Here is a 57,399-nt window from a genome sequence, read left to right as displayed (position 1 = left end):
GGTCGGCGAGCGCGGACTCGCTGGCGCCCGTGTCGGTGACGAGGGTGGTGACCTGGCCGATGCCGCAGATCTCGGCGAACGAACGCGTCCCGATCTTGTCCGAGGTGCCGACGGCGACGACGACGCGCGATCGGTCGACGAGCGCGGCGGTCACCCCGGCCTCGTCCGGGTCGCCGCACGTGACGCCCGCGACCGGGTCGATGCCGACCATGCCCAGGACGAGCACGTCGAGCCACAGGCTGTGGGCCATGCTGATCGCCATGGGGCCGGTCAGCTCGTAGGACTGGGCGCGAGCGGTGCCGCCGAGGCAGACCGTACGCAGCTGCGGGCGCAGCACGAGTTCGGCCGCGATGTTGAGGGCGCTCGTGACGATCGTGTACGCGTGGCGGCCGTGGCTCAGTGCGTCGTCCGACACGTTCTCCGAGAGCTCGCCGAGGACCTTGGCGACGAGCGACGTCGTCGTGCCGCCGTTGAAGCCCACGACCGGCTGCTCGCCGAACCGCTCGGTGAGGAGGGTGGCGGCCGCCGTGGCGACCCGTTGCTTGTCCTCGAGCTGCTTGCCGTAGCGCCGCGGCAGCCCGTAGGCGACCGACGCCGCGACGAGGCCGCCGTGCGTGCGGTGCGCGAGCTGGCGGGCGGCCATCTGGTCGAAGTCGCGCCGCACGGTGGACTCCGAGATGCCGAACTCCTCGGCGACCTCGGTCACGGCGAGCCGGCGGCGGTCCGCCAGGAGGGCGAGGAGCCGTTCCCAGCGCACCGACTTCGACAGCCCGGCCAGCACTGCCGGGCCGTCGCCGCCCACCTGGTCCGGTGCAGGGCCGTCCGCCGCCGGGTCTGCAGCCGGGTCGTGGGCGGGGGTGGTGCTCGTCATTTGATGCTCCCTGCGGTCAGGCCTCCGACGAGGCGCTTCTCGATGATCGCAAAGAGGATGATGACGGGCACGATCGCGACGATCGACACTCCGAAGACGTACTGCCACGCGGAGTCGTACTGCCCGACGAACTTCGTCAGTGCGACCGACAGGGGCTGGTTGCCGGCTGTCGACAGGATGACGAGCGAGGCGGCGAACTCGTTCCACGCGGCGACGAAGGTGAAGATGATGGCCGTGACGATGCCCGGCCACACGAGCGGCAGGTTGATGCGGAAGAGCACAGCCCACCGCCCGGCGCCGTCGATCTGGGCCGCCTCGTCGATCTCCTTCGGGACGCTCGCGAAGAAGCTGTGCATGATCCACACGGCGAAGGCGAGGTTGAACGCCGAGTTCACGAGGATCATCGCGAGCCACGTGTCGACGATCCCGAAGGCCAGGAACTGGCGGAACAGACCGGCCACGAGCACCGCGGGCTGGAGCATCTGCGTGACGAGCACGAGGAACAGGAACGCGAGCCGCCCCGGGAAGCGGAACCGCGCGGTGAAGTACGCCGCCGGGAGCGCCACGACGAGGACGAGCAGCGTCGCCGAGACCGAGATGACGATCGTCGAGACGAGGTTCTGCGGGAGGGGCGTCTCCGGCGTCGACCACATCGTGAGGTAGTTGTCGAAGCGCCACTCGGTCGGCACGTACGTCGGCGGGATCCGCAGGATCTCCGGCCGGGTCTTGAGCGACCCGACGAGCATGATCACGTAGGGCACGAGGAAGATCGCAGCGACGAGGAAGCCGGCGACCATCCGGCCGGGGACCGAGCCACCCGACCCGGGGCCGCCCGTGCGGTACCGCGAGGGCTTGCGCCGCACGACCGGGCGGGCGGACGGTGCGACGGCGGCGGCGACCTCGCGCCGGGCCTCGCGGGTGGCGGCGGGTCCGAGCGCTGCGGGCGGTTCGGTGCTCACTCGTCGACTCCCTTCATCGGCTTGACGATGCGCATGTACAGGGCGATCACCGCGATGACGATGACGAAGTTGACCACCGACAGGGCGCTGGCGAGATCCACCCGGCGGTCGGACTGGATGAGCTTGAAGATGAGCGTCGTCGTCGTGTCTGCGTCGTACCCGGGGATGGAGCCGGTCATGATCCGTAGGATCGGCAACGAGTTGAAGACGTTGATGATGTTGATGATCGCCGCGACGGCGAGCGCAGGCTTGAGCTGCGGCAGGATCACCGCGAAGTACGTCCGGGCCTTCGTCGCACCGTCCATGCGGGCCGCCTCGACGACGTCGCCGGGGATGGACTGCATCCCGGCGAGGAGCGTGTAGGTGGTGAACGGCAGCGAGACGAACACCGCCACGAGGATGGAGACGACGAACGCCGGGACCGCGTTGCGCGTGAACCCGTAGTCGGCGACCTCGAGGATGCCGACGTCGGCGAGCAGCTGGTTGATGATCCCGTAGTTCGGCTGCAGCCCGTAGTAGACGACGGTGGTGGTCATCACGACGCTCGCGGCCCACGGGACGATCACCGCGAGGCGCACGAGCTGGCGGCCGGGGAACTGCTTGTCGAGGAGGTTGGCGAGCGCGAGCGAGATGACGACGGTCAGCACCACGACGACCACGACCCACACGACGGTGTTCGCCAGGACGCGGGGCAGCGCGGGGATGTCGAAGATCGTGGCGTAGTTCGCGAGGCCGACGCTGCCGCGGTCGATCCCGGAGGAGGAGATCTCGCGGGTCGAGTTGTAGGCCATGTAGCCCGCGGGGAAGAGCACGATCGCGATGATGAGCGCGAGGCTCGGACCGATCCAGGGGAGGGCCGCGAGGACCTCGCGGGCTGGTCGGCGGGGACGGTCGCCGGGTCGCTGACGGCCCGGCCTGCTGTCGGGAGACGGTGACGGCCGCGCTGCGGCGTCGGTGGGAGTGGTGGTCATCGTGGTCCTCGGGTGACGAGAGCGAGCTGGCCGGCGAGGCACGCAGGGGGCGGGTGTCCGCCCCCTGCGCACGGAGGGACGCTGAGAGACGCTGGATCTCTCCAGGACTCAGGAGTCGACGCGTGCCTGGATCTCGCCGAGGACCTCGGCCGGGTCGGAGCCTTGCGCGACCTGTCCGTAGAGCTGCTGCATGGCACCCTGCGCCGTGGACCACTGGGGGTTGGTCGACGGGTAGAACTGCGCGGCGGGGAGCAGGTCGAGGAACGGAGCGATCGTCTCCTTGTCCGCGAGCGCCTCGGAGCCCGACTGCGTGACGGGGAGGAACCCCTCGGCGTCGACCCAGGGGACGTAGACGTCGGCGGAGTAGAAGTAGTCGAGGAATGCCCCGATGGCTTCCTGCTTGTCCCCGTCGTTCTCGAACGCCATGAGGTGGTCGGCGACGCCGAGCGTGACCGGGGAGCCGTCCTTCGTGGCGATGGGCGCGGTGCCGTAGTTGAGGTCGGGGTTCTTCTCGGCGATCTGCCCGATCGTCGGGGGCAGACCCACGATCATCCCGATGTTGCCCTGGATGAACACGTCGATGAGGGGGGTGCGGTCCGTCGCGCCGGCGTCGGGCTGGGTGGCACCGCTCGTGGCGAGCTCCTGGACGAACTGCGAGGCCTCGATGTTCTCCGGAGAGTCGAGGGTGAGGGTCTCGGCGTCGCCGTACCCGCCGCCACCGCCGAAGAACCAGATGCCGGCCTCGGCCTGCGTCTCCTCGGCGCCGAGCGGCAGACCGTACCCGTAGGTCCCGCCGCCGAGCTCGGAGATCTGGGTGGCCGCCTCGGCGAGCTCGTCCCACGTGGTGGGCGGCGCGTCGATACCGGCCTCGTCGAAGAGGTCCTGGTTGTAGAACATGGTGCGCGCCGAGGCGATGAGCGGGAGCCCGTACTGCTTGCCGTCCATGGACGCGTTCTCGACGAACGACTCCTGGAAGTCGGCGACGGTCTCCTCCGAGAGCACCTCGTCCGCGGAGTAGAGCAGGTCGTCCTCGACGAAGCCGGCGAACGCGTCGATGTTGAGGATGTCGGGCGCCTGGCCGGACTGGACCTTGGTACGGACGACGTCGTTGATGTTGTCCCAGGACTGCACCTCGAGGTTGACCGTGATCCCCTCGTTCTCGGCCTCGAAGCCCGCGATGACGTCGTCCCACAGGCCCTTCGTGCCGTCGGAGTAGGTCGGGACGAGCAGGTCGAGGGTGACGGTTCCGCCCTCACCCGTCTCGTCCGAGCCGGAACCGCCGAACCCGCACGCCGAGAGGGTGAGGCCGGCGACGAGCGTCAGGGAGACGAGCCGCAGGGGGCGCTTCGTGGTGTCGGGGTGCTCCACGAGCTGGGGGTGCTTCATGAGTACTTCCTCCGCTTCATTGCTATGAGGTTGCTCGTGCTGTGAGCGCGAGAACCAGATCTGCCATAGACCTAGTGATAGATCACGATCGTTTCGCGCTCGTTACAGTCAGAGTCAATCAGGTTTCGTCCCGCGAGTCCAGCCTTCGGCCCGCACGCCCGCGCGTTGCGCAGGTCTCCGAACAAACAGTGAGGCGACGCTACGCCCGTGTGACCCGGACCACAAGACCCGGCCCGCCGTGGGCGTCCGGACGAGCGGACCCCGTCCGGTCTAGGCTGACCGACGTGAGCGCCGCACCCTCCGTCTTCGTCGCACGCCTCGCCGGCACCGCGGTCTTCGACCCCCTCGGTGACCAGGTGGGCCGCGTGCGGGACGTCGTCGTGCTGCTCCGGCCCAAGGGCGGCCCCCGCGCGGTGGGACTCGTCGTCGAGGTCCCGGGCCGGCGCCGCGTCTTCCTCCCCCTCACCCGTGTCACCAGCATCGACTCCGGGCAGGTGATCAGCACCGGCCTGGTCAACATGCGCCGCTTCGAGCAGCGCGCGATGGAGACCCTCGCGGTGAGCGAGCTCCTCGACCGCACCGTCCAGCTCGTCGACGGCTCCGGGTCCGGGACCGTCGAGGACCTCGCCATCACCAAGCAGCGCAGCGGCGACTGGCTCGTCACGCAGCTGTTCGTCCGCCGCCAGGTCCCGCACAAGGGACTCGCACTGCGCCGCCGCGGCGACGCGTTCGTGGTCGACGTCGACGCCGTCACCGGGCTCGCCGGCACCCCCGACACCCAGGGCGCCGCGCTGCTCCTCGCCGCGTACGACGACCTCAAGCCCGCCGACCTCGCCGACGTCATCCACGACCTCGGCGACACGCGGCGGCTCGAGGTCGCCACCGCGCTCGACAACGAGCGGCTCGCCGACGTCCTGGAGGAGCTGCCCGGCGACGACCAGGTCGCGATTCTCTCGGGGCTGGACACCGAGCGCGCCGCCGACGTCCTGGAGGCCATGCAGCCCGACGACGCCGCGGACCTCCTGCACGAGCTCACCGACGAGCAGGCCAGCCGGCTGCTCGAGCTCATGGAGCCGAGCGAGGCCAAGGACGTGCGCCGCCTGCTCGCCTACGACGAGGACACCGCAGGCGGTCTGATGACGACCGAGCCCGTGATCCTCGGCCCCGAGACGACGATCGCGACCGCGCTCGCCCAGATCCGGCGCCAGGACCTGCCGCCGGCTCTCGCTGCCGTCGTCTTCGTGGTCCGCCCGCCGCTCGAGACGCCGACGGGGCGGTTCCTCGGCGTCGCCCACTTCCAGAAGCTCCTGCGCGAGCCGCCGCACGCGTCCGTCGGCTCGGTGCTCGACCCGGACATCGAGTGGGTCGGCACCGACGCGCCGCTCGGGCGCGTGACCCGGATGCTCGCGACGTACGACCTGCTCGCGCTCCCCGTCCTCGACGCCGAGAAGCGGCTCCTCGGCGCCATCAGCGTCGACGACGTGCTGGACCACCTGCTCCCCGACGACTGGCGCGAGACCGACGACGACACCGAGCCCACCCCGACGACCCGCGCCCGCGCCCGCGTCGCCCGCCCGACCCCGGAGGCACCCCGTGGCTGACCGCCTGGACACCCCCAAGGTCGCCCGACGTCAGATCCTGCCCCGCGTGCGCGTCAAGCAGGACGCGTTCGGCAAGATCTCCGAGTCGATCGCCCGGTTCATGGGCACACCCCGGTTCATCCTCTACCTCACGCTGTTCTGCGTGCTGTGGCTCGCGTGGAACTCCTGGGGCCCCGACGGGCTGCGCTTCGACTCGGCCGCGTTCGGCTTCACCGCGCTCACCCTCATGCTCTCCCTGCAGGCGTCGTACGCCGCACCGCTGATCCTGCTCGCGCAGAACCGGCAGACCGACCGGGACCGGGTCAGCGCCGAGCAGGACCGCCAGCGCGCCGAGCGCAACCTCGCCGACACCGAGTACCTCGCCCGCGAGATGGCGGCGCTGCGGATCGCGCTCGGCGAGGTCGCAACCCGTGACTTCGTCCGTTCCGAGATGCGCAACCTGCTCGAGGAGCTCGACGCCAAGGCCGACCGGGACGCGGAGCGCGACCCGACCGCCGAGGAGCACCGCCGCTAGAGCTGCTACTGCGTGACCTCCCACGCCACCGAGCGCAAGCGGTCGACGAGCGTGGCGTCGCCGTGCACTGTCAGCGGCTCGCGCGGCCCGCGGCCCCACAACCACAGGTCGACGTCCCAGGCCGGCCCCACCACCTGGGCGGTCGTGGAGCCGGGCAGGTCCACGAGCTGGGCCGCGTCGAGGTCGTAGTACTTCCCGGACTCGGGGCCCGTCCCCGTCACGCGGCCGAACGCCAGGTCCCAGCTGCGGTGCGCCTCCCCCGGGCCGTCGACCACGACGGCGAGGGACCCGCCGTCTGGCGTGAACGTGCCCCAGGAGGGCACGCCGTCGAGCATGACGCCGAGGATCTCGTCGATGCCGTCCGCCGCGACGTCGCCGTGCGAGACCACCACCGGGACCCCGGCCGTCTGCTGGGCGTCTACCCGGTGGATCAGGGCCTCGTGAGCCTGCCGCCGTACGACCCACCCGACCCGGTGACCGCCGTCGTGCCACGACCAGCAGGGCTCGTCCGGGTCGCGCCCGTCCAGGGCGGCCAGTAGCCGGGCGGTGGCCTCCTCGACGAGCGCGGGGAGGTCCTCGTCGGACGCCGGACGCACGAGCGGCTGCACGTCGTCTCCCGCCTGGCCCTCGCCCGGGGCGGGGCCGACGACGTCGGCCCAGAAGCTCTGCACCTCCGCGAGGTGGAACGCGAGGTCCGCCGCGCCCCACTCCGGACAGGCCGGGACGCGTGCGGCGCTCGGCGCCACGTGGAGCGCGTCGACGAAGAGCGCGGAGTCGCGCGCGAGCGAGGTGAGCAGGTCCATGCTCCGACAGTAGCCAGGGGGACCGACACACGCCCGGTCGCCGGCCACCTACGATGGACGCATGGCCGGCCCCTCCCCCTCGACAGATCTCGACCAGTCCGTCCGGCGCGCCCTGGACGCGGTGCTCGACCCGGAGATCCGGCGACCGATCACCGAGCTCGGCATGGTCAGGTCGGTCGACGTCCTCCCCGGCGTCGGGGCGGACGGCGCGCACGTCACGGTGGGCATCGACCTCACCGTCGCGGGGTGCCCCATGAAGCAGACCCTCGTGCGCGACGTCACCGCCGCGGCGGTCGCGGTGGAGGGCGTCGCGCGGGTCGAGGTCGTGCTCGGGGTCATGACCGCCGAGCAGCGCGCAGAGCTGCGCACGATGCTGCGCGGCGGCGTCGGTGAGCCGGAGATCCCGTTCTCGAAGCCGGACTCGCTGACGAAGGTCTACGCGATCGCGTCCGGCAAGGGCGGCGTCGGCAAGTCCTCGGTGACGGCGAACCTCGCGGCCGCGCTCGCCGCCGACGGCCTGGCCGTGGGGGTCGTGGACGCCGACATCTACGGGTTCTCGATCCCCCGGATGCTGGGCGTCGAGGGCCAGCCCACGCGCGTGGACAACATGCTGCTGCCGCCCGTCGCGCACGGGGTCAAGGTCGTCTCGATCGGGATGTTCGTCCCCGCGGGCCAGCCGGTGGTGTGGCGCGGACCGATGCTGCACCGCGCGCTGCAGCAGTTCCTCGCCGACGTCTACTGGGGCGACCTCGACGTCCTGCTCCTCGACCTGCCGCCCGGGACGGGGGACATCGCGATCTCCGTCGCCCAGCTCCTGCCCGGCAGCGAGATCCTCGTCGTGACGACCCCGCAGGTGGCGGCCGCGGAGGTCGCGGAGCGTGCGGGGTCGGTCGCGCTGCAGACGCAGCAGGGCGTCGTCGGCGTCGTGGAGAACATGTCTTGGCTCGAGCAGCCGGACGGCTCCCGCCTGGAGCTCTTCGGCGCCGGCGGCGGGCAGACCGTCGCCGAGAACCTCGCCGCTGCCACGGGCGGGCCCGTGCCGCTGCTCGGCCAGGTGCCGCTCGACGTCTCGCTGCGCGAGGCCGGGGACGCCGGCACGCCCGTCGTCCTCGCCCACCCGGACGCCCCCGCGGCGCTCGCCCTGCGTGGGGTCGCCCGGGGGCTGGCGACCCGGGGCCGGGGCCTGGCGGGTCGTCGGCTGGGGCTCTCCCCCGTCTGAGCACACCCGACCGCCAACGGCGCATGTTAGTTCTTGTTTGAAATTGTTGATAAATCGGGAGACACTGGGGGCATGCTCGCCTCCCAGCGTCACGAACACATCCTCGCGCAGATCCGGGAGCACGGTGCCGTGCGGATCTCCGAGCTCACGGTCGCGCTCGACGTCTCCGACATGACCGTCCGACGAGACCTCGTCGAGCTCGCCGAGCGCGGGCTCGTCCGCAAGGTCCACGGCGGCGCCGTCGCCCCCCACACCACCTCGCACGAGCCCGGCTTCGCGGTGAAGAGCACGCTCGCCACCGCGGAGAAGCAGGCCATCGCCGTGGCCGCGGCCCAGCTCGTCGCCCCGGGGTCGTCCATCGCGCTCGGTGCAGGCACGACGACGCACCTGCTCGCCCAGGCGCTCGTCGCCCTCCCCGCCGTGAGGCCCCTGACGGTCGTGACGAACTCCGTCCCCGTGGCGGAGACGTTCCACCGGGCGGGCGACCCGCGGATCGAGACCCTGCTCACGGGCGGCGCGCGCACGCCCTCCGACGCGCTCGTCGGACCGATCGCCGAGTCGTCGCTCGCCGAGCTGCGCGTCGACCACGTCTTCCTCGGCACCCACGGGGTGAGCGTCGAGGCCGGCCTCACGACGCCGAACCTCGACGAGGCCGCCACCAACCGCGCGATGATCGCGAGCGGCGCGCAGACCGTCGTGCTCGCGGACCACACGAAGTGGCAGACGACCGGGCTGCGAGTGTTCGCCACGCTGGCCGAGGTCGACGTGCTCGTGACCGACACCGGCCTCGCCCCCGCCGACCAGGAGGAGGTCCGCGCCCTCGTCGAGCGCCTCGTCCTCGCCCCGACCCCCACCGCTCCCTCACCCGCGGGTACGCCCGCCGGCTCGACACCACAGACCGAAGGAACCACCCGATGACCGCGCACCTGCGCCGCACGTCCACCCGTCTCGCCGACGGCCGTGAGCTGATCTACTTCGACGACACGCCCGCGTACGTCAGCGGGGACCTGACCCGCCGTCTCGACGACCCGCGCCCCCTGCCCGACCGCTTCGCGCCCGTCCCCGACGCCGACGGCGTCCCGCAGCCGTACACCGGCCCCGAGATGCGCCTCGACCCGCTCAGCGGCGACTGGATCCCCATGGCCGCGCACCGGATGAACCGCACCTTCCTGCCCGCCGCGGACTCCTGCCCGCTGTGCCCGGCGCGGCCGGGCGCGGCCTACTCGGACGGGGAGATCCCCGACACCGACTACGACGTCGCGGTCTTCGAGAACCGCTTCCCCTCGCTCCAGCACGTCCCGGGCCAGGAGCTCGGCACCCTGCCCCTCGCGGACGAGACGGATCTCGAGGTGACCCGGCCGGCGTCGGGTCGCTGCGAGGTCGTGTGCTTCTCGAGCGACCACCACACGTCGTTCGGCGCCCTCGGCCCGCGCCGGGTGCGCACCATCATCGACGCGTGGGCCGACCGCACCGCGGCCCTCGGCCAGGAGCCCGGCGTCGAGCAGGTCTTCTGCTTCGAGAACCGCGGGCAGGAGATCGGCGTCACCCTGCACCACCCCCACGGCCAGATCTACGGCTACCCGTACGTCACGCCCCGCACCCGCGCGATGCTCGACCAGGCGCGCGCCCACCACGAGCGCACCGGCCGCAACCTGCTGCGCGACGTCCTGGACGCGGAGCTCGCCGACGGGCGGCGCATCGTGCTCGAGACCGAGCACTGGGTCGCCTACGTCCCCTTCGCGGCTCGCTGGCCCGTCGAGGTCCACCTCGCCCCGCGCCGCGACGTGCCCGACCTGCCCGCCCTCACCGACGCCGAGCGCGACGACCTCGCGACCGCCTACCTCGAGCTCCTGCGCCGCCTCGACCTGTTCTTCGAGGGACCCGACGGCGAGTCCGTCACCCTGCCGTACATCGCCGCCTGGCACCAGGCGCCGGTGCGCGTCGACCGCGACCTCGCCCGCCTGCACCTGCAGATCTTCTCCGTGCTGCGCTCGCCGGGGAAGCTCAAGTACCTCGCCGGCTCGGAGTCCGGCATGGCCGCCTGGGTGAGCGACACGACGCCCGAGCGGATCGCCGCCCGCCTGCAGGCGATCGCGTCTGCGCCCGCCGCGCCGGGCTGGGTGCCCGCCTGGGAGCAGCACGACGGCGCCGCTCGCGCGGCCACGGTCTTCGCCGACGCGTTCGGCGGGGACGAGGCGCCCGTGTGGAGCGCGCCGGGTCGCGTCAACCTCATCGGTGAGCACACGGACTACAACGCCGGGCTCTGCCTGCCCATCGCCCTGCCGCACCGCACGTACGTCGCGCTGCGCCCCCGCACCGACGGTGTCGTGCGCCTCGCCTCGGCGCAGGCTCCGGGCGAGGTCTGGGAGGCGCGGCTCGAGGACGTCGCTCCCGGCGCGGTCGCCGGGTGGGGGGCGTACGTCGCCGGGGTCGCGTGGGCGCTGCGGGAGCACCTCGTCGCGACCGGCGGCGACCCCACGGTCGTTCCCGGGTTCGACGCCGCCGTGGACTCGTGCGTGCCGTTCGGCGCGGGCCTGTCGTCGTCGGCCGCGCTCGAGTGCGCTGTCGCGGTCGCGCTCGACGACGTCGCCGGCCTCGGTCTCGCAGCCTCCGACGCAGGCCGCGCGACGCTCGCTGCCGCGTGCATCCGCGCGGAGAACGAGGTCGCGGGCGCGCCCACGGGCGGGATGGACCAGTCGGCGTCGCTGCGCGCGCAGGCCGGGCACGCGCTGCTGCTCGACTGCCGCCCGGGCCTCGACCCCACCGAGTCCGCGGAGCAGGAGCCGTTCGACCTCGAGGCCGCGGGCCTCGCGGTCCTCGTCATGGACACGCGTGCCGAGCACCGGCTCGTCGACGGGCAGTACGCCCAGCGGCGCGACACGTGCGAGGCAGCGGCGCACACCCTGGGCCTGACGTCGCTGCGCGAGCTCGCCGACGGCGTCGCCGCCTCCGACGACCCGGCCGCCGCACTCGCGGGGGCGCTCGGCTCCCTGCCCGACGACGTCTCCCGTCGCCGCGTCCGCCACGTCGTCACCGAGATCGGCCGCGTCCGCGATCTCGTCGCGCTCCTCCAGGACGGTCGCGTCGGCGACATCGGGCCCCTCATGGACGCCTCGCACACGTCCCTGCGCGACGACTACGAGGTGTCGAGCGTCGAGCTCGACGTCGCCGTCGAGGCCGCCCGCGCGGCGGGCGCTCTCGGTGCACGGATGACCGGCGGCGGGTTCGGCGGGTCGGCGATCGCGCTCGTCGCGGCCGACCGCGCCGAGGCGGTCGCGGACGCCGTGCGCGCCGCGTTCGAGCGCGAGGGCCTCGGCGCGCCGGGCTTCCTGCTCGCCGTGCCGTCGACGCCCGCCGGCTCTGTCGCCTGAGTCCCGTCCCGTCGACGACGAGGGGTGCAGCGCTGCCCGCGCTACACCCCTCGTGCCGTCCGGGCGTCAGAGGTCGTAGGTCGCCACCAGCGGAGCGTGGTCGCTCCAGCGTCCCTCGTAGTTCGTCGCCCGGTCGACCTCGACCTTGACGGCCGACTCCGCGAGCGTGGGGCTCGCGAGCTGGTAGTCGATGCGCCAGCCCGAGTCGTTGGCGAACGCCTGCCCGCGCCAGGACCACCACGTGAACGGTCCGGGTCCCTCGCCACCGTGGCGTCGCCCGAGGTCGGTGAAGCCGATCTCGTCGAGCCAGACGTCGACGTAGGCGCGCTCCTCGGGCAGGAAGCCGGCGCTCTTGAGGTTGCCCTTCCAGTTCTTGATGTCCACGTTGCGGTGCGCGATGTTGAGGTCGCCGGCCACCAGCGCGCGGTGCGGGCCCGCCGCGAGCTCCCGCATCCGCTCGGTGACCTTCGCGAGGTAGGCGTACTTCTCGTCCATCTTCGGGGTCCCCGCGACGCCCGAGTGCAGGTACGCCGAGACCACGGTGAGCAGCTCGCCCGAGGCCAGCTCGACGTCGGCCTCCACCCAGCGGCCGGTGTCCACCGGGGGCTCGGGCTCCCCGCGGCCCAGGCCCACCCGCACGGCGTGCACCGGCAGCCGCGAGGCGACCGCGACACCCGCGCGCCCCTTGATGTCGGAGGCCTGGTGGGCGACGTGCCAGCCGTCGAGCAGGTCGTTCAGCACCGAGTCCGGGGCGCGGACCTCCTGCAGCAGCAGGACGTCCGGGGTGCGGGTGGCGACCCAGTCCCCCATGCCCTTGCGGTAGGCGGCGCGGATCCCGTTCACGTTGGAGGTAGCGATCGTCAGCACCAGGCCATCAAACCCCACCGCACCCACACGGCGGCCGGCGGGCGGGCGTGACCTTGACCTCACCCGCGCAGGACCGGCTCAGGAGAGCGCGCGCTCCGCCGTGTCGACGACGTTCGCCAGGAGCATCGCACGGGTCATGGGCCCGACACCGCCGGGGTTGGGCGAGATCCACGACGCCACCTCGGCGACCGCGGGGTCGACGTCGCCGCGCAGCCGGGCCTTGCCCGTCTCGGGATCGACGACGCGGCTCACCCCGACGTCGAGCACGACGGCACCGGGCTTGACGTGCTCCGGGCGCACGAAGCCCGGCACGCCGGCGGCCGCCACGACGACGTCGGCGCCGCGCAGGTGCGCGGCGACGTCGCGGGTGCCCGTGTGCGTGAGCGTGACGGTCGCGTTGATGTCGCGGCGCGTGAGCAGCAGGCCGATCGACCGGCCGACCGTCGTCCCGCGCCCGACCACGACGACGTCCTTGCCCGCCAGGTCGATGCCGTGGCGGCGCACGAGCTCGACGATGCCGGCGGGCGTGCACGGCAGGGGGGACGTGACGGGCTCGTTGACCCGCAGCACGAGCCGCCCGAGGTTGGTCGGGTGCAGGCCGTCGGCGTCCTTGTCGGGGTCGATGAGCTCGAGCACACGGTTGGTGTCGATGCCCCGCGGGAGCGGAAGCTGCACGATGTACCCCGTGCACGCCGGGTCCTCGTTCAACCGCGTGATCGCGGCCTCGATGTCGGCCTGCGTCGCGTCGGCGGGCAGGTCCTCGCGGATCGAGGCGATGCCGACCTCGGCGCAGTCGCGGTGCTTGCCCGCGACGTAGGCCTGCGAGCCCGGGTCGTCGCCGACGAGCACCGTGCCGAGCCCGGGGGTCACGCCACCGGCGACGAGCGCCGCGACGCGGGTCGCGAGCTCGGACTTGATGACGGCGGCGGTGGCCTTGCCGTCGAGGATCTGTGCGGTCATGGAGTTCTCCCTGGGGCTCGGGCGGCTGCCGCCCGCCGAGCATGCGACCGGCGACCGTCCGGGCCAGGACATGGTCGCCGACCGCATGCTCGGCGGCGGGGCGGGGGTGCGGGTGGGTGCTACTGGGCCAGACCGGGGTACAGCGGGAAGTCGGCCGTGAGCTTCGCGACCCGGGCGCGAAGCGCCTCGACGTCCGCGCCGGCGCCCGCGACGAGGGCCGCGGCGATGATCTCCGCGACCTCCGTGAACTCGGTGTCGCCGAAGCCGCGCGTCGCGAGGGCGGGCGTGCCGATGCGCAGGCCGGACGTGACACGGGGCGGGCGGGGGTCGAACGGCACCGCGTTGCGGTTCACCGTGATGCCCACCGCGTGCAGGAGGTCCTCGGCCTGCTGGCCGTCGAGCTCGGAGTGCCGCAGATCGACGAGCACGAGGTGCACGTCGGTGCCGCCGGTGAGGACCGAGACACCGGCCGCCGCGACGTCGGGCTGGGCGAGACGGTCAGCGATGATGCGCGCGCCGTCGATCGTGCGCTGCTGGCGGGCCTGGAAGTCGTCCGAGCCGGCGATCTTGAAGGACACGGCCTTCGCGGCGACGACGTGCATGAGCGGGCCACCCTGCTGGCCCGGGAACACGGCGGAGTCGATCTTCTTGGCGTACTGCTCCTTGCTGAGGATGAAGCCGGAGCGCGGGCCGCCGATGGTCTTGTGCACCGTCGAGGACACGACGTCGGAGGCGGGCACGGGCGACGGGTGCAGCCCGGCCGCGACGAGGCCGGCGAAGTGCGCCATGTCGGTCCAGAGCTTCGCGCCGACCTCGTCCGCGATGTCGCGGAACGCCGCGAAGTCGAGGTGCCGGGGGTAGGCGGACCAGCCCGCGATGATGACGTCGGGACGCTCCGCGAGCGCGGTCTTGCGGACCTCGTCCATCTCGATGCGGTGCGTCTCGGCGTTCACGCCGTACGCCGAGACGTCGTAGAGCTTGCCGGAGAAGTTGATCTTCATGCCGTGCGTGAGGTGGCCGCCGTGCGCGAGCTCGAGGCCGAGGATCTTGTCGCCCTTGTTGATGAGCGCGTGCAGGACGGCGGCGTTCGCGGTCGCGCCCGAGTGCGGCTGGACGTTGGCGTGCTCGGCGCCGAAGAGGTCCTTGGCGCGGGCGATCGCGAGGTTCTCCGCGATGTCGACCTGCTCGCAGCCGCCGTAGTAGCGGCGGCCGGGGTAGCCCTCGGCGTACTTGTTGGTCAGCACGGAGCCCTGCGCCTGCAGGACGGCGCGCGGCACGAAGTTCTCCGACGCGATCATCTCGAGGGTGTCGCGCTGACGGGCGAGCTCACCGTCGAGGACGGCGGCGATCTCCGGGTCGACCTCGAGCAGCGACTGGTCGAGGACGGTGTCTACCTGCTGGGCGCTCATGCGTCTCCTTGGGTTCGTGGCAGTCTGCGGTTGACGGTGGGCCACGGGCTCGTGTCCGGGCGCGCACCCACCAGGGGCGACCCGGGGCCCAGGCGAACGACCCGTCGTCTGCACAGCATGCCGCTCCCCGGTGGTGATCCACCATCCCCGCTCACCCCGGCGGCCGAAGGCCTGCGGGGCGCGGGTGCGCCAGTCGCGACGCGCACGATCCTAACGCACGGGCGGTCAGTCCTGCCCGACGGCGTTCGCCTGGTTGCGCGCGTCGAGCTCGCCGAGGATGCGCCGCAGGTAGGTGTAGGTGAGGTCCCCGGCGGCCTTGTCGAACTGCTCCTCGTAGCCGTGGCGGGTGTACAGCTCGAGGTTCTGCTTGGAGTCCTTGCCGGTGAAGACCCAGATCTCCTTCGTCTGCTCCGGCAGGTACGGCAGCACGGCGAAGAGCATCTGGGTGCCGATGCCCCGGCCCTGCTGGTCGGGCGCCACGGCGAGGCGGCCGAGCGTCGCCTTGTCGTCCTCGATCTCGACGCGGACGGAGCCCACGAGCCGGTGACCCTCCCAGGCCCCGACGGTCACGACGCCCTCGGCGGCGAGGTCGGCACGCAGCTCGGCGAGCGTCTGCGTGAGGGGCGGGATGTTCGGGTCGCCGTAGAGCTGTGCCTCCGTGACGAACGCGGCCCGGCGGAGGGTGAGGAGCTCGCCGGCCTGCTCGTCCGTGACGAGCTCGATGGTGATCTGCGCGTCGTTCATGGGCCCATCGTCTCAGAGATCGCCCGGTACCGTGGTCCCGTGAGCGACGCGACGACCGTGACCGGTCCTCCCCACTGGGTCCTGACCCTCTCCTGCCCCGACCGCTCCGGCATCGTCCACGCGGTGGCGGGGATGCTCGCCGAGCACGGCGGCAACATCACCGAGTCCCAGCAGTTCGGCGACCCCCTCTCGGGGCTGTTCTTCATGCGGGTCCAGGTCGAGTCGGCGGCGTCCCGTGCCGAGCTCGAGACCGCCATGGCCGAGGTCGCGGCCGAGTTCACGATGTCCTGGCACCTCGACGTCGTGGGCCGTCCCGTGCGCACCCTGGTGATGGTCTCGAAGGCGGCGCACTGCCTCAACGACCTGCTCTTCCGGCAGCGGTCGGAGAACCTGCCCATCGACATCGTGGCCGTCGTCGGCAACCACCCCGACCTCGCGGAGCTGGCGGCGTTCTACGGCATCGACTTCCACCACGTGCCGGTCACGCGGGCGACCAAGGCGGAGGCCGAGGCGCGGCTCCTCGAGCTCGTGCACGAGCTCGACGTCGAGCTGGTGGTCCTCGCGCGCTACATGCAGATCCTCTCCGACGAGCTGTGCCGCGAGCTCGAGGGGCAGGTCATCAACATCCACCACTCGTTCCTGCCGAGCTTCAAGGGCGCCCGACCCTACGCGCAGGCGCACGACCGCGGTGTCAAGCTCATCGGCGCCACGTCGCACTACGTGACGGGCGACCTCGACGAGGGCCCGATCATCGAGCAGGACGTGGAGCGCGTCGACCACTCGCGCCACGTCGCCGACCTCGTCGCGCTCGGGCAGGACGTCGAGCGCCGCACCCTCGCCCGCGCGGTGCGCTGGCACGCCGAGCACCGCGTCCTCCTCGACGGGCACCGGACGGTCGTCTTCCGCTGATCCCTTCCTCCGCCGGCGGTCAGCCGCGCAGACGCCGACGGGCGGGTCAGGTCCGCGAAGGACCCGACCCGCCCGCCGGCTACCGGGACGTCGTCACGAGCAGCTCGCTGCGTCGTAGTCCACCCGGAAGGTCGACGTCACCTCCTCGCCGTCGACCTCGGCCGTCGCCGTGACGGTCGCCGTCCCGGCCGCGATCGCCCCGGCGCGGGTGTTGAACGTCTGGAACAGCGCCTTGCCCGGCTGCACCACGGGACGGGTGCGCGAGCCGTACACCGTCTCGACGGTGATCGCCGCGGGCACGTCGCCCGCGTTGGTCGCCGAGACGGCCAGGAACACCTTGGGCCCGAGGCACTGGGTGCGGGTCTCGACCGTGACGTCGACCGCCGGTGCCGTGCTCTGCTCCTCGACGAGCACCGCGACCGTCCGGGCCGGCACCGTGACCGTCCCCGTCGCGGCGTCCCACGTGGTCTCCTTGACGACGTCGTCGCTCCCGTCGGCCTGGACCGGCGAGAGGGCGTACTGGCGCCCTGCGAGGTCCCCGATCTCCTGGGTGACCGGTTCGGGTGACGCGTTGAACACGGCGAGCACACCGTCGAGCGCCGGGTCGACGTCCACGGTGCCCGCGGTGTCGTCCACGCCCATGACGACGACGCCCGGGACGGCGTCCGGTCCCGAGCCCGGGAACGTCATCTTCTCCTCGATGAGCGCCGCGTCGCCGAGCCGGAACAGCTCGGTGGAGAAGCGCAGCCGCAGGAGGTCCTGCGCCTGGGCCGAGGACGTCGCGATGTCCTGCGGGTCGGGCTTGAGCGCCGGGTCGGCCAGGAGTGGCCGCATGACGTCCCACTTCTCGCCGTTCTCGGAGGCCATCGGCAGACCACGGCCGAAGCCGTTGTCCTGACCCGTCCAGTCGATCGCGTTGAACCAGTCCCCCGAGTTGTAGCTGTTGCGGTCGAGGGACTTCGAGCGCAGCAGGTCGGTGCCCGCGTGCCAGAACGATGGGGTCTGCGCGAGTGCGGCCGTGGCGAGCGAGACAGTGTTCATCCGCACACGCTCGTCCATCGGCGTGTCGGCGGGGAGCTTGAGCGCCAGGAGGTCGAAGAGCGTCTCGTTGTCGTGCGCGTCGACGTAGGTGACGACCTCCTCGGGCGAGTCGGCGTACCCCGCGGGCGAACCGCGGTAGTCGATCTCGTCACCGCGGCGCTCGGTGCCGTCGGACGTCTCGAGCACGTAGGCGCGCAGGTTGCCGGCGAGGCCGAGGCGCACGAGGTCGCTCTGGTGGCCCAGGTCGGCGAACTCGTCGTCGGAGCCGTCGTTGACGGTGCCCGGCTGCCCCATCCGGGCCGGCTGCCCGTTCGGGTCGGTCGCCAGCCCGGTGCCGAACCCCTGCGTGAAGGTCGACGCTCCGTCGACCGGCGAGCCGCCGTGCACGGCGTCGCGCAACCGGTCGGAGAACGTCCCGATGCCCGTGCCCCCGAGCTGGCCCTGCGTGGCCTGCTCGAACCTCGCGTTGTCCGCCACCTCGCCGAAGTTCCAGCCCTCGCCGTACAGGTAGACCGACGACCCGTCCACGCCGTCCTCGGCGAGCGTGAGCTCGTCCAGGGCGGCCCGCACGGCGAGCATGTTGTCCTTCGAGTGGTGGCCCATGAGGTCGAACCGGAAGCCGTCGACGTGGTAGTCCTTCGCCCACGTCACGACAGAGTCGACCATGAGCTTCTCGGCCATCTCGTGCTCGGTGGCCACGTTCTGGCAGCAGGTGCTCGTGGCGACCGCGCCCACCTCGTCGAGCCGGTGGTAGTAGCCGGGCACGACCTTGTCGAGGACCGACCTCGCCCCCTGCCCGCTGGCCGCCGTGTGGTTGTAGACCTTGTCCAGGACCACCTGCAGACCGGTGTCGTGGAGCGCGCCGACCATCGTGCGGAACTCCGCGACGCGGGCGCCGCCCTCGGCCTCCACGGCGTAGGAGCCCTCCGGGGTGGAGAAGTGGAACGGGTCGTAGCCCCAGTTGAAGCCGTCGAGGTCCTTGATCGCCTCGACGGCGGCCTGCTGCTGCGGGGAGTCGGGCGCGAACGCCGAGAGGTCGGCGTCCACCGTGGCCTGGTCCACCTTGTCCTCGGGGATCGTGGCGAGGTCGAAGGTCGGCAGCAGGTGCACGGTGTTGATGCCGGCCTCCGCGAGCTCGCGCAGGTGGCGGGTGCCGTCGGAGTCCTCGGCGAACGCGAGGTAGGTGCCGCGCTTGTCCGCCGGCACCGACTCGTCGGCGATGGAGAAGTCGCGCACGTGCAGCTCGTAGATGCTGCGGTCGACCGGGCGCTCGACGATCGGCGCCGGGGTGTCCGTCCACAGCGCAGGCTGGTAGGCGGGGTCGTCGAGGTCGACGAGCACCGAGTGCGTCGAGTCGAGCGTCAGGCCCACCGAGTACGGGTCCGTGACGGTGTTCGTCGTGACCGCGCCGAGCGCGGGCACGAACACGTCCACCTCGAACCGGTAGCGGTCGCCCGCCCAGTCCTCGGCGCCCTCGACCGACCACGTGCCGTCGGCGGCGCGCGTCGCCGCGTGCCGCTCCGGGTCGCCGGTGAGGTCGGCGTCCGCGTCCCAGCGCAGGACGGCCACGTCCTGGGCGGTCGGAGCCCAGATCCGCACGGTCGGCACGCCGGCCGACCAGGTCGCACCGAGCGGGGTGTCGGCGGCGTCCTGCGCGAAGAGGTCGTCGAGGACACCGGGTACCTGCACCCCGGTGAACGCGGTGAGCGCGTCGCCCGTGCGCTGGGCGACCTGGACCTCGCCGGTGAGGAACGCCTCGACCTGCTGGGTCGTCGGGGCCTCGCCGTCGACGACGAGGCGCAGGGCCACGTGGTCGGCGAGGTGCGGGAACCGGTCGCGGACGTCCTGCGGGAGGCCCGCGTCGTCCCGGACCAGATCGATCGAGCCCGAGCCCTCCGGCCCGACGACGTCCCCGTCCTCGAGCGCGAGGCCGCCTGCGGGAGCGTGGTGCAGGCTCCACACGAGGTCCGCGGGGTCGGCACCGCCGAGGAGGTCCGTGGGCCAGGCGACGAGGTCGGCGGCGATCCAGTGCGCCCGCTGCTGACCGGTGCCCGCGAGCGGCGGGTCCACCGTGTCGATCGTCAGGACGTGCGTGGCGATGTCGTAGGAGAAGCGCACCTCCTTGCCCTCCGAGGCACTGAACGAGTAGTTCGACCCGTCCGGCGTGCCGCCGACGCCGTAGTTCTCGGACCACGAGAGGCCGTGGGCGACCTTCGTCTCGTACGCACCCTCGGCGAGCGACGACGTCGACCACGTGTAGACGCCGTCGCCGTCAGGGTCCTTCAGCCAGGTCGCGAGGCAGTCGGGCTGCCACGCACCGGGGCAACCCACCTGGTCCTGGTACGACCCGGGCAGCGTGACGATCGGGCCCTGCGCGGTGGAGGAGAAGTCCTTCGAGACCGGGTCCCAGTAGAACGTCACCGGCCCGTCCTGGGCGAGGGTGTACGTGGCGTTGGCGCCGCCGGGCGCACCGCCCACGCCGTAGTTCACCTCCCACGAACCGTTGACCGCGACCTTGTACTCGTAGGTGCCGGCCGGCACGTCGAAGGTCCCGGAGTAGACCCCGTCGGGACGCTTCGTCAGCTGCGCGGCCTCGCATCCAGGGGCCCAGTCGGCGGCGCACCCCATCGCGACGTTGTGGTTGCCGGGGACGGTCACCAGATCGATGTCCGGCTCGGGCTCCTCGGTCGCGTCCCCTGCGACCGAGACCCCGATGCTGGCGTAGGTCGAGGCCGCGGTGCGGTCACCGTCCGCGTCGAGCGTCACGGCGCGGTACTCCACGAGGGTGCCTCGCGCGAGGGTGGTGACGTCGTGGAAGACCCGCGGGTCGGTGTCCTCGGCGGTGCCGAGCGGCTGCCACGCGTCGTCGGAGGCTCCGACGGTCCGCCAGGCGAAGCTGGTCTCGGCCCAGGTGTCGTCGTCGACGTCGGCCGCGACGGGCGAGACCCCGCGCAGGGCGGCACCGGGCGCCGGGACGGCGACCGAGATCTCCCCGCCGGTGCCGGCCGCGACCTCGCGGTCCGCGACGAGCACGGTCGTGCCGAGCGCCGGCACCTCGAGCGTGATCTCGCCGTCCTCGCCCGCGGTGACGGGCTCACCGCCGCCGTGCAGGACGTCGTAGGTGGCGCCGGGGGTGAGGGTCGTGAACGTCGCGGTCCGCGCCTCGCCCGCGTTGTTGAGCGCGACGAGGTGCTCGACCTTCTCCTCGCGGTCCACGCGCGAGAAGGCGTAGACGCCCGCGCCCGACTCGGCGAAGCGCTCGATCTGCGCGCCGTCGGTGAGCGCCGGGTGCTCCGCCCGCAGCGCGGCGAGCTCGGCGATGTGCGTGTACATCGGGGTGTCGGTGTCGAACCGCTCCTGGGACCCGGCGGTCTCGCCGGTGATGAGCTGCTGGTCCGCGTACTCCTCGACCTGGGTCGGGAAGAGCGTCTGGCGGGCGTCCTTGTCGTTGCCGCCGCCGACGCCCGCGAAGCCCTGCTCGTCGCCGTAGTACACGACCGGCTGGCCGCGTGTGAGGTACATGAGGTCGTGCGCGAGCTGCGTGCGCTCGAGCGGCTCGGGGGTGTTGTTCATGAAGAACCCGATGCGCCCCATGTCGTGGTTGCCGAGGAACGTGGGCAGCGCCGACGCGGACGTCTCGGGCGTCGTGTAGAGGTCGTCGCTCGCGAACAGCTGCGCGAGGCCGCGGGCGGAGTTGCCGCTCGCGAAGCTCGAGGCGGCGGACTGGAACGCGAAGTCGAGCACCGAGTTCATATCGGTCCGGCGGACGTACGGCGACAGCAGACGCGCGTCGGCGTCGTAGACCTCGCCGAACATAAAGAACTCGTCCTTGCCCTGCGCGTGGGCGTACTCGAGGACCTCGGTGGTCCACGTCTCCCAGAACTCGAAGTTCACGTGCTTGACGGTGTCGACCCGGAAGCCGTCGATCCCGAGGTCGACCCAGTCCTGGTAGACCTCGACGAAGCCGTCGACGACGGTCGGGTGCTCGGTCATGAGGTCGTCGAGACCGTCGAAGTCACCGAGCGTCACCGACTCGCCCGTCCACGTCGAGTTGCCCCGGTTGTGGTAGAGCGTGGGGTCGTTGAGCCACGCCGGGACCTTGAGGTCCTGGTCCTCCTCCGAGACCACGGGCGTGTAGGGGAACGACGTCGCGGCGTCCAGCTCCGGGAAGGAGCCGGTGCCCGCGTGGTCGGCGGGGTCGAAGACCACGCCGTCGGCGTCCCGGTACGGCGAGGTGGCCTGGTCGATGTAGCCGTACTCCCCCTCGGCGTAGGAGATCACGTCGGCGGTGTGGTTCGTGATGATGTCGAAATAGACCTTGATGCCCTCGGCGTGCGCCTCGTCGATGAGCGCCTCGAGCTCGTCGTTCGTGCCCAGGTGCGGGTCGATCTGCGTGAAGTCCGTGATCCAGTAGCCGTGGTAGCCGGCGGAGGCGTCCGCGCCCTCGCCCTGCACGGGCTGGTTCTTGAACGAGGGCGTCAGCCAGATCGCTGTCGTCCCGAGGCCGGCGATGTAGTCGAGCCGGTCGCGCAGGCCCTGGATGTCACCACCGAGGTAGAAGCCCTTGTTCGTCGGGTCGTACCCGGAGACGAGCGGGTCGTCGCCGAGGTCCGCGGTGTTGTTCGTGGGGTCGCCGTCGTCGAAGCGGTCGGTCATGACGAAGTAGAAGTTCTCGTCCGACCCGGCCTGGCGCACCGGCGGGACGACGAGCCCGGCGTCGGTCGCGTCGTCGTAGGCGCCCGCGAGGTCGAGGGGCGCGAGGGAGACCCGCTTGGCCTCGTCGTCGAACGTGAACCGCAGGGTCGTCTCACCCTCGATGACGAGCGGGATGTTGTCGGCGCCGCCGTCGAGGCCGTACGTCTCGTCCCACGTCCCGTCGACGGCGACCTTGTACTCGTAGGTCCCGGCCGGGAGGGTGACGTCCGCGGCGTACAGACCCTCGGTGCCCGTCGGTGCGAGCGCGCTGGCGGCGCACGCGGGCTCCCAGTCGCCGCCCGCGCCGCCACCGGCGTCCTCGCAGCCGAGCTCAGACTGCAGGTCGCCGACGAGCGTGAAGGTCCGGGTGTCGGCTGCCGCGGGAAGGGCCGTGGAGGTCAGGGCGAGGCCGGTCAGGCCGGCGATCCCGCCGAGGGCGACGGCGCCGGCGGTGACGGCGGCGACCGGACGAGACGGCAGACGGCGTGGTCGCCGCCTGCCGGTCGGGCGCGAGCGCGCGGGGGGCAGGGCACGAAGCATGGAGGACTCCCTCGTCGTCCGGGGAGTCGGTCAGCGCGTGCTGCGCCGGACGACGTCGGCCCCGCGATCGCTGGAGGCGCTGGGTAGGACGACGTCGGCCGAGCCGCGCGCTCCCCTGCACGCGGCTGGTCCGACTGTACCGCTTGCTGAAACTTGCAGCAACGGGTTGACCAGGTTGTCGGGAGGGGCGCTCAGCGCGGTGTGGACCACCCGTCGTGCGCCGGTACGTCGTAGTGCGTCGCGCCCGTGATCGCGGCCAGGATGGCCTCGTAGCTCGCCGTCGCGCCGAAGGACCCGTTGTTGCGGCCGTGCCGCAGCACCTCGATGCGGTCGGACACCGCGCGCACGTCGTTCATGTTGTGGCTGATGAGGATCACGCCGAGGCCCAGGTCGCGCAGCCGCTCGATGAGGGTGAGCACCTCCGCGGTCTGCGCGACCGACAGCGCGGCGGTCGGCTCGTCGAGCACGACGAGCCGCGGGTTGCCGATGAGGGTGCGCGCGATCGCAACCGACTGGCGCTGACCGGCGGACAGGGTCGACAGCTTGGTGCGCGCCGTGGGGATCCTGCTCGTGAGGTCCCGCAGGATCTGGCGCGTGATCTCCTCCATCCGGCCGTCGTCGAGCATCCCCGCGGTCCGGATCTCGCGACCCAGGAACAGGTTGGCGGAGACGTCGAGGTTGTCGCACAGCGCGAGGTCCTGGAAGACCGTGGCGATCCCGAGGTCGTGGGCGACCGACGGGGACGAGATGGTGACGGGCACACCGTCGAGCTCGATGAGCCCGACATCCGGCGACAGCACCCCCGAGATCACCTTGGCGAGCGTGGACTTGCCGGCGCCGTTGTCGCCGACGAGCGCCACCACCTCGTGGGCGTGCACGTCGAGGTCGACCCCGGCGATCGCCTCGACGGCACCGAAGTGCTTGCTGATGCCGCGCATCGACAGCAGCGGAACCCTGGTCATTGCTCTCCTCGTGTCACCTGCACCTCGTCGGGCAAGGGATCCTTCCAGCGAACCTGTCCGGGCGAGGTCCGTCAACCCGCTGCCCTCGCGCCCGGCGGTGCCGCCCCCGGCTCGTCGAGGCGCACGGGGACCTCGGTCGACCGCAGGACCAGCTCGACCGCACCGAGGACCTCGGCGCGAGCGCCGAGCGCCGACGGGACGACCGTCAGCGGGGCGATCTCGTTCGGCAGGACACCCCGCAGGACGGCGGCGCGCAGCGGGTCGATGAGCGTACCGCCGGTCTCGGCGAGCTCGCCGCCCACCACCACGCACTGCGGGTTGATCGCCATGCCCAGACCCGCCACGACACGTCCGATGGCCGCTCCCGCGTCGGCGACGACCCGGGAGCACCCTGGGTCGCCTGCGTTCGCGCGCTGGACGACGTCCCGCAGCGCGAGGGTGCCATGGCTCGCGCGCAACGGATCGAGCAGCGCCGGCGCTCCGACCACGGTGTCCAGGCACCCACGGCTGCCACACCGGCAGATGTCGCCCTGCGGCTCGACCTGGACATGGCCGATCTCGCCGGCGGTCCCGGCGATGCCGCGGTGGACCTGTCCGTTGATGACGATCCCCGCGCCGGTCCCGTAGGAGGCGCGGACGTAGACGAGGTCCCGGTGCTCACGCCCGACGCCCAGGGTGACCTCGGCCAGCGCGCCGAGGTTCGCGTCGTTGTCGACGTACACGGGCCGCGCGATGCGCTTGGCGAGGACGGTCCCGACGTGGACGTCGTCCCAGCCGCGCATCACTCCCCGCACGGAGATCATGCCGGTGGCGGTGTCGACGGGCGCGGGCAGGGCGACCCCGACACCGACGACCTCGTCCAGCGAGGCGCCCACCCGCTCCAGCATGCCGACGAGCAGGAGGACCGCCCGGTCCAGGCTCGTGTCGGCGCGGTGCTCGTGCGGGAGCGGGAGGGTCTGCTCGGCCACGACGTCGTGCGCGAAGTCGCCGAGCGCGATGCGCAGGTGCCTGTGCCCGATCTGGATACCCGCGGCGAGTCCCACCTGCCGGGCGAGGGTGACCATCTGCGCGCGGCGACCGCTGCGCGTGGTGGTCTGCGTGTCGACGACGCCGGCGCCGAGGAGCTCCTTGACGATCGTGGAGACCGTCGCCGGGGAGAGCCCGGTCGCACCGACGAGCTCGACCTGGGTGAGGCCACCGTACTGCTTGATCGTCTCGACGATCAGCGTGCGGTTCGCCTCACGCAGCGAAGACTGCGAGCCCGACATGGACACCCCGTCCTCTCACGTCGGCCAGCCTACCCACCCGCACGGGTGCCGCCACGCATGCGGACAGCCCGGGTGAGGTACCGGGACCTCACGGTACTCACCCGGGCTCGTCGCAGGTCAGCGTGACGCGCCGACGCGACGCTTGTTGAAGATGTCGAACGCGACGGCCAGCAGGAGCACAAGACCCTTGATGACCTGCTGCACCGACTGGTCGACACCCATGAGCTGCATACCGTTGCTCATCACTCCCATGATGAGGCCACCGACCATCGCGCCGGTCACCCGGCCGACGCCTCCGGTCGTGGACGCACCACCGATGAAGCAGGCGGCGATCGCATCGAGCTCGAACATGTTCCCGGCCGCGGGTTGCGCACCGTTGGACCGGGACGAGTACACGACGCCTGCCACCGCGGCGAGGAAGCCCATGTTGACGAAGATCCAGAAGTTGATGCGCTTGACCTTCACCCCGGACAGCTGGGCGGCGGAGAGGTTGCCACCGATCGCGTAGACGTGGCGGCCGAACACGGTCTTCGTCGTGACGATCGTGTAGGCGATCACGAGGACGCCGAGGATGATGAGCACGATCGGCAGCCCACGGCTACGGGCGAGCTGGTAGGCGAACGCCATGACGACCGCGCCCACGAGCACGAGGCGGAGCACGAAGAGCGGCATCGTCTCGACGGTCTGGCGGTACTTGATCCGCCCGCGACGCGAGCGCAGCTGGCTCACGGCGTACCCGACGACGGCGATCGCGGCGATCACGAGCGTGAACACGTCGATGCCTTGCCCACCGAGGAACCCGTTGAGGAACCCGCCCGCCACCCGCTGGTACTCCGGCGGGAACGGCGAGAGCGAGACGTTGTTGAGCACCTGGAGCGTCAGACCACGGAACAGGAGCATGCCCGCCAGGGTGACGATGAACGCCGGGATACCGACGTAGGCGACCCAGAAGCCCTGCCAGGCCCCCACGAGGAGCCCGACGGCGAGCGCCGCGAGGATCCCGACCCACCAGGGCTGGCCGGCCCGGATGACGACGACCGCCGAGACCGCACCCGTCAGAGCAACCACCGACCCCACCGACAGGTCGATGTGCCCGCCGATGATGACGATCACCATGCCGATGGCGAGGATGAGGATGTACGAGTACTGCAGGACGATGTTCGTCATGTTCCCCGGGCTGAGCAGCATCCCGTTGGTGAGGATCGCGAACAGCCCGACGATCGCGACGAACGCGATGTAGATCCCGCTCTGTCGCAGGTTTCTCGTGAAGAGTTCTTGCAAGCCTGCTACGGCAGTCATCGGACCAGGTCCCTTTCCTTGGTCATGAGCTCCATGACGTTCTCCTGAGTGGCGTTCTCTCGCGACACCGAGCCGGTGACCCGGCCGGCCGCGAGGGTGTAGATGCGGTCACAGATGCCCAGCAGCTCGGGCAGCTCGGAGGAGATCACCACGACGGCCTTCCCGGCGTCCGCGAGCCGGTTGATGATCGTGTAGATCTCGTACTTCGCTCCGACGTCGATCCCGCGGGTGGGCTCGTCGAGGATGAGCACGTCCGGGTCGGTGTAGATCCACTTGCTGAGCACGACCTTCTGCTGGTTCCCGCCCGAGAGCTTCCCCGTGAGGGCCATGACCGTGGGTGCCTTGATGTTCATGCTGGCGCGGTAGTCCTCCGCGACCTTGATCTCCTCGTTGCCGTTCACCCAACCGGCACGCGAGAGCGTGCGCAGGCTGGCGGCGGAGATGTTGGTGCGGATGTCCTCGATGAGGTTGAGACCGTACTTCTTGCGGTCCTCGGTGGCGTACGCGATCCCGTGGTCGATCGCCTCGCTCACGGTGCGCGTGCTGACCTCCTTGCCGTGCATAAAGACCTTGCCGGTGATGTGGCTGCCGTAGGAACGGCCGAACACGCTCATCGCCAGCTCTGTCCGGCCCGCGCCCATCAGACCGGCGATGCCGACGATCTCCCCGGCGCGGACGGACAGGTTCGCCCGGTCGACGACGACGCGCTGCGGCTGGGTGGGGTGGTGCACGGTCCAGTCCTCGATCCGCAGGACCTCGTTCCCCGGGTGCGACTCGTGCGGCGGGTAGCGGTGGTCGAGGTCGCGCCCGACCATGCCCCGGATGATTCGTTCCTGCGTGACCTCACCGGAGCGCATGTCGAGCGTCTCGATGGTGCGACCGTCGCGGATGATCGTCGTGGAGTCGGCGATCTCCGCGATCTCGTTGAGCTTGTGCGAGATGATGATCGACGTGATGCCCTGCTGGCGCAGCTGGCGCAGCAGCCCGAGCAGGTGCTCGGAGTCGGCGTCGTTGAGCGCCGCGGTCGGCTCGTCGAGGATCAGGAGCTTGACCTGCTTCGACAAGGCCTTGGCGATCTCGACGAGCTGCTGCTTGCCGACACCGAGCTGGCTGACGGGGGTGACCGGGAGCTCGTCGAGACCGACCCGGGCGAGCAGGTCCGCCGCCTCGGAGTTCGCGCGGTTCCAGTCGACCAGTCCGCGGTGCTTGCGTTCGTTGCCGAGGAAGATGTTCTCGGCGATCGACAGGTAGGGCACCAGCGCGAGCTCCTGGTGGATGATGACGATGCCCTCGTCCTCCGAGTCGTTGATGGAGCCGAACTCCACCTCCGCGCCCTCGAAGAGGATCGTGCCGGAGTAGGTGCCGTGCGGGTATACCCCGGACAGCACCTTCATGAGGGTCGACTTCCCGGCACCGTTCTCTCCGCAGATCGCGCGGATCTCTCCGTGCTCGACCGAGAGCGAGACGTCCTGCAGTGCCTTGACGCCGGGGAACGTCTTGGTGATGGACTGCATCTCGAGAATCGGGCTCGCCATACGGGCTTCACCATCTTTCGTCGTTCGGTGCGGCCCTGGCGGCCGGCACGCGGGTTCGCGCCCGGACCGGCCGCCAGGAGGCCGTGGGGATCTGCTGGGTCAGGACTGGCCGCTGGCGACCTGCGCCTCGGTCCAGTACCCGGTCTCGAGGAGCAGGTCGTAGTAGTTGCTCTTGTAGACCACGTCGGAGACGAGGAGGAACGACGGGACGACCTTGACGCCGTTGTCGTAGGACTCGGTGTCGTTCGCCTCCGGCTCCTCGCCGGACAGGAACGCCTGCGCCACGATGACCGCCTGGTCGGCGAGCTTGCGGGTGTCCTTGAAGATCGTCGCGTACTGGACGTCCTCGTCGATGAGCTTGACGGAGCCGATCTCGGCGTCCTGGCCCGTCACGACGGGCAGCCCCTCGGGGATCGTCGGCCCGCTGCCGTCGTTCTGCAGCGCGGTGATGATGCCGCGGGAGATCCCGTCGTACGGCGAGAGCACACCGTGCAGCTCGGTGCCGTCCGAGTAGGTGGACGTGAGCAGGTCTTCCATACGCTTCTGCGCCGTCTCCTGCGACCAGCGCAGCGTCGCGGCCTGCTCGATCTCGGTCTGGCCGGAGGGCACCGAGATCGTGCCGTCCTCGATGTAGGGCTCGAGGCGGTCGATCGCGCCCTGCCAGAAGAAGTGGGCGTTGTTGTCGTCCAGCGAACCCGCGAAGAGCTCGATGTTGAACGGACCGGTGGCGTCGCCGTCCGAGCCGTCCTCCGTGAGCACACCGAGACCGGCGAGCAGCGAGGTCGCCTGCTGGTGGCCGACCGCGTAGTTGTCGAACGTCACGTAGAAGTCGACGTTCTCGCTGTCCCGGATGAGCCGGTCGTAGGCGATGACCGGGATGCCCTGGTCCGCCGCGGCCTGGAGCTGGTTCGAGAGCGCGGTGCCGTCGATCGAGGCGACGATGAGCAGGTCGGCGCCCTTGGTGATCATCTGGTCGATCTGCTGCTGCTGGGTGGGGATGTCGTCGGCCGCGTACTGCAGGTCGACGTCGTACCCGGCTTCCTCGAGCCCCGCCTTGACGGCGTTGCCGTCCGCGATCCAACGCTCGGACGTCTCGGTCGGCATCGCCACACCGATCAGCCCGCCCTCGCCGGACTCCTCCGCCGTGCTCCCGTCGCTGCCGGCCCCGCCGCCAGCGCACGCGGCGAGGCCGAGCGCGAGGACTGCGCCCGTCGCCGCGATAGTGAACCGTCGCATCTGTGCTCCCCAATCATCCTTGAGTGGTTGGCCCGCCCCGGTGGCCGGGGAGGGAGCTGCTCGCCCGGCGACATCCGTCGTCGTCCGGTGGCAGCGCGACAACTCTGATGTCTTCACTAGTCAAAGTCAAGAGGTCGGGGTACGGAACCTCCGTTTGCACGTCACGGTTTGGTTACGACCCCTATTTGTCCCCTTCGTGGCTACTTTGCAAGCGATCCTGCATCATGTCCAGGGCAAACAGCGTCATATTCTCTTCGCGTAACGAACCCAACAGTTCCGGAGACGACGACGGCGCCCACCCGTGAGGGTGAGCGCCGTCGTCGTGCGTGCGCAGGGATGCGCGGCGGACCGTCAGACCAGGCCGAGCCCTCGCACCGCGTCGCGCTCCTCGGCGAGCTCCGCCACCGAGGCGTCGATGCGCGCCCGGGAGAGGTCGGAGATCTCGAGGCCCTGGACGATCTCCCACGACCCGCCGCGCGAGACCACCGGGAACGAGGAGATCAGGCCCTCGGGCACACCGTACGAGCCGTCGGACACGATGCCGGCGCTCGTCCAGTCCCCCGCGGGCGTGCCGTGCACCCAGTCGCGGACGTGGTCGATCGCGGCGTTCGCGGCCGAGGCCGCCGACGACGCCCCGCGGGCGTCGATGATCGCCGCGCCCCGCTTGGCGACGGTCGGGATGAACTCGTCGGCCAGCCACCTCTCGTCAGCGGCGAGCTCGGCGCCCGGTCGCCCGGCGACCTCGGCGTGGAACAGGTCCGGGTACTGGGTGGCCGAGTGGTTGCCCCAGATGGTCAGCTTCTTGACGTCGGAGACCGGGACGCCGGCCCTCTTGGCGACCTGCGTGAGCGCGCGGTTGTGGTCGAGCCGTGTCATCGCGGTGAAACGGTCTGCCGGCACGTCGGGAGCGTTGGACGCCGCGATGAGTGCGTTGGTGTTCGCCGGGTTGCCCACGACGAGCACCCGGACGTCCTGCGCCGCGCCGGCGTTGATCGCCTCGCCCTGCGGCTTGAAGATCCCACCGTTGGCCTCGAGGAGGTCACCGCGCTCCATGCCCGGGCCCCGCGGGCGTGCGCCCACCAGGAGGCCGATGTTGGCACCTTCGAAGCCGGCGCGCGGCTCGTCGAAGATGTCGATGCCCGCCAGCAGGGGGAACGCGCAGTCGTCGAGCTCCATCGCCGTGCCCTCCGCCGCCTTCACACCTTGCGGGATCTCCAGCAGACGCAGCTTCACGGGGGTGTCCGGGCCCAAGAGCTGACCGGACGCGATCCGGAACAGCAGGGCGTAGCCGATCTGACCGGCCGCGCCGGTCACCGTCACGTTCACGGGGGTAGTCATGGGGTTAGCCTCCCACAACGCAGGACGCCGGCGCCCACCGAGGTGAGCGCCGGCGTCATGGCAGCGCAGCCGCAGGTCGCGGCGCAGCGTAGCCGCAGGTCAGGAGGTCACGCCAGACGTGCTGCGAGGTTCTCGTCGAGCGCGGCGAGGAACTCCTCCGTGGTGAGGAACGCAGTGTCCGGCCCGACCAGGAGCGCGAGGTCCTTGGTCATCTTGCCCGACTCGACCGTCTTGATGACGACGTCCTCGAGCGTCTCGGCGAACGAGACGACCTCGGGGGTGCCGTCGATCTTGCCGCGGTGCATCAGGCCACGGGTCCAGGCGAAGATCGACGCGATCGGGTTGGTCGACGTCGGCTTGCCCTGCTGGTGCTGGCGGTAGTGGCGCGTGACCGTGCCGTGCGCGGCCTCGGCCTCGACGGTCTTGCCGTCCGGGGTCATGAGGACCGACGTCATGAGGCCGAGCGAGCCGAAGCCCTGCGCGACGGTGTCGGACTGCACGTCGCCGTCGTAGTTCTTGCACGCCCAGACGTACCCGCCCTCCCACTTCATGGCCGAGGCGACCATGTCGTCGATGAGGCGGTGCTCGTAGGTGAGCCCCTTCTCAGCGAACGCAGCGGCGAACTCGGCGTCGAAGACCTCCTGGAACAGGTCCTTGAACTGGCCGTCGTAGGCCTTGAGGATCGTGTTCTTCGTGGAGAGGTACACGGGGTAGTTCCGCTGGAGGCCGTAGGCGAACGACGCGCGCGCGAAGTCCTTGATGGACTCGTTGAAGTTGTACATCCCCATCGCGACGCCACCCTCGTCGGGCATCGTCACGACGTCGAACTGCATCGGCTCGCCCCCGTCGGACGGCTCGAAGCTCATGGTGATCTTGCCGGGGCCGGGCACCTTGAAGTTCGTCGACTTGTACTGGTCGCCGTGAGCGTGACGGCCGATGATGATCGGCTTGTTCCAGCCGGGGACCAGGCGCGGGATGTTCGAGATGATGATCGGCTCGCGGAAGACGACGCCGCCGAGGATGTTGCGGATGGTCCCGTTCGGGGACACCCACATCTTCTTCAGGCCGAACTCCTCGACCCGCGCCTCGTCGGGGGTGATCGTCGCGCACTTGACACCGACGTGGTGCTCCTTGATCGCGTTCGCCGCGTCGATCGTCACCTGGTCGTCGGTGGCGTCGCGGTTCTGGATCGACAGGTCGTAGTACCGCAGGTCGACGTCGAGGTACGGGTGGATGAGGCGGTCCTTGATGAACTGCCAGATGATGCGCGTCATCTCGTCGCCGTCGAGCTCGACGACCGGACCGACTACCTTGATCTTGCCCATACGCGGGTGACTCCAACTCTGCGGGACGGAAGCGGGATCCTGTCGCCCACCGCGTGCGGGACGCGGCGCCACGTGCCGAGCGCCGAGCTCGGCTGCGAGCCGGGCGACGGTCGGCGGAACCCTGGATAGGACCGCCGCCCAGGATACTCGATTTCTCGACGTCAAGATACTTTTCGGGGCGGACTCGTCGCCCTCGTCCCGACGACGCGCGCGGGAGAAGTGCCGCAAACCTCCCCCTTGCTCAGCATTCGGTGGCAGGATGCCAGACGACGGCTCCTGTCGCTCTCGCGGCGGCGCCCGCCGGTCCCACGCCCCGACGCCCGCGCTGCCAGCCCGACGGCGTCCCCACCGCACGGAACAGGAATCCGCATGTCGAAGGACACAGCCGCACCGCACGTCGGTGCACCCGACCTCGTCGTCGACGAACGCCAGACGGTCAGCGTCGTCGGCCCCAGCCTCCTGGCCCGGCTCGGCGCCGAGTCGTTCGGCACCTTCTTCCTGGTGCTCGCCATCCTCGGAGTGGCGCTCTACGGGCGGTTCTCGAACGCCGGGCTCACCCTCGCCAGCGCGCTCGCCGGCGGCCTGGCCCTCATGGCGGCGGTCGCCGCCGTCGGGCACGTGTCCGGTGGCCACTTCAACCCGGCCGTGACGCTCGGGGCGGCCATCGGCGGACGCACCGCCTGGCGCGACCTCCTTCCGTACTGGCTCGCCCAGCTCGTCGGCGCCGTCCTCGCCGGTCTCGTGCTGTTCGCGACGATCCCCCAGGCCGGACTGCCGATCCTCCAGCAGGGCGGGGCCATCGCCGAGGCGACCCGGCAGTCGTTCCTGTCCTCGGTGGCCAACGGCTACGGCGACGACTCCCCGCTGGCCGCGGCGACCAACGGCGCCTTCGCCTTCGACATGGTCGCGGTGCTCCTCATCGAGGTCGTCGTGACGGCCGTGTTCGTCGGGATCATCCTCGGCGTCACCGACCAGCGCTCTACCGCGAAGATCGCCCCCGTCGCGATCGGCCTCGCCCTGACGGTCGGGCTGCTCATCGCCGCCCCGTTCTCCGGCGGATCGCTCAACCCGGCCCGCTCGTTCGCCGCCGCCGTGTTCGCCGGCGACATGAGTCAGGTGTGGCTGTTCATCGTCGCCCCGCTCGCCGGTGCCGCCATCGCGGCGCTGTTCTACCGCGCGTTCGCCGTCGCTCCCGAGCAGGACGACCTCCTCGGCGAGGACAAGATCGTCGTCGAGGAGCAGGCTGCCGTCGTCGAGGAGCAGACTGCCGCTGAGGACGTCGTCGTGGAGCAGGTGGAGCCCGCGGTGGAGCCGGCCGCGCCCGAGAAGCCGCGCGAGGACGGGACCGGCCCCAAGACCACGCCGTCGGTCTGACACCAGGACGACGGGCCCGTCCCCTCCCGGGGGCGGGCCCGTCGTCGTTCAGATCGCCGGTGCGACCACCGCGAGGGACGCGATCATCGCGCCCAGCGACCAGAAGAAGAAGACGTCGACGCCGCGGGACCGGACGGTCAGGCCGACAGGTCCCGGGCCCGGCAGCAGCGCCCGCAGGAGTCCTGCGGCGACGAGCAGCGAGGCGAGGGCCAACGTACCCTCGCGCCCGCCCACGAGGACCGCGACCGCGAGCGAGGCGAGCACACCGGCGAGGACGAGCCAGATCGCGAGGTTGCGGCGCGGCGCGAGGCTCACGGCCGGGAGGGGGTGCTCCGCGCGCGATCCCGGCGGGCGCGTGCTCGCGTCGCCTTCGGTCGGTTCGTTCGTCACGGTGGCTCCAAAGGGCACGTGGTGCCAGCTCGGGACAAGGTCTCGGCGGCCCGGTGCCGAGCCTCGCCCGGGAGGTCGCGCAGCGCCGGGCGTGGTGACGTCGCTCACGCTTCCCACCGCCTCACGACGCAGAGCCTACCGCCCACTAGCGTGACACCATGCCGTCCTCCTCGCCCGGTCCTGCGTCCGCACCGTCCCCCGTCCGGTCCGTCGTCCGGTCTGTCGTCAGGTCTGTCGTCGTGGTCGGGGCGGGTCTCGCGGGCGCGCAGACCCTGGCCGCGCTGCGGCGCGACGGCTTCGACGGCCACGTGACGCTCGTCGGCGGTGAGGGCGTCGCCCCCTACGACCGGCCCCCGCTGTCGAAGGAGCTGCTCAGCCGGAGCGAGCCCGCATGGTTGAGCTCCGAGCTCGGGGTGCGCGTCGAGGAGCTCGCGGACGTCACGCTGCTGGACGACCCCGCGGCCCGCCTCGAGCCCAGCGCGGGCTCCGTGGGCGTCGTCCTGGGTTCGGGGCGCACCGTGACGGCGGACGCCGTCGTCCTCGCGACCGGTTCGACGCCGGTACGCCCACCGGGGTGGGGGGCGGCGACCGTGCTGCACACCGCCCGTGACGCCGCGGCGCTGCGCGCGCACGTGTCCGCCGGCCGCCGGCTCGTGATCGTCGGCGCCGGGTGGATCGGAGCCGAGGTCGCCGGGGTCGCCGCCGGCGCGGGGTGCGACGTGACGGTCGTGGAGACCGCCGGCACCCCGCTGTCCCGCCAGCTCGGCGAGGTCGTGGGCGCGCACCTGGCCCGGTGGTACGCCGAGGCGGGCGTGCGGCTCGTCACGGGTTCCCAGGTCACCTCGGTGGACGACGGCGGAGCGCGCCTCGCCGACGGGCGTCAGCTCCCGGCCGACGTCGTGCTGGCAGCGGTGGGCGCCCGGCCCGCCACCGCCTGGCTCGCCGGCGCGCTCCCGCTCGACGCCCGCGGTGCGGTCACGGTGGACCGGACCGGGCGGCTCGTCGTGCCCGCGGACGCCGCGCCGTCGGGCGCACCCCTGCCCCCGGGCGCCGACCGGATCTGGGCCGTGGGCGACTGCGCCACGCGCGAGCACCCCGTCTTCGGCCTCGTCCCGGGCGGGCACTGGTCGGCCGCGCTGCACGACCCCGAGGTGACCGTACGGGCGCTGCTCGCCGGTGGACACGAGGACGGCCCGGCGACCGAGCCCGTCGCGGCGCACGCCCCGTACGTCTTCTCCCGCCAGCTCGGGCACGACCTCACCCTCTTCGGTACGCCGTCCCCGACCGACGACGTCGTGCTGCGCGGCGACCCGCGCGGCGGGGCCTCAGGCCACGAGGGCTGGACGGCGCTCTACCTCGACCCGACGACGCGGAGCACCGTACGGAGGGCGCGGGCGATCCTCGTCGTCGACGCCCCTCGCGAGGTCGGTGCCGTGCGCCGCCTGATGAACCGGGACGTCCCGGTCGACCTCGACCTGACGGTCGCGACCGACCTGGCCCGGCGCCTGCGCGACGCCGTGGTCTGACCGGGACCGCCGCGTCAGTGGGCGAAGTGGCGCGTGCCCGTGAGGTACATCGTCACGCCGGCCGCGGCGGCCGCCGCGACGACCTCCTCGTCACGGACCGAGCCGCCGGGCTGGACCACGGCCTTCACCCCGGCGTCGAGCAGGACCTGCAGGCCGTCCGCGAAGGGGAAGAACGCGTCGGAGGCCGCGACCGCGCCGCGGGCGCGCTCTTCGCCGTCGGCGAGGGTGTTGGCCCGCTCCACCGCGAGCCGGCACGAGTCGACCCGGTTGACCTGCCCCATGCCCACGCCGACCGCGGCGCCGCCCGAGGCGAGGAGGATCGCGTTGGACTTCGCGGCGCGCACGGCCCGCCAGGCGAAGGCCAGGTCGGCGAGCGTCGCCGCGTCGGCGGCCTCGCCCGTGGCGAGCGTCCAGCTCGCCGGGTCGTCCCCGCCGCCGTCGACCTCGGCGTCCACCCGGTCCACGCTCTGCAGCAGGAGCCCGCCGCTGATCGGACGGAGCTCCACCGCGGCGGAGGGCGCACCCTCGACCACGAGGAGCCGGAGGTTCTTCTTGCGCTCGAGGACCTCGAGCGCCTCGGGCTCGAAGCCCGGGGCCACCACGACCTCCGTGAAGACCGGTGCGATCTGCTCGGCCGCGGCACGCGTGACGACGCGGTTGGCGGCGATGACACCGCCGTACGCCGACACCGGGTCCGTCGCGTGGGCACGGGCGTGCGCCTCGGCGATGTCGGCACCCACCGCGATGCCGCACGGGTTCGCGTGCTTGATGATCGCGACCGCGGGCTCGTCGTGGTCGTGCGCGGCGCGCCACGCGGCGTCCGCGTCGACGTAGTTGTTGTAGCTCATGGCCTTGCCGTGGAGCTGGTGCGCCTGCGCGAGCCCGCGCGTGCCGTCGCCGCGCGTGTAGAGCGCGGCGCGCTGGTGCGGGTTCTCGCCGTAGCGCAGCACGTCGGCGCGGTCCCACGTCGCACCGACCCAGGCGGGGAAGCCCGACCCGGTCGCGCCGGTCGGGTCGGACGCGTCGGTCGCGTCGGTCGGGGACACGACGCTGCTCATCCAGGACGCGACGGCGACGTCGTAGGTCGCGGTGTGCACGAACGCCTGGGCGGCGAGCGCCTTGCGCTGGGCGTAGGTGAAGCCCCCACCCTGCACGGCGGCCGCGACGTCGTCGTACGCGGCCGGGTCGACGACGATCGCGACGCTCGGGTGGTTCTTCGCGGCGGCGCGCACCATCGAGGGGCCACCGATGTCGATCTGCTCGATCACGGCGTCCTGGCCTGCGCCGGAGGCCACCGTCGCGGCGAACGGGTAGAGGTTCACCACGACGAGCTCGAACGTCTCGATGCCCAGCTCCGCGATCTGGGCGAGGTGGTCGGGCTTGCGGGAGTCGGCGAGGATGCCGGCGTGCACGCGCGGGTGCAGGGTCTTGACCCGGCCCTCGAGGCACTCGGGGAAGCCCGTGAGATCCTCGACCCGGGTGACCGGGATGCCCGCAGCGGCGACCGTCCCGGCCGTGGAACCGGTGGAGACGAGCTCGACCCCGGCGGCGTGCAGTGCCGTGGCGAGCTCGACGAGCCCGGTCTTGTCGTAGACGCTGAGCAGCGCGCGGCGCACGGGGCGCCGCGCGTCGTCGGCGATCGGGGTCGCGGGGCCGGTGGGGGCAGCGGACATGGCGTGTCACTCCTGACGAGAGGCTGGTGTCGCGGTCGGTTGCTTCACCCAGGCGCCCAGGCGGGCGGCGCGCATCACAGGGACTGCTGGCCGCTCCCCGGTGGTCGTTCCCACCCTCGCCAGTCACGGCCGCCACCGATTCTAGCGGCAGCCGGCACCGGCTGGTCCCGGCTCAGCCGATCGTCGCGCGCCGACCCTCGATGTGCAGCCCGTCGCGTGCCACCCGGCCCACCGTCTGGACGAGGAGCGCCCGCTCGGCGACCTTGATGCGCTCGTGCAGCGTGGACTCGTCGTCGTCCGGCTCGACGGGCACCGCCGCCTGGGCGAGGATCGGGCCCGTGTCGACACCGGCGTCGACCACGTGCACCGTGCAGCCCGTCACCGCGACGCCGTACGCGAGGGCGTCGCGCACGCCGTGAGCCCCCGGGAAGGCAGGGAGCAGCGCAGGGTGCGTGTTGACGGTGCGCCCGGCGAAGCGGTCGACGAACTCGTGGCCGAGGATGCGCATAAAGCCGGCGAGCACGACGAGGTCCGGGCGGAACACCGCGACGGCCTCCGTGATCCCCGTGTTCCACGCCGCCCTGTCCTCGAAGTCCGCGGGGTCCACCACGACTGACGCGACTCCCCCGTCGCGCGCGAGGTCGAGCGCTCCTGCCGCCGGCCGGTCGGTGACGACCCCGACGACGCGGGCGCCGTAGGCAGGGTCGTCGTGCGCGGCGAGCAGCGCGGCGAGGTTGCTCCCGCCGCCGGAGACGAGCACCACGAGACGGGCCGCCGAGGTGGAGTCGACGGGGTGGCCGGACGGGGTCTGCACAGGTCTCCTCGAGGATGCGGGGGGTGGGTCAGACCGCACCGCGGGTGCGGGACAATGGTCGTCGCAGCACACGATGGCACACGTAGACACAGATGGCACAGCTCACCGAGCCAGCAGAACCCGACCGAGGAGCCGACCGATGGGCAACCCGTACGCGCCGCCGCAGGGCGACGCACCACCGCGGCCCCGCCCGGGCACGGGGCCCGTGGACCAGCCGCCCGCGGGCGGTCCGCCGCCACCTCCGGCACAGCAGCCGTCCCCTCAGCCGGCACCGCGGCCGGGTCCGCCCGAGCCGCCGCCGGCCGACCCGGAGGAGGCCCGGGTCGCGACCCGCCGGGTCGTGCACTTCGGCCTGCTCCTGCTCCTGGTGATCATCCTCAGCGCGCTGCCCTTCCCCTGGCAGCTCGCGAGCCTCGCTGTCGCCGTCGCGGCGCTCGTCGTCGGTGTCCGCGCCCTGCGGGCGGTGTGGCGCGCACGCGTCCGCGGCGCTCTCGCACCCGCGGTCGTGATCGGTGTGGTCCTCACGAGCATCATGGCGCTGCAGATGATCATGACGCTGGCGACGTGGGACATCGCGATCACCCACCAGCGGTGCCTCGACGGCGCCATCACGGTCTCCGCGACCGACCGCTGCGAGGCCGCGCGCGACGCCGCGCTCCAGGAGTGGCTCACGAACGTCACCCCGACCGCACCGGGTTCCTGACGACGTCCGCTCGATCCGGGGGCCACGCCTGACCCGGTCGCCGGGCCGGCGCTATCCCGGGCCCTGCGCCTGCGGGACGACGACGCGCACGTGCGTCCCGGCAGGTCCGCTGGTCACGTCGACGCTGCCGCCGGCATCCTCGACGGCGGCCCGCACGAGCCGCAGCCCGTGGTGGCCCGCGGGGGTGCCGCTCACGTCGAAGCCGTGCCCGTCGTCGCGCACCTCGATCCCGACCTCGCGCCCCCACCCGCTCCCAGGCCCTGCCCCGACCAGCTCGATCTCGACCCGCGTGCCGCCGGAGTGCGCGACGGCGTTGCGCACGAGCTCCGCGCAGCACCGCAGCAGCAGCGCCCGGCGCGCGGGGTCCACGTCCACCGCGGCGCCCGTCACCCGCACCGCGGGTCCTGAGCCCTGCCCGTCCGCGGGCGCGCCGAGCCGTGCGACGAGCGCGTCCAGCGCCGTCCGCAGGTCCTGCTGCTCGACCTCGGGCGGGTTGAGGTCGTCGAGGACCTCGCGCAGGTCGGCGATCTCGTCCCGGACACGTTCGGCGAGCTCGGCGCGCAGCGCGTCCGGCCCCCGGCGCATCCCTGTCCCGTCGCGACCACCCGTCGCTCCTCCGGTCGCGACACCCTCCGTGCCCGCGCCGACCTCCAGCGCGACGCCGAGCGCGGCGAGGTCCTGGACGAGCCCGTCGTGCAGGCGGCGCGCGAGGCGACGGCGCTCGTCCTCGGACGCGGCGAGCGCCCGCGCGAGGAGCTCGCGGCGCTCGGACTCCGCCTGCGCGTAGCCGCGGGCGAGCCGCAGCGCGAGCGGAAGGGTGGCGGCGGCCAGCAGGACGGGCGGCAGGAGGGCGAGCGGCAGCACGTGGGCGAGGAGCTCGCGGGCGCGCTCGGCGGTCTGCGTGACGAGGTAGAGCTCGACCACGGCCGTCTGCCCGTCGACGTCCTCGAACGGCAGGTACACCTCGACGAGGTCCACGGGCGCGCCGGTCTCGGTGGCGTGCGCGGCGTCGTCGGGCACACCGGTGACGACGGGCTCGCCGGTGCTGATCGCCTCGCGGAGGGTCGGGCTCACGGGCACCCGCAGGCCCTCGATCTCGGTGGCGTCGGAGTAGACGAGCTCGACGGTCTCGTCGTCCTCGAACCGCCAGACCTTGACCCGGTAGACGTCCCCGTCGGCCCGCAGCGCGGAGACGGCCTCGGCCAGCCGGTCGCGCGCCTGGGTGCCCGAGCCGCCGACCTCGTCGACGTTGAGGGGTGCCATGACGGTGCGGGCGAACGAGCGGGCGACGTCCTGGGCCTGCAGCCGTGCCTCGTGCGTCGCGAACCACCAGGCACCCGCCGTCGCACCGAGGACGGCGAGGACGAGCACACCGGCGGTCGCCACGACGTAGCGCCGCACCGCACGCCGCGCGGACCGGGGACCGGTGTCCACGGCTCAGCGTCCGCCGACGCGGATGATGCCCGCGCCGTGCGCGGCGGTGACGGCCTCGAGCTGGGACCGCACCCCGAGCTTGGCGAGGACGGCCTTCACGTGGTCGCGCACCGTGTGCACGCTCAGACCGAGCCGCACCGCGATGGTCCGGACGTCCGCGCCCTCGCCGAGCAGGGTGAGCACCTCGAGCTCTCGGGGCGTGAGGTGCCACGTCTCGTGCGCGGTGGCGCTGCGCCGCACGAGGCCGGGGTCGCGTGCGGGGCGCGCCGGGGACGCGCTGCGGACCGCCTCGAGCAGCGCGGTGAGCCGGCCGTCCTTGGCGAGGAAGCCGCACGCGCCGTGCTCGAGCGCCGCCCGTTCCAGGTCAGGGCGGGGGTGGGCGGTGAGCATCACGACCCGGACGTCGGGGTCGGCCTCGCGGAGCGCGCGGAGCACCTCGAGTCCGTCGTCGCCGGGGAGCTGGACGTCGAGGACGACGGTGTCGGGGTGCAGCGTCGCGGCGAGGGCGAGCGCCCGCTCCCGGTCGTCCGCGACGCCGACGCACTCGAGGTCGTCCTCGGCGTCGAGGGCGGCCGCGATGAGGTCGGTGAGGATCCGGTGGTCGTCGACGACGAGCACGCGTCGCCGCGCGCTGGAACCTGCCTCGCCCATCCCTCTCCTCACGCCACCCCCCTCGATCTGGGGAGCCGGAGCGCCCTCAGGTAAGGATAGCCTCAACTCATCGGGGCGGCGTTGCGCCAGGCCCCACCACACCGTACCGAAGGCGCCGCCACCGGGCGCTCGGGTCCACCGCGAGATCGATGAGGTTCCTCCATGCACGCAGCACGTCGCGCGACATCACCGGCAGGTCGGCGCTCCGCCCGCCTCGCCGCTCTGCTCCTCGTCCCCGTCGTCGCCCTCGGCGCCTGCGCGAGCAGCGACGAGCCGGGCGTACCCCTGCCTGACACCGAGACGACCGACGCCGCCGACACCACCTCCGACGAGGGGCCCCTGGTCATCTACTCGGGCCGCGGCGAGGACCTGGTCGCACCGCTCATCGAGCAGTTCGAGGAGGCCAGCGGCATCGAGACCGAGGTGCGGTACGCCGGCAGCGCCGAGCAGGCGCAGCTCCTGCTCACCGAGGGCGAGAGCTCGCCCGGGCACGTCTTCCTCTCCCAGGAGGCCGGGGCGCTCGGCCTCGTCGGCGACGCGGGCCTGCTCACCGCGCTCCCCGAGGACGTCCTCGGCTCCGTCCCGGAGGCCTACGTGGCCGACGACGGCACCTGGGTCGGCATCACGGGCCGCGCCCGGGTCGTGGCGTACGACTCCGAGCAGGTCGACGAGGCCGACGTCCCCGACACCGTCGCGGAGATCATCGACCCGCGCTGGTCCGGTGAGATCGGCGTCGCGCCGGGCAACGCCTCGTTCCTGGCGTTCGTCACCGCGCTGCGCCTGACCGAGGGCGAGGACGGCGCCGCCGCGTGGCTCGAGGCGCTCGCCGCCAACGACGCGGCCACGTACGAGAAGAACAGCGCGATCCTCGAGGCCGTCAACACCGGCGAGGTCCAGCTCGGCCTCATCAACCACTACTACTGGTACTCGGCCGCCGCCGAGCAGGGCGCGGAGAACATGCGCGCCCAACTGAAGTTCGGCGCCGACGGCGACGTCGCGGCGCTCGTCAACGCGACCGGCGTCGGGATCCTCGGGGGCGGCGAGGGCCGCGCCGACGCGCTCGCCTTCGTCGACTACCTGCTCTCGGAGGACGGCCAGACGTACTTCGCCACCACGGAGTTCGAGTACCCGCTCGTCCCGGGCATCGACGGTCCGGAGGGTGTGCCCCCGCTGGACTCGCTCAACGGCCCCGAGATCGACCTGTCCGACCTCGGGACGGTCGTCGAGAGCGCCGCCCTCGTCGACGAGGCCGGGCTCACGGTCGGCTGACCACACGACGGATGACCACGACGAGCACCGGCCCGACCGGTCCGAGCCCCCGCCGACGCACCCCCGTGCGCCGGCGGGGGCGCTCGTCCGTGCACCCGTCCCCCGTGCTCCGGCTGCTCGCGCTGCTCTCCGTCGTCCTCGTCGCGACGCCGGTGATCTTCCTCGGCGTCCAGCTCGCCGGGCAGCCCGACGGCGCGGCCTGGGCGGCCCTGTGGCGGCCGCGCACGCTCTCGCTCACCCTCAACACCGTGGGCCTCGTCGCGGCCGTCACCGCCGGCACGCTCGCCATCGGCGTCCCGACGGCGTTCCTCCTCGCCCGCACGGACCTCGCCTGGCGGCGGGGCTGGCAGGTGCTCACGGCGCTCCCCCTGGCCGTGCCGTCCTACGTGGCGGGCTTCGCATGGGTCTCACTGACGCCGCTGCGCGGGTTCTGGGGCTCGGTCGTGGTCCTCGTGCTCGTCTCGACGCCCTACGTGACGCTGCCCGTGACCGCGGCGCTGCGCCGCGCCGACCTCGACGTCGAGGCGGTCGCCCGCACCCTCGGCTGCGGGCCCGTGCGGGCGTTCCGCACCGCGATCCTGCCCCAGATCGCGCCCGCCGCCGGGGCGGGTGCGCTCCTCGCCGCGCTGTACACGGTCTCGGACTTCGGCGTGGTCGCGATCATGCGGTTCCCGGCCTTCACCTGGGCGGTCCACACCGCGTTCAGCGGGTCCTTCAACCGTGCGCTCGCGCTCGTGCTGTCCGTCGTGCTGGTGGCCCTCGCCCTGGTGATCGTGCTCGCCGAACGCGCGCTGCGCCGTCGGGCAGCGGCGCCCGGACCGGTCCGCGTCGGCGCGGCGGCACCCGTCCGGCTCGGCGGCTGGCAGGTGCCGAGCACGGTGCTGCTCGCCGGCCTGACCGTCGCCGCGCTCGGGGTGCCCGTCGCGACCATGGTGGTGCGGTCGGTCGTCAGCGTCGCCGAGCGCGAGGCCGAGCTCGCGCGACTCGGCGAGGCGGCCGTCGTCACGGTCCTGCTCGGTCTCGCGGGCGCGGCGCTGGCCGCGCTCCTCGCGCTGCCGATCGGGATCCTCGCCGCCCGGTACCGGACCCGGAGCGTCGGCGCGCTCGAGACCGCGACCTACCTCGGGCACGGGCTGCCCGGGATCGTGCTCGGCCTGTCGATGGTCTACCTCACGCTCGAGCTGGTGCCCGGCATCTACCAGACGCCCCTCGTCCTGGTCCTGGCGTACGCGCTGCTGTTCGTGCCCAAGGCGGCCGGCTCGGTGCGCGCGGCCGTCTCGCAGGTCCCCGTCTCCCTGGAGCAGACCGCCCGGACGCTCGGGCGCTCGCCCGTCGGCGCGTGGTTCGCCGTCACCGGTCGGCTCGCCTGGCCGGGTGTGGCCGCGGGAGCCCTCCTGGTCGCGCTCACCGCGATGAAGGAGCTCCCTGCCACGCTCATGCTCCGCCCCACCGGGACCGACACCCTCGCCACCCGGCTGTGGCAGCTCACCGACATCGCCGCGTACGGTGCTGCGGCACCGTACGCCGTGACGCTCATCGCCGTCGCGAGCGTTCCCGCCTTCCTGCTCTCCCGCCACGCCGACCGACAGGCCGACCCCACATGACCACCGCCCCGGTAGCTCCTCCCGCCCTCACGCCCGACCCTGTCGCCGAGCGCCCCGCGCTCGTCGTGCGCGGCCTGCACGCCCGGTACCCCGGCGCGCGCCGCGGGCAGGAGGGCACGGCCGTGCTGCACGGGGTCGACCTGACCGCCGACGCGGGCACGCTCCTCGCCGTCCTCGGGCCGAGCGGCTGCGGCAAGACGACGCTCCTCCGGGTCGTCGCCGGGCTGCTGCCGGCCACGGACGGGCATGTCACTCTCGGGGACCGCGTCCTCGTCGACGGACCCGACGGCCTCGGTCCGGAGCACCGACGGATCGGGCTGGTGCCGCAGGACGCCGCCCTCTTCCCGCACCGCGACGTCGCCGGGAACATCGCGTTCGGCCTGCGGCGGCGCGGCGTCGGCGGCACCCGCTGGGACGCCGCCGCCCGCCGGCGCCGGGTCGACGAGCTGCTCGACGTCGTCGGCCTCGCCGGCACCGCGCACCGCCTCCCCCACGAGCTCTCGGGCGGCCAGCGCCAGCGTGTCGCGCTCGCCCGCGCGCTGGCGCCCCGACCGGACCTCGTCCTCCTCGACGAACCGTTCAGCGCGCTCGACGCGTCGCTGCGAACCGGTCTGCGCACCGAGGTCCGCGAGATCCTGCACCACCTCGGCGCGACGGCGGTCCTCGTCACCCACGACCAGGACGAGGCCCTGTCCATGGCCGACCGCGTCGTCGTCCTGCGCGACGGCCGGGTGGTGCAGGACGACGCCCCCGTCGACCTCTACGAGCGTCCCGCCGACCCGTGGGTCGCGCAGTTCCTCGGGGACTCCGTCACGCTGCCGGGGCGCTGGGACGGGCGGGCGGTGCAGACCGCGCTCGGTCCGCTCGCGCCGGCGGTCGCACCGGTCGCGCTCGCTCGACCCGCCGTGCGGGTGGTGCTGCGCCCCGAGCAGCTCCGGCTGGAGCCCGCGGGGAGCCCCACCGGGACCGCCGCGGCAGGCACGGTCACCCGCCGCGAGTACTTCGGTCACGACGCCCTGTTCCACGTACGCCTCGACGAGGGGACGGGCGAGCAGGGACCCGGCTCGGTCCTGGTACGGACCCTCAGCGGCTCCGGGCACCAGGTGGGCGACAGGGTCGTGGTCGGTGTCGAGGGGCCGGTCATCGTCTTCGACGGCTAGTTCGTCTCAGGACCAGACCGTCGTCGCCGGCTCAGTCGGTCGGGTGTCTGAGGCCGAGCCTGCACCACAGCAGCGCGAGGACTGCCCCGCCACCGATCTCGGCGGCGGTCAGCAGCCCTGTCAGGGCGCTGTCCGCACCGACGGTCGACAGCCGGCCCGGCCCGACGGCGCCGCTCGCCACCGCGACGAGGACCGCCACGAGGAGCCCGGCGGTCAGTGCGAGCGCGAGCGCGGCGACCGAGAGGTCCAGCCACGTCGCGCCGTCCAGCCGCCGCCAGACGAACACCCCCGCGACGACTCCCGCGAGGACCACGACGACGGGAGCACCGACGCTCACGGCGTTCGCCCAGTCGTCGCCGGGCAGGGCGCCGAGCAGCGGCACCGAGGGCAACGGACCGGACTGAGCGCCGGTCACGGTGAACGAGCTACCCTCCCCTACGGCGAACCCCGGGCCGACGAGCCACGCGACGGCCCACACGACGAGGTTCAGCAGGACGGTGAGCTGCGCGAGCCCGAGGATGACGCTGCCCGCGATCCCCGGGGCGAGGCCCGCGGCGATGTCCCCCGAGGTCGCCCGGCCGGCCAGGACCCAGGCGCCGACCAGGACCGACGCCGACGCCACGACGAGTGCGACGGCCAGCGCCCCGCCGCGCATCCCGAGCCGGGCCACGGGCGGCACGTACGGGTCGAGCCAGGCCGTGAGGTCCCCGACCCGCGGGGCGTCGGGCCGGGCGAGGATCCCGAGGCCCAGGCCGATCCCTCCGACGACGGCGCCGCCGAGGGGTGCGGCGAGCAGGTCCCAGCCCGTCGCGGACCCCGACAGCCACGCGATGGCGGTCGTCGCGAGCGCGTACGTGACGGTGCCGGCCACCCAGGCCGCGAGCGAGGTGTGGGCGGAGCGACGTGCCGAGGCGAAGCCGGTGAAGACGGCGAGCGCGGTCAGGCCGAGCGGGACGAGGGTGATGTGCGTGCCACCGGCGGTGATGGGTGCACCGTGCCCGAGCAGCCAGAACCCCGCACCGACCGAGACGGACCGCCCCCACCCGGTGCCGTCGCCGGGACCGCCGCTCGAGGCGAGGAACGCGGTGATGGCGGGGAGGATCACGACGGCGAGGGAGAGCGTGAGCGCCTGGAGCGCTGCGACGACACCGGACATCCCGTGGCGCGGCGCGCGGAACCGGGGTGGGGACGGGACGTCCGCCTCCACCGTCCGCGGGCGGCGGTCGCCGCTGGCTGTCCGGGAGGTGGCGCTCATGATCTCCATCGTCGTCGACTGCGCCGCCTTCGTCGGGCATATCGCACGGCGTGGTCCGACGCCGTGTGCACGGGCTGCGCGCACCCGGACCAGGCCGCGTGCGTGGCTGAGCATACGACGACGGCGCCCGTCCTTCGAAAAGGGGCGGGCGCCGTCGGTCGGCGATCAGTCGCCGCAGGTCAGGAGAGGATCTCGCGCATGAGCGAGGCGGTCTCGGACGGCGTCTTGCCGACCTTGACGCCCGCGGCCTCGAGGGCCTCCTTCTTGGCCTGGGCGGTGCCCGAGGAACCGGACACGATGGCGCCGGCGTGGCCCATCGTCTTGCCCTCGGGGGCGGTGAAGCCCGCGACGTAGCCGACGACCGGCTTCGTGACGTTCGCCTGGATGAAGGCCGCCGCGCGCTCCTCGGCGTCGCCGCCGATCTCGCCGATCATGACGATGGCCTCGGTCTCCGGGTCCGCCTCGAACGCGGCGAGCGCGTCGATGTGCGTCGTGCCGATGATCGGGTCGCCACCGATGCCGATGGCGGTGGAGAAGCCGAAGTCCCGCAGCTCGTACATCATCTGGTAGGTCAGCGTGCCGGACTTCGACACCAGACCGATCTTGCCGGGGCCCGTGATGTTCGCGGGGATGATGCCGACGTTCGACTTCCCGGGGCTGATGATGCCGGGGCAGTTCGGGCCGATGAGACGGACGCCGGCCTGCTGCGCGAGCGTGAAGAACTCGGCGGAGTCGGCGACCGGGACGCCCTCGGTGATGATCACCGTGAGCGGCATGCCCGCCTCGATGGCCTCGACGACGGCGGCCTTGGTGAACGCCGGCGGCACGAAGATGACCGACACGTCAGCGCCGGTCTCCTGCATGGCCTCGGCCACGGAGCCGAACACCGGGACGGTGACGTCACCCGGGAACTCGACGCTCTGGCCGGCCTTGCGGGGGTTGACGCCACCGACGACGGTCGTGCCCGACGCGAGCATGCGTGTCGTGTGCTTCATGCCCTCCGAGCCGGTCATGCCCTGGACGATGACCTTGGAGTCCTCGTTGATGAAGATTGCCATGTCTGTGTCTGTTCTCTTCTCGGGTCGTCTCGGGCTCAGGCGGCGGACGCGGCGGCCAGCTCGGCGGCGCGGTCGGCGCCGCCGTCCATCGTCTCGGCCAGCGTCACGAGCGGGTGGTTCGCCTCGGCGAGGATGCGGCGCCCCTCCTCGACGTTGTTGCCGTCGAGGCGCACGACGAGCGGCTTGTTCGCCTCGTCGCCGAGGATGCCGAGCGCCTGGACGATGCCGTTGGCGACCTCGTCGCACGCGGTGATGCCGCCGAAGACGTTGACGAACACGCTCTTGACCTGCGGGTCGTTGAGGATGACGTCGAGGCCGGCGGCCATGACGGCGGCGGACGCGCCACCGCCGATGTCGAGGAAGTTGGCGGGCTTGACCCCGCCGTGCGCCTCACCGGCGTACGCGACGACGTCGAGGGTGCTCATGACGAGCCCCGCGCCGTTGCCGATGATCCCGACCGCGCCGTCGAGCTTGACGTAGTTGAGGTCGTTCTCCTTGGCCTTGGCCTCGAGCGGGTCGGCGGCGTCCTTGTCCTCGAGCGCCTCGTGGTCCGCGTGGCGGAACCCGGCGTTCTCGTCGAGGGTGACCTTGCCGTCGAGCGCGACGATCTGCCCGTCCTCGGTCTTGACGAGGGGGTTGACCTCGACGAGAGTCGCGTCCTCCTCGACGTAGACCGTCCAGAGCTTCTGGATGGCCTGCGCCACCTGCTCCTTGACGTCGTCCGCGAAGCCGGCGGCCGTGACGATCTCCTCGGCCTTCGCGGCGTCGATGCCCACGACCGGGTCGACCGCGATCTTCGCGAGCGCCTCGGGCCGCTCGACCGCGAGCTGCTCGATCTCCATGCCGCCCTCGACGCTCGCCATGGCGAGGTAGGAGCGGTTCGCCCGGTCGAGCAGCACCGAGAAGTAGTACTCCTCGGCGATGCGCGCACCCGCGGCGATCATGACGCGGTGGACCGTGTGCCCCTTGATGTCCATGCCGAGGATCTCCGACGCCTTCTCGGCGGTCTCCTCGGGTGAGTGGGCGAGCTTGACGCCGCCTGCCTTGCCGCGCCCGCCGGTCTTGACCTGGGCCTTGACGACCACGGTCCCGCCGCCGAGCTTCTCTGCGCCTGCACGAGCCTCTTCGGGCGTGGTGGCGACCACGCCGCCGAGCACGGGAACGCCGTGCTTCTCGAAGATGTCGCGCGCCTGGTATTCGAACAGGTCCACCCTGCTGCGTCCTTCCGATTGACTAGCCTCACCGGCTGGTTCGATGTCTCGACATCAAGACATCCTGGTACAGGGTAGCCGCCGCCGCGCCGAGCGCGTAGACGGGCGGGTGACTGATTGCTCACGCCGCACGGTCACCGCCCGTCGTGCGTGATCACCGGCCGCCACCACCCGTCGCCAGCGCGGCCCGCGCATGGTTGACTCGGTGCCATGGCGCCCACGGGCTCGACGTCCACCCGGGTCCGCGACCTGGGCTCCCTGCTCGCCGCCGCCGCGGTGGTCGGCGTCCTGGCAGCGGCCGGTGCGACGATCTTCACCTCCGTGCTCCACGCCGCGGAGAACCTCTTGTGGACGACCGTCCCCGCAGCGATGGGGGCTAGCGAGCCACCCGCCTGGTGGGTGCTGCTGCTGCTCGCACTCGGCGGCGCGGGCACGTGGGCGGCCGCGCGTCTGCCGGGGCACGGCGGCCACCACCCGCTCGACGGCCTGGCGTTCGACGTGCCACCGCGCGTGCTGCCGTCTGCCCTGCTGGCCGCCTTCGCCTCGCTCGCGTTCGGCGCGGTCCTCGGACCGGAGGCGCCTCTGCTCGCGATCGGCGCGAGCGTCGGGGTCGTCGCCTTCCGTCGTGCGCGGGACGAGCGCGCGAAGGTGCTCGTGGTGGCCGGCGCCGCGGCCGCGCTCGGGCTGGTCCTGGGGAACCCGCTCGTCACGGCGCTCCTCGTCCTCGAGGGCGCGCTGCTGCGCTCTCGGGCCGCAAGGACGTCGGCGGTCGGCATGCTGCCGGTGCTCGTGGCCCTCGGCGCCGGCTACCTGCTGCGCGTCGGCGTCGACGACTGGCCAGGTGTTCACGTCGGCGAGCTCGCGGTCGGTGGCCTCACCCCCTACCCGGCGGTCCGGGTCATCGACCTCCTGGTCGGCGTGGGCGTGGGGCTCGTGGTGGCCGTGCTGATCGCGGTCGTCATGCGGGGAGCCGGGCGGCTGCGGACGCTCGTGTCGAGGGCACCTCTCGTGGGCCTGGTCGGGGCCGGGCTGGCGGTGGGCGCGGCGGCTCTCGCCGTGCGCTCCACGACAGGAGCGGATGTCGGCACCGTGCTCTTCTCCGGACAGAGCGCGCTCGACGACGTCACCGCGCTCTCGGGAGGGACGCTGCTCGCCGTGGCCCTGGCGAAGAGCCTGGCCTACGCGCTGAGCCTCGGCGCCGGGTTCCGCGGCGGCACGATCTTCCCCGCGGTCTTCATCGGGGTCGCCGTCGGGGCGGCGACGAGCGGCCTCGTTCCAGGGAGCGCGCTGTCGCCCCTGGTGGCCTGCGGCATCGCGGCCGGGGTGGCGGCCGTCCTGGGCATGCCGCTCACGGCGGTCATGCTGGGCCTCCTGCTCACCGCGCCCGCAGCGGGCCCCGCGGTAACCGTCGTCGCGGTGGTCGGCGCCGTCGTCGGGCTCGTGGTCAAGCTCGCGGCGGACGCCCGCCGACAGGGCGTCCTGCCGGACACCACGGACCACGATCCCGTCAACAAGGGTTGACACGATCGGTCACGTCAACCACAGTTGACAGATGACCCAGCACCCGCTCGTCACCGCAGCAGCCGGCGACGACCCCCGCGACGGCCTGCGGGCCGTGCGCGCGCTGCGTGACCTCGCCGACCGGCTCGAGACGCTGCAGGTGGCTCGCGCCCGGTCGCTCGGCTGGTCGTGGCAGGAGGTCGCCGACGCGCTCGGGGTCAGCCGCCAGGCGGTCCACAAGAAGCACTCGAGGAGGCCCTGATGTTCGAGAGGTTCACCGCGGAGGCACGCGGCGCCGTGACAGCGGCACAGGAGGTCGCCCGGCGGGTCGGCCACGAACGCATCGGGTCGGAGCACCTGCTCGCCGCGCTCGGCAGCACGACCGGCCCGGGCGGTCGCGCGCTCCGGTCGCTGCGCCTGGACGGGGACCGGCTCGAGGCGACGCTCGCCGGCGAGCATGGCACGACGGGTCTCGACGCCGCCGCGCTGGCCGCGGTGGGGATCGACGTGGAGGCCGTCCGCGCCAGCACGGACGCGACCTTCGGCCCGGGATCGCTGGAGCGCGCGGCACCGGCTCGGCGACGGGGCCTGCTGGCCGGTCACCTCGCGTTCACCCAGGACGCGAAGAAGGCCCTCGAGCTGTCCCTGCGCGCGGCCGTGCGCCTCGGGCACCGGAAGATCGACGGCGGCCACCTCGTCCTGGGCGTCACCGAGCTCGAGCGCGGCGGCGGCCCGGCGCTGCTGCGCGAGCTGGGCGTCGACCCGGGCGCCGTGCGCGACGCCGTGGGCGTCGCCTGGGCGGACCGGGCCGCCGGCTCAGAGCTTGGTGACGGGTGAGTAGCGCAGCAGCAGCCGCTTGGTGCCGTCCTCGCCGAAGTCGATCTTCGCGACGGCGTTGTTCCCCGCTCCCTCGACCCCGACGACCGTCCCGAGCCCGTACGCGTCGTGCGTGACCTTGTCGCCGACCGCCAGGCTCGGGATGTCGGCGTCCTTGCGGGGCGTCGCCGACCCGAACGACGCGGTGCCCGACCCGGTGCCCGTCGACCGGACCCCTCGCCCTGCCGACGACCGCGTCGACGCTGAGGTCGCGTCGTGCCGGCTCTGGACCCCGGCCCGGGGGCCCCGGGTCGACGACCCGTACCCGCCACCGGAGCCGTACCCACCGCCGGAGCCACGGCCCCAGACGGAGCCACCGGTGCGCAGCGTCTGCATGCTCGACTCGCGCCGCCGCCAGTCCCACAGCTCCTCGGGGACCTCGTCGAGGAACCGGCTCGGCGGGAACTCGTTCGCCATGCCCCAGGCCGACCGGACGGCCGAGCGGGAGATGTACAGCCGCTCGCGCGCCCGGGTGATGCCCACGTAGGCGAGGCGCCGTTCCTCGGCCAGCTCGGCGTCGTCGTGCAGCGAGCGCATGTGCGGGAACGTCCCGTCCTCCATGCCCGTGAGGAAGACGACGGGGAACTCGAGGCCCTTCGCGGTGTGCAGGGTCATGAGCGTCACGACGCCGGGGTCGACCGTCGGGGCCGCACCCTCCTGCGCACCGTCGGCGACGTCCTCGCTGGGGATCTGGTCGGAGTCCGCGACGAGCGAGACCCGCTCGAGGAAGTCCGCGAGGTCGCCGTCCGGCTCGAGCTCGCCGAACTCGGCGGCGACCGCGTGCAGCTCGGCGAGGTTCTCCACGCGGGAGGCGTCCTGCGGGTCGTCGGACGCGCGCAGCTCGGCGAGGTACCCCGTGCGGTCGAGCACCGCGCCCAGGATGTCCGCGGGCGTCGCGCCCGACTCGACGAGCTCGACGAGCCCGCGGAACAGCTCACGGAAGGCACGCAGCGGGTTGAGCGTGCGCGTCGTCATGCCGCCGATCTCCTCGGCGCGCTCGAGCGCCGCCCCGAACGAGATGCGCTCCCGGTCTGCGAAGGCCGCGACGAGCGCCTCCGCGCGGTCCCCGAGCCCGCGCTTGGGCACGTTGAGCACCCGACGCAGGTTGACGTCGTCGTCCACGTTCGCCAGGGCGCGCAGGTACGCGACCGCGTCCTTGATCTCGCGCCGCTCGTAGAACCGGGTGCCGCCGACGACCTTGTACGGCAGGCCGACGCGGATGAGCACCTCCTCCAGGGCGCGCGACTGCGCGTTGGTCCGGTAGAACACCGCGACGTCGCCGGGACGCACGCCGTCGGTGTCGCCGAGGCGGTCGATCTCCTCCGCGACGAAGCGCGCCTCCTCGTGCTCGTTGTCCGCGACGTACCCGATGATCCGGGCGCCCGCGCCCGAGTCGGTCCACAGGCGCTTCGGCTTGCGGTCCGGGTTCCGCGAGATGACGGCGTTCGCCGCGCTGAGGATGTTCTGCGTGGAGCGGTAGTTCTGCTCGAGCAGAATGGTGCGCGCGTCCGGGTAGTCGGCCTCGAACTCGAGGATGTTGCGGATCGTCGCGCCGCGGAACGCGTAGATCGACTGGTCCGCGTCGCCGACGACGGTCAGCTCGGCCGGGTGCAGCGCGACGGCCTGGGCGTCGTCGGGCGCGTTCGCCGCGGCCGAGGCGGCGCCGACGCCCGCGAGCTCGCGCACCAGCACGTACTGGGCGTGGTTGGTGTCCTGGTACTCGTCGACCAGGACGTGGCGGAACCGGCGCCGGTAGTGCTCGGCGACCGCGGGGAACGCCTGCAGGAGGTTGACGGTCGTCATGATGATGTCGTCGAAGTCCAGGGCGTGGGCCTGGGCGAGCCGCGCCTGGTAGCGGGTGTAGACGTCGGCGAGCACCTGGTCGAACTCCGGGACCTGCGCCCTGCCCTCGGCCGGGTCCTCGTCGACCGCCCGCGCCCCGGACTCGCGCACGTACGTCTCGGGGTCGACGAGCTCGTTCTTCAGGTCGGAGATCTTGTTCGCGAGCGAGCGCGCCGGGTACTTCTTCGGGTCCAGGTCGAGCTCGCGCGTCACGAGGGTGATGAGGCGCTGGGAGTCGGCGGCGTCGTAGATCGAGAAGCTGGACTTGATGCCGAGCGTCTGGGCCTCGCGGCGCAGGATCCGCGTGCACGCCGAGTGGAACGTCGAGACCCACATGCGCTGGGCGGCGGGACCGATGAGGCCCTCGACGCGCTCGCGCATCTCCGCCGCGGCCTTGTTGGTGAAGGTGATCGCGAGGATCTCCCCCGCCCGCGCGCGACCCGTGGCGAGCAGGTGCGCGATCCGGTGCGTGAGCACCCGCGTCTTGCCCGAGCCGGCGCCGGCGACGATCAGGAGCGGACCGCCCTCGTGGACCACGGCCTGGGCCTGCTCGGGGTTGAGCCCGTCGAGCAGCGAGGCCGGATCGATGTGCGCGAAGGCACCGCGGCGGGCGGGGCGCTCCTCGGCGGAGTCCACGCGGGGCGCGACCGTGGGCAGGCCGGAGGTGCCGCCGTAGTCGATGCGGCGCCCGTCGAAGGGTCCGTCGAGTCCGGGCAGGGGCAGGTTCTCGAAGAGCGATGTCATATCGCCACCAGCCTAGGCGCCCCGACCGACACTCAGGTGACGACCAGCCCGACGCCCCAGGCCGCGGCCGCCAGCAGGCCGCCGAGCAGCTGGACGACGATCGTGATGCCGGTGGCCTGCATCGCGGCGACGGTCGCGCGCCAGGCGGCGCGGCGGTCCCGGCGGCGCAGCAGCTCCGCGACGAACACCGCGAGCACGAAGCCGACGAACAGCCCGACGACCGGGATGACGAAGAACCCGACGACGCCCGCGATCCCGCCCCACACGAGGGTCGACCACGGCACGTCGGCACGGCGCATGTGGCGACCGGCGAGCACGTACTGCGCCGTCTCCGCGACCACGACCGCGAGCGCGGCGAGCGCGAAGACCACCCAGGCGGTCGTGCCGCCGGTGACGATCGCCCACACGAGGATCGCGCCGAGCACGAGCACGTTCCCGGGCAGCACCTGCACGACGATCCCGACGAGACCGACGAGGATCGCCACACCGACCAGGACCTCTGCACCCACGCTCACGGGGCCAACCCTCGCACGCCCGCGCCGGTGCGCGCGCTACCGGCCTGCGCCCGCGCTGCGCTCGGGCGGGAGCGGCACGAGCGCGGGGTGCGCGACGCCGTCGAGCACCCAGGTGCGGATCATCTCGCCGAAGAGCTCGGGGTCCTCGGCGCTCCACTGGTGGTGCATGCCGGGGGCGAGGCGCACGACGGCCTCGGGAAGCCGGCGCGCGATCGTGGCCACGGCCGTCCGCGCCGCGCCCATGTCGCGGGTCCCGGCGACGGCGAGGACGGGCGTCCGGGAGGTGTCGAGCCCCGTCGGCCAGGAACCGTCGTACATCTCCCCCACGATCCGCGCCATGGTGGCCCGCCGGATCGCCATGCCGGTCCGCACGAACACGTCGTGCGCGTCACGGGGCAACCGGTAGGCGTGGGCCTGTGCCCGCCAGTACCAGCGCCGGTCCCACACGCGCAGCTGCGCGCGGCCGAACGCCCCGGCGAGGCCGTGCACACCGTCCACCACGGCGCCGGCGGCCAGGACGGACGCGACGAGGTCCGGGTGCCGGGCGGCCAGCCGCAGCGCGACCATCCCGCCGAGCGAGAGCCCGACGACGTGCACCTCCCGACCGGTCGCGACGGCGGCGAGCCTCGCGGCGAGGTCGTCGACCGTCGCGTCGAGCGACACCCACACCTCGGCCGCGCGGGAGCCGAAGCCGGGCAGGTCGGGCGTGAGAACGTCGAGGTCGTCGAGCATCTCGACCTGCGGCTCCCACATCCACGACGCGACGTTCCCGCCGTGCAGCAGGACGACGGACGCCCGGTCCGCACCCGCCGGGGCCGGCCGCACGGCCGGGTGGTGCCCGACGTCGGCCGGGCCGGTCACGAGCGCACCTCGCGCTCGGTCTCGGCGAGCCAGTCGAGCTCGGCACGTGCGTGGGCGAGCCCGTTGCGCAGGGTCGCGAGGCGGAGAGCCAGGCCGCGGTCGGGCTCGACCGCACGGTCGGCGGCACCGACGTGCCGGGCGACCCGCTCGGCCTCGGCGGTGAGCCCCACGATCGTGGCCTCGGCCTGCGCACGACGCGTCGCGAGCAGGGTGCGGACGCCGTCGTCGTCGAGCTGGTCGGCGAAGAACAGCCGGCCGAGGAACGGCTCGCGCGAGTCCTCGGCCTCGAGGGGCGACGCGAGCCACTCGCGCAGCGCCGCGAGGCCCGCGGGCGTGATCCGGTGGACCTTGCGGTCGGGGTAGCTCTCCTGCGGCACGACCTCGACCTCCGCGAGGCCCGCGTCCACGAGCCCCGCGAGGGTCCGGTAGAGCTGCGACCGGTCGGCTGCCCAGAAGTGCTGGACCGACGAGTCGAACGCGCGCTTGAGGTCGTAGCCCGTCATGGGCCGGACCGTGAGGAGACCGAGGACCAGATACCTGAGGACCATGCGAATAGTGGACCATGCACCTAGTCCTCGGTCAAGGGTGCGCGAAGAGTCAGTTCCAGAACACCGCGACGAGGATGTTGACGAGCGTCAGCCCGCCGATGGCGTGCTTGACACCCGGGGCGACCGCGCCGTCCGAGGCCTTGGCGGCCTGCCGCTTCGCGACGAACGCGAGGACGGCGATGACGAGCGCGACGACGAGCTTGACGCCGATCTTGGCCATGTCCGGGCCGTTGCCGTCCCAGACCGCGGCCTCCCCGATCCCGACCATGGCGATCCCGGCGACGAGCGCGGTCAGCGCGCCGTGGAAGACCCCCTTGTACAGGCCCGGGGTCCGGAGCGAGGCGAGGTAACCACCGAGGACGATGGCCCAGCCGACGAAGTGGAGCGTGACGAAGACGTTGTAGAGGAATTCCATACCGCCATCGTATTTGCTGACACCAGTGTCGTGAAAATTCCGAGGCCGTGATCTTCGCCGCGTGGCCCCGGGACGCTCGCGCCGCACCCGTGAGACGGGCCGTCCGCCATACGGACGACGTCTTCCGGCTCGCGAGACCGCCGTGTACGGTTCTGGCCATGACCACGGCAGCCCGCACCCTCCTCGTGACCTCCCGTCACGGGATGCCGGTGTGCGCGCACACGTGTCTCAGCTGTTGTCGCTGAACCGCGCCCCACTCAGCGCGAGCCTCCGCTCGCTCCCTCCTGAGAACCGGCGCGCGCCGTCGGTCCTCAGCCGCTCGCACCCTCGCTGAGCATCCGTCGTCGCGCGTCCCCGCCCCCGAACGAGGACACGAGGAACACGATGACGCAGGCCACCACTGCGCCTGACCCCGCCGCAGGCAGCCCGGCCGGCACCGCCGCGCGCCCCGCCCGACCCGCTCGCGCCGCCCGCCCCCACGGGCAGTGGAAGGTCGACGGCACCGCACCGCTGAACCACAACGAGGAGTTCAAGCAGGAGGACAACGGGCTCAACGTCCGCCAGCGGATCGAGGAGATCTACTCGCGCGACGGCTTCGACTCGATCCCCGGCGACGACCTGCACGGCCGCTTCCGCTGGTGGGGCCTGTACACGCAGCGCAAGCCCGGCATCGACGGCGGGAAGACGGCCACGCTCGAGCCGCACGAGCTCGAGGACAAGTACTTCATGCTCCGCGTGCGCATCGACGGCGGCGCGCTGACCACCGAGCAGCTGCGTGTCATCGCGGGCATCTCGCGCGACTTCGGCCGCGACAGCGCCGATATCACCGACCGCCAGAACATCCAGCTGCACTGGATCGAGGTGGAGGCCGTGCCGGAGATCTGGCGCCGCCTCGAGGCCGTCGACCTCGGCACGACCGAGGCCTGCGGCGACGTCCCCCGCGTCGTGCTCGGCAGCCCGGTCGCCGGCATCGCCGCCGACGAGCTCATCGACCCGGCGGGCGCGATCGCCGAGATCACCCAGCGCTACATCGGCGTCCCCGAGCTCGCCAACCTCCCCCGCAAGTTCAAGACCGCGATCACCGGCCACCCGAGCCAGGACGTGGTCCACGAGATCAACGACGTCGCGTTCGTCGCGCACCGTCACCCCGAGCTCGGCATCGGCTTCGACGTGTGGGTCGGCGGCGGGCTGTCCGCCAACCCCCGCCTCGGCGAGCGCCTCGGCGTCTTCGCGACCGAGGAGCAGGTGCCCGACGTGTGGCACGGCGTCGTGCAGATCTTCCGCGACTACGGCTACCGCCGCCTGCGCAACAAGGCCCGCCTGAAGTTCCTGCTCGCCGACTGGGGTCCCGCGAAGTTCCGCGAGGTCCTCGAGACCGAGTACCTCGGCTACGCCCTGCCGGACGGGCCGCCCGCCCCGCAGCCCGGCGCGCCCGGCGACCACGTCGGCGTCCACCGCCAGAAGGACGGGCGCAACTACATCGGCGCGGCACCGTACGTGGGCCGGGTCTCGGGCAGCATCCTCGCGGCGGTCGCCGACCTCGCGGAGTCCGTCGGCTCCCACCGGGTGCGCCTCACCCCGCACCAGAAGCTCCTCGTCCTGGACGTGCCGGACGAGCACGTCGAGCAGGTCGTGTCCGGGCTCAAGGAGCACGGCCTGGACGCGAACCCCAGCCCGTTCCGCCGCAGCACCATCGCCTGCACCGGCATCGAGTACTGCAAGCTCGCGATCGTCGAGACCAAGGCCGCCGCGGCGCGCGCGATCGACGACCTCGAGAAGCGCCTCGGCGACCTGTCGAGCATGAAGCCGCTCTCCCTGCACATCAACGGCTGCCCCAACTCGTGCGCCCGCATCCAGACCGCGGACATCGGCCTCAAGGGCCAGCTCGTCCTGGACGACGACGGCCAGCAGGTCCCCGGCTTCCAGGTCCACCTGGGTGGCGGGCTGGCCTCGGACGACCGCGAGGAGGCAGGCCTCGGTCGCACCGTGCGCGGGCTCAAGGTCACGAACGACGACCTGCCCGACTACGTCGAGCGGGTCGTGCGCCGGTACGAGGCGGAGAAGTCCGGCGACGAGACCTTCGCCCAGTGGGCGCACCGGGCGGACGAGGGGTCCCTCACGTGAGCGCGGGCACGAGCGGCACGAGCACGAGC

47 protein-coding genes and 1 riboswitch (2 of these 48 running past the window's edge) are annotated in these 57,399 nt (G+C 72.5%); of the genes, 17 read left to right on the top strand and 30 right to left on the bottom strand.

Translation table 11 applies throughout. The features are described from left to right. From OHL10_RS03535 to OHL10_RS03520, 4 genes are all read right to left on the bottom strand, one after another. Positions 1 to 871: the 5' portion of a DeoR/GlpR family DNA-binding transcription regulator gene (locus tag OHL10_RS03535; RefSeq protein WP_265520762.1), read on the bottom strand. The gene continues 35 nt to the left of window position 1, outside the view; 871 of the gene's 906 nt are visible here — the first part of the coding sequence; it begins with the start codon at positions 869 to 871; its stop codon lies off the left edge, out of view. After that, positions 868 to 1,830: a carbohydrate ABC transporter permease gene (locus tag OHL10_RS03530; RefSeq protein ID WP_265520761.1), complete on the bottom strand. Its 963-nt coding sequence runs from the start codon at positions 1,828 to 1,830 to the stop codon at positions 868 to 870. The genes OHL10_RS03535 and OHL10_RS03530 overlap by 4 nt, the downstream gene beginning before the upstream one ends. Then, complete coding sequence (locus OHL10_RS03525; protein WP_265520760.1) at positions 1,827 to 2,801, bottom strand: carbohydrate ABC transporter permease; 975 nt, start codon at positions 2,799 to 2,801, stop codon at positions 1,827 to 1,829. Before OHL10_RS03525 ends, OHL10_RS03530 begins: the two co-directional genes overlap by 4 nt. A 108-nt stretch (positions 2,802 to 2,909) precedes the next feature. After that, the gene (locus tag OHL10_RS03520) at positions 2,910 to 4,187 is read right to left on the bottom strand and encodes an extracellular solute-binding protein (protein ID WP_265520759.1); all 1,278 of its coding nucleotides are present in this window, start codon (positions 4,185 to 4,187) and stop codon (positions 2,910 to 2,912) included. Between the two features lie 284 nt (positions 4,188 to 4,471). On the opposite strand from OHL10_RS03520, the gene OHL10_RS03515 reads away from it, so the two are divergent. Together OHL10_RS03515 and OHL10_RS03510 are read left to right on the top strand one after the other, a co-directional pair. Continuing rightward, positions 4,472 to 5,788, top strand: a complete 1,317-nt coding sequence (locus OHL10_RS03515; protein WP_265520758.1) for a magnesium transporter MgtE N-terminal domain-containing protein — start codon at positions 4,472 to 4,474, stop codon at positions 5,786 to 5,788. Continuing rightward, positions 5,781 to 6,302 (top strand): DUF1003 domain-containing protein, encoded by a 522-nt coding sequence (locus OHL10_RS03510; protein ID WP_265520757.1) that lies wholly within the window; start codon positions 5,781 to 5,783, stop codon positions 6,300 to 6,302. Before OHL10_RS03515 ends, OHL10_RS03510 begins: the two co-directional genes overlap by 8 nt. A 5-nt stretch (positions 6,303 to 6,307) precedes the next feature. Here the strand turns inward: OHL10_RS03510 and OHL10_RS03505 are convergent, their stop codons facing one another. Next, a complete protein-coding gene (locus OHL10_RS03505; protein ID WP_265520756.1) occupies positions 6,308 to 7,105 on the bottom strand; it encodes a maleylpyruvate isomerase family mycothiol-dependent enzyme in 798 nt (265 codons plus the stop codon). A 61-nt stretch (positions 7,106 to 7,166) separates the two neighbouring features. On the opposite strand from OHL10_RS03505, the gene OHL10_RS03500 reads away from it, so the two are divergent. The 3 genes from OHL10_RS03500 to galK all read left to right on the top strand — a co-directional run bounded on the left by OHL10_RS03500 (position 7,167) and on the right by galK (position 11,695). Further along, positions 7,167 to 8,324: a P-loop NTPase gene (locus OHL10_RS03500; RefSeq protein ID WP_265520755.1), complete on the top strand. Its 1,158-nt coding sequence runs from the start codon at positions 7,167 to 7,169 to the stop codon at positions 8,322 to 8,324. A 72-nt stretch (positions 8,325 to 8,396) separates the two neighbouring features. After that, positions 8,397 to 9,242, top strand: coding sequence for a DeoR/GlpR family DNA-binding transcription regulator (locus tag OHL10_RS03495; protein WP_265520754.1), 846 nt, complete (start codon positions 8,397 to 8,399; stop codon positions 9,240 to 9,242). Then, positions 9,239 to 11,695 carry a galactokinase gene (galK, locus tag OHL10_RS18700; RefSeq protein ID WP_425498929.1) on the top strand — a complete coding sequence of 819 codons (2,457 nt, stop codon included), beginning with the start codon at positions 9,239 to 9,241 and terminating at the stop codon, positions 11,693 to 11,695. Before OHL10_RS03495 ends, galK begins: the two co-directional genes overlap by 4 nt. Positions 11,696 to 11,761: 66 nt before the next feature. On the opposite strand, the gene OHL10_RS03480 is transcribed toward galK, so the two are convergent. The 4 genes from OHL10_RS03480 to OHL10_RS03465 form a co-directional block, all read right to left on the bottom strand. Then, a complete protein-coding gene (locus OHL10_RS03480; protein ID WP_265520753.1) occupies positions 11,762 to 12,562 on the bottom strand; it encodes an exodeoxyribonuclease III in 801 nt (266 codons plus the stop codon). A gap of 78 nt (positions 12,563 to 12,640) precedes the next feature. Further along, positions 12,641 to 13,522, bottom strand: a complete 882-nt coding sequence (locus OHL10_RS03475; protein ID WP_265520752.1) for a bifunctional methylenetetrahydrofolate dehydrogenase/methenyltetrahydrofolate cyclohydrolase — start codon at positions 13,520 to 13,522, stop codon at positions 12,641 to 12,643. 119 nt (positions 13,523 to 13,641) lie between these two features. Continuing rightward, entirely contained in the window at positions 13,642 to 14,931 is a 1,290-nt protein-coding gene (glyA, locus tag OHL10_RS03470) for a serine hydroxymethyltransferase (RefSeq protein ID WP_265520751.1), read from the bottom strand. A 225-nt stretch (positions 14,932 to 15,156) separates the two neighbouring features. Continuing rightward, entirely contained in the window at positions 15,157 to 15,675 is a 519-nt protein-coding gene (locus OHL10_RS03465) for a GNAT family N-acetyltransferase (protein ID WP_265520750.1), read from the bottom strand. 39 nt (positions 15,676 to 15,714) lie between these two features. On the opposite strand from OHL10_RS03465, the gene purU reads away from it, so the two are divergent. Then, entirely contained in the window at positions 15,715 to 16,584 is an 870-nt protein-coding gene (gene purU / locus OHL10_RS03460; RefSeq protein WP_265520749.1) for a formyltetrahydrofolate deformylase, read from the top strand. A 93-nt stretch (positions 16,585 to 16,677) separates the two neighbouring features. Here the strand turns inward: purU and pulA are convergent, their stop codons facing one another. The 8 genes from pulA to OHL10_RS03420 form a co-directional block, all read right to left on the bottom strand. Next, a complete protein-coding gene (gene pulA / locus OHL10_RS03455) occupies positions 16,678 to 22,860 on the bottom strand; it encodes a pullulanase-type alpha-1,6-glucosidase (RefSeq protein ID WP_265520748.1) in 6,183 nt (2,060 codons plus the stop codon). A 191-nt stretch (positions 22,861 to 23,051) separates the two neighbouring features. After that, positions 23,052 to 23,822, bottom strand: coding sequence for an ATP-binding cassette domain-containing protein (locus OHL10_RS03450; protein WP_265520747.1), 771 nt, complete (start codon positions 23,820 to 23,822; stop codon positions 23,052 to 23,054). Between the two features lie 71 nt (positions 23,823 to 23,893). Next, positions 23,894 to 25,090, bottom strand: a complete 1,197-nt coding sequence (locus tag OHL10_RS03445) for an ROK family transcriptional regulator (protein WP_265520746.1) — start codon at positions 25,088 to 25,090, stop codon at positions 23,894 to 23,896. Between the two features lie 117 nt (positions 25,091 to 25,207). Continuing rightward, positions 25,208 to 26,389 carry a multiple monosaccharide ABC transporter permease gene (gene mmsB / locus OHL10_RS03440; RefSeq protein WP_265520745.1) on the bottom strand — a complete coding sequence of 394 codons (1,182 nt, stop codon included), beginning with the start codon at positions 26,387 to 26,389 and terminating at the stop codon, positions 25,208 to 25,210. Beyond that, positions 26,386 to 27,924, bottom strand: coding sequence for a multiple monosaccharide ABC transporter ATP-binding protein (gene mmsA / locus OHL10_RS03435; RefSeq protein ID WP_265520744.1), 1,539 nt, complete (start codon positions 27,922 to 27,924; stop codon positions 26,386 to 26,388). The genes mmsB and mmsA overlap by 4 nt, the downstream gene beginning before the upstream one ends. A gap of 99 nt (positions 27,925 to 28,023) precedes the next feature. Beyond that, the gene (gene chvE, locus OHL10_RS03430; RefSeq protein WP_265520743.1) at positions 28,024 to 29,160 is read right to left on the bottom strand and encodes a multiple monosaccharide ABC transporter substrate-binding protein; all 1,137 of its coding nucleotides are present in this window, start codon (positions 29,158 to 29,160) and stop codon (positions 28,024 to 28,026) included. A 351-nt stretch (positions 29,161 to 29,511) separates the two neighbouring features. After that, the gene (locus OHL10_RS03425; protein ID WP_265520742.1) at positions 29,512 to 30,498 is read right to left on the bottom strand and encodes a malate dehydrogenase; all 987 of its coding nucleotides are present in this window, start codon (positions 30,496 to 30,498) and stop codon (positions 29,512 to 29,514) included. 107 nt (positions 30,499 to 30,605) lie between these two features. Beyond that, a complete protein-coding gene (locus tag OHL10_RS03420) occupies positions 30,606 to 31,823 on the bottom strand; it encodes an NADP-dependent isocitrate dehydrogenase (protein WP_265520741.1) in 1,218 nt (405 codons plus the stop codon). 369 nt (positions 31,824 to 32,192) lie between these two features. On the opposite strand from OHL10_RS03420, the gene OHL10_RS03415 reads away from it, so the two are divergent. After that, positions 32,193 to 33,197 carry an aquaporin gene (locus tag OHL10_RS03415; RefSeq protein WP_265520740.1) on the top strand — a complete coding sequence of 335 codons (1,005 nt, stop codon included), beginning with the start codon at positions 32,193 to 32,195 and terminating at the stop codon, positions 33,195 to 33,197. A 48-nt stretch (positions 33,198 to 33,245) separates the two neighbouring features. Here OHL10_RS03415 and OHL10_RS03410 read toward each other — a convergent pair whose 3' ends face one another. Beyond that, entirely contained in the window at positions 33,246 to 33,587 is a 342-nt protein-coding gene (locus tag OHL10_RS03410) for a DUF3017 domain-containing protein (RefSeq protein ID WP_265520739.1), read from the bottom strand. A 158-nt stretch (positions 33,588 to 33,745) separates the two neighbouring features. Here OHL10_RS03410 and OHL10_RS03405 point away from each other — a divergent pair, with 158 nt between their 5' ends. Continuing rightward, a complete protein-coding gene (locus OHL10_RS03405) occupies positions 33,746 to 35,113 on the top strand; it encodes an NAD(P)/FAD-dependent oxidoreductase (RefSeq protein ID WP_265520738.1) in 1,368 nt (455 codons plus the stop codon). Between the two features lie 14 nt (positions 35,114 to 35,127). Here OHL10_RS03405 and purH read toward each other — a convergent pair whose 3' ends face one another. Both purH and purN read right to left on the bottom strand, forming a co-directional pair. Next, entirely contained in the window at positions 35,128 to 36,786 is a 1,659-nt protein-coding gene (gene purH, locus OHL10_RS03400; RefSeq protein WP_265520737.1) for a bifunctional phosphoribosylaminoimidazolecarboxamide formyltransferase/IMP cyclohydrolase, read from the bottom strand. Positions 36,787 to 36,833: 47 nt separating this feature from the next. Further along, a riboswitch (ZMP/ZTP riboswitch) is annotated at positions 36,834 to 36,923 on the bottom strand. Positions 36,924 to 36,958: 35 nt separating this feature from the next. Further along, positions 36,959 to 37,600, bottom strand: coding sequence for a phosphoribosylglycinamide formyltransferase (gene purN / locus OHL10_RS03395; protein ID WP_265520736.1), 642 nt, complete (start codon positions 37,598 to 37,600; stop codon positions 36,959 to 36,961). Between the two features lie 139 nt (positions 37,601 to 37,739). Here purN and OHL10_RS03390 point away from each other — a divergent pair, with 139 nt between their 5' ends. Further along, entirely contained in the window at positions 37,740 to 38,303 is a 564-nt protein-coding gene (locus tag OHL10_RS03390) for a hypothetical protein (RefSeq protein ID WP_265520735.1), read from the top strand. Between the two features lie 51 nt (positions 38,304 to 38,354). Here the strand turns inward: OHL10_RS03390 and OHL10_RS03385 are convergent, their stop codons facing one another. After that, positions 38,355 to 39,737, bottom strand: coding sequence for a sensor histidine kinase (locus OHL10_RS03385; protein ID WP_265520734.1), 1,383 nt, complete (start codon positions 39,735 to 39,737; stop codon positions 38,355 to 38,357). A 3-nt stretch (positions 39,738 to 39,740) separates the two neighbouring features. Further along, positions 39,741 to 40,388 (bottom strand): response regulator, encoded by a 648-nt coding sequence (locus tag OHL10_RS03380; RefSeq protein WP_265520733.1) that lies wholly within the window; start codon positions 40,386 to 40,388, stop codon positions 39,741 to 39,743. A gap of 162 nt (positions 40,389 to 40,550) precedes the next feature. Here OHL10_RS03380 and OHL10_RS03375 point away from each other — a divergent pair, with 162 nt between their 5' ends. From OHL10_RS03375 to OHL10_RS03365, 3 genes are read left to right on the top strand one after another with little or no spacing between them, the layout of a single operon-like run. Next, a complete protein-coding gene (locus OHL10_RS03375; RefSeq protein ID WP_265520732.1) occupies positions 40,551 to 41,657 on the top strand; it encodes an extracellular solute-binding protein in 1,107 nt (368 codons plus the stop codon). A gap of 11 nt (positions 41,658 to 41,668) precedes the next feature. Then, positions 41,669 to 43,261, top strand: a complete 1,593-nt coding sequence (locus OHL10_RS03370; protein WP_265520731.1) for an ABC transporter permease — start codon at positions 41,669 to 41,671, stop codon at positions 43,259 to 43,261. Beyond that, positions 43,258 to 44,421, top strand: coding sequence for an ABC transporter ATP-binding protein (locus OHL10_RS03365; RefSeq protein ID WP_265520730.1), 1,164 nt, complete (start codon positions 43,258 to 43,260; stop codon positions 44,419 to 44,421). Before OHL10_RS03370 ends, OHL10_RS03365 begins: the two co-directional genes overlap by 4 nt. A gap of 31 nt (positions 44,422 to 44,452) precedes the next feature. On the opposite strand, the gene OHL10_RS03360 is transcribed toward OHL10_RS03365, so the two are convergent. From OHL10_RS03360 to sucC, 3 genes are all read right to left on the bottom strand, one after another. Further along, positions 44,453 to 45,676 carry a cell division protein PerM gene (locus OHL10_RS03360; protein WP_265520729.1) on the bottom strand — a complete coding sequence of 408 codons (1,224 nt, stop codon included), beginning with the start codon at positions 45,674 to 45,676 and terminating at the stop codon, positions 44,453 to 44,455. Positions 45,677 to 45,855: 179 nt separating this feature from the next. Beyond that, the gene (gene sucD / locus OHL10_RS03355) at positions 45,856 to 46,734 is read right to left on the bottom strand and encodes a succinate--CoA ligase subunit alpha (RefSeq protein ID WP_265520728.1); all 879 of its coding nucleotides are present in this window, start codon (positions 46,732 to 46,734) and stop codon (positions 45,856 to 45,858) included. Between the two features lie 35 nt (positions 46,735 to 46,769). After that, on the bottom strand, positions 46,770 to 47,945 hold the full coding sequence (sucC, locus tag OHL10_RS03350) for an ADP-forming succinate--CoA ligase subunit beta (protein ID WP_265520727.1): 1,176 nt from the start codon (positions 47,943 to 47,945) through the stop codon (positions 46,770 to 46,772). Positions 47,946 to 48,155: 210 nt separating this feature from the next. On the opposite strand from sucC, the gene OHL10_RS03345 reads away from it, so the two are divergent. Genes OHL10_RS03345 through OHL10_RS03335 form a run of 3 tightly spaced genes read left to right on the top strand, consistent with a single transcriptional unit; the run spans position 48,156 to position 50,282 of the window. Next, complete coding sequence (locus OHL10_RS03345; RefSeq protein WP_265520726.1) at positions 48,156 to 49,466, top strand: chloride channel protein; 1,311 nt, start codon at positions 48,156 to 48,158, stop codon at positions 49,464 to 49,466. Positions 49,467 to 49,497: 31 nt separating this feature from the next. Further along, positions 49,498 to 49,707 (top strand): helix-turn-helix domain-containing protein, encoded by a 210-nt coding sequence (locus OHL10_RS03340; protein WP_265520725.1) that lies wholly within the window; start codon positions 49,498 to 49,500, stop codon positions 49,705 to 49,707. Further along, entirely contained in the window at positions 49,707 to 50,282 is a 576-nt protein-coding gene (locus tag OHL10_RS03335; protein ID WP_265520724.1) for a Clp protease N-terminal domain-containing protein, read from the top strand. The genes OHL10_RS03340 and OHL10_RS03335 overlap by 1 nt, the downstream gene beginning before the upstream one ends. On the opposite strand, the gene pcrA is transcribed toward OHL10_RS03335, so the two are convergent. The 5 genes from pcrA to OHL10_RS03310 are packed head-to-tail and all read right to left on the bottom strand — an operon-like array spanning position 50,262 to position 55,246. Further along, positions 50,262 to 52,907 carry a DNA helicase PcrA gene (gene pcrA / locus OHL10_RS03330; protein WP_265520723.1) on the bottom strand — a complete coding sequence of 882 codons (2,646 nt, stop codon included), beginning with the start codon at positions 52,905 to 52,907 and terminating at the stop codon, positions 50,262 to 50,264. The genes OHL10_RS03335 and pcrA overlap by 21 nt on opposite strands. A 32-nt stretch (positions 52,908 to 52,939) precedes the next feature. Next, positions 52,940 to 53,422, bottom strand: coding sequence for a DUF456 domain-containing protein (locus OHL10_RS03325; RefSeq protein WP_265520722.1), 483 nt, complete (start codon positions 53,420 to 53,422; stop codon positions 52,940 to 52,942). A gap of 36 nt (positions 53,423 to 53,458) precedes the next feature. Beyond that, on the bottom strand, positions 53,459 to 54,283 hold the full coding sequence (locus OHL10_RS03320; protein WP_265520721.1) for an alpha/beta fold hydrolase: 825 nt from the start codon (positions 54,281 to 54,283) through the stop codon (positions 53,459 to 53,461). Further along, positions 54,280 to 54,831 (bottom strand): PadR family transcriptional regulator, encoded by a 552-nt coding sequence (locus OHL10_RS03315; RefSeq protein ID WP_265520720.1) that lies wholly within the window; start codon positions 54,829 to 54,831, stop codon positions 54,280 to 54,282. Before OHL10_RS03315 ends, OHL10_RS03320 begins: the two co-directional genes overlap by 4 nt. 49 nt (positions 54,832 to 54,880) lie before the next feature. Beyond that, positions 54,881 to 55,246 (bottom strand): hypothetical protein, encoded by a 366-nt coding sequence (locus OHL10_RS03310; RefSeq protein WP_265520719.1) that lies wholly within the window; start codon positions 55,244 to 55,246, stop codon positions 54,881 to 54,883. A gap of 384 nt (positions 55,247 to 55,630) precedes the next feature. On the opposite strand from OHL10_RS03310, the gene OHL10_RS03305 reads away from it, so the two are divergent. Together OHL10_RS03305 and OHL10_RS03300 are read left to right on the top strand one after the other, a co-directional pair. Then, the gene (locus OHL10_RS03305; RefSeq protein WP_265520718.1) at positions 55,631 to 57,370 is read left to right on the top strand and encodes a nitrite/sulfite reductase; all 1,740 of its coding nucleotides are present in this window, start codon (positions 55,631 to 55,633) and stop codon (positions 57,368 to 57,370) included. After that, positions 57,367 to 57,399: the beginning of a phosphoadenylyl-sulfate reductase gene (locus OHL10_RS03300; protein ID WP_425498926.1), read on the top strand. The gene runs 834 nt beyond the window's last position; only the first 33 of its 867 coding nucleotides appear in the window; the start codon lies at positions 57,367 to 57,369; its stop codon lies off the right edge, out of view. Before OHL10_RS03305 ends, OHL10_RS03300 begins: the two co-directional genes overlap by 4 nt.

The sequence above is a fragment of the Oerskovia flava genome (assembly GCF_026163685.1).
GTDB classification, from domain to species: Bacteria; Actinomycetota; Actinomycetes; order Actinomycetales; family Cellulomonadaceae; genus Oerskovia_A; species Oerskovia_A flava.
This window is presented reverse-complemented; position numbering and strand designations above follow the sequence as displayed.

Coding starts and splice junctions, on each gene's coding strand:
- OHL10_RS03520 (WP_265520759.1), bottom strand. CDS start 4,187: ATGAAGCACCCCCAGCTCGTGGAGCACCCCGACACCACGAAGCGCCCC.
- purH (WP_265520737.1), bottom strand. CDS start 36,786: ATGTCCGCTGCCCCCACCGGCCCCGCGACCCCGATCGCCGACGACGCG.
- OHL10_RS03500 (WP_265520755.1), top strand. CDS start 7,167: ATGGCCGGCCCCTCCCCCTCGACAGATCTCGACCAGTCCGTCCGGCGC.
- OHL10_RS03450 (WP_265520747.1), bottom strand. CDS start 23,822: ATGACCAGGGTTCCGCTGCTGTCGATGCGCGGCATCAGCAAGCACTTC.
- OHL10_RS03525 (WP_265520760.1), bottom strand. CDS start 2,801: ATGACCACCACTCCCACCGACGCCGCAGCGCGGCCGTCACCGTCTCCC.
- OHL10_RS03315 (WP_265520720.1), bottom strand. CDS start 54,831: ATGGTCCTCAGGTATCTGGTCCTCGGTCTCCTCACGGTCCGGCCCATG.
- OHL10_RS03390 (WP_265520735.1), top strand. CDS start 37,740: ATGGGCAACCCGTACGCGCCGCCGCAGGGCGACGCACCACCGCGGCCC.
- OHL10_RS03375 (WP_265520732.1), top strand. CDS start 40,551: ATGCACGCAGCACGTCGCGCGACATCACCGGCAGGTCGGCGCTCCGCC.
- OHL10_RS03445 (WP_265520746.1), bottom strand. CDS start 25,090: ATGTCGGGCTCGCAGTCTTCGCTGCGTGAGGCGAACCGCACGCTGATC.
- chvE (WP_265520743.1), bottom strand. CDS start 29,160: ATGCGACGGTTCACTATCGCGGCGACGGGCGCAGTCCTCGCGCTCGGC.
- pulA (WP_265520748.1), bottom strand. CDS start 22,860: ATGCTTCGTGCCCTGCCCCCCGCGCGCTCGCGCCCGACCGGCAGGCGG.
- sucD (WP_265520728.1), bottom strand. CDS start 46,734: ATGGCAATCTTCATCAACGAGGACTCCAAGGTCATCGTCCAGGGCATG.
- OHL10_RS03420 (WP_265520741.1), bottom strand. CDS start 31,823: ATGGGCAAGATCAAGGTAGTCGGTCCGGTCGTCGAGCTCGACGGCGAC.
- OHL10_RS03465 (WP_265520750.1), bottom strand. CDS start 15,675: ATGAACGACGCGCAGATCACCATCGAGCTCGTCACGGACGAGCAGGCC.
- glyA (WP_265520751.1), bottom strand. CDS start 14,931: ATGAGCGCCCAGCAGGTAGACACCGTCCTCGACCAGTCGCTGCTCGAG.
- OHL10_RS03425 (WP_265520742.1), bottom strand. CDS start 30,498: ATGACTACCCCCGTGAACGTGACGGTGACCGGCGCGGCCGGTCAGATC.
- OHL10_RS03345 (WP_265520726.1), top strand. CDS start 48,156: ATGGCGCCCACGGGCTCGACGTCCACCCGGGTCCGCGACCTGGGCTCC.
- galK (WP_425498929.1), top strand. CDS start 9,239: ATGACCGCGCACCTGCGCCGCACGTCCACCCGTCTCGCCGACGGCCGT.
- OHL10_RS03380 (WP_265520733.1), bottom strand. CDS start 40,388: ATGGGCGAGGCAGGTTCCAGCGCGCGGCGACGCGTGCTCGTCGTCGAC.
- OHL10_RS03365 (WP_265520730.1), top strand. CDS start 43,258: ATGACCACCGCCCCGGTAGCTCCTCCCGCCCTCACGCCCGACCCTGTC.
- OHL10_RS03415 (WP_265520740.1), top strand. CDS start 32,193: ATGTCGAAGGACACAGCCGCACCGCACGTCGGTGCACCCGACCTCGTC.
- OHL10_RS03305 (WP_265520718.1), top strand. CDS start 55,631: ATGACGCAGGCCACCACTGCGCCTGACCCCGCCGCAGGCAGCCCGGCC.
- mmsB (WP_265520745.1), bottom strand. CDS start 26,389: ATGACTGCCGTAGCAGGCTTGCAAGAACTCTTCACGAGAAACCTGCGA.
- OHL10_RS03360 (WP_265520729.1), bottom strand. CDS start 45,676: ATGAGCGCCACCTCCCGGACAGCCAGCGGCGACCGCCGCCCGCGGACG.
- OHL10_RS03405 (WP_265520738.1), top strand. CDS start 33,746: ATGCCGTCCTCCTCGCCCGGTCCTGCGTCCGCACCGTCCCCCGTCCGG.
- OHL10_RS03340 (WP_265520725.1), top strand. CDS start 49,498: ATGACCCAGCACCCGCTCGTCACCGCAGCAGCCGGCGACGACCCCCGC.
- pcrA (WP_265520723.1), bottom strand. CDS start 52,907: ATGACATCGCTCTTCGAGAACCTGCCCCTGCCCGGACTCGACGGACCC.
- OHL10_RS03370 (WP_265520731.1), top strand. CDS start 41,669: ATGACCACGACGAGCACCGGCCCGACCGGTCCGAGCCCCCGCCGACGC.
- OHL10_RS03495 (WP_265520754.1), top strand. CDS start 8,397: ATGCTCGCCTCCCAGCGTCACGAACACATCCTCGCGCAGATCCGGGAG.
- OHL10_RS03335 (WP_265520724.1), top strand. CDS start 49,707: ATGTTCGAGAGGTTCACCGCGGAGGCACGCGGCGCCGTGACAGCGGCA.
- OHL10_RS03505 (WP_265520756.1), bottom strand. CDS start 7,105: ATGGACCTGCTCACCTCGCTCGCGCGCGACTCCGCGCTCTTCGTCGAC.
- mmsA (WP_265520744.1), bottom strand. CDS start 27,924: ATGGCGAGCCCGATTCTCGAGATGCAGTCCATCACCAAGACGTTCCCC.
- OHL10_RS03310 (WP_265520719.1), bottom strand. CDS start 55,246: ATGGAATTCCTCTACAACGTCTTCGTCACGCTCCACTTCGTCGGCTGG.
- OHL10_RS03475 (WP_265520752.1), bottom strand. CDS start 13,522: ATGACCGCACAGATCCTCGACGGCAAGGCCACCGCCGCCGTCATCAAG.